This is a genomic window from Myxococcus dinghuensis, assembly GCF_024198235.1.
Lineage (GTDB): Bacteria > Myxococcota > Myxococcia > Myxococcales > Myxococcaceae > Myxococcus > Myxococcus dinghuensis.
Genome location: NZ_JAKCFB010000004.1, coordinates 345,714 through 402,195 on the forward strand (window position 1 = coordinate 345,714; position 56,482 = coordinate 402,195).

49 protein-coding genes (2 of these 49 only partly in view) are annotated in these 56,482 nt (G+C 71.7%); 19 read left to right on the forward strand and 30 right to left on the reverse strand.

What is annotated here, in order from left to right:
* From LZ198_RS08370 to LZ198_RS08385, 4 genes are all read left to right on the forward strand, one after another.
* Window positions 1-68, forward strand: the end of a protein-coding gene (locus LZ198_RS08370) for an alanyl-tRNA editing protein (protein ID WP_253971357.1). 1,129 nt of this gene lie to the left of the window's left edge; the window shows 68 of its 1,197 coding nt (coding positions 1,130-1,197); its start codon lies off the left edge, out of view; its stop codon occupies window positions 66-68.
* A 114-nt stretch (window positions 69-182) separates the two neighbouring features.
* Window positions 183-758 carry an RNA polymerase sigma factor gene (locus LZ198_RS08375; RefSeq protein WP_253971358.1) on the forward strand — a complete coding sequence of 192 codons (576 nt, stop codon included), beginning with the start codon at window positions 183-185 and terminating at the stop codon, window positions 756-758.
* Window positions 755-3,694 carry a CHAT domain-containing protein gene (locus tag LZ198_RS08380; protein WP_253971359.1) on the forward strand — a complete coding sequence of 980 codons (2,940 nt, stop codon included), beginning with the start codon at window positions 755-757 and terminating at the stop codon, window positions 3,692-3,694. The genes LZ198_RS08375 and LZ198_RS08380 overlap by 4 nt, the downstream gene beginning before the upstream one ends.
* A 29-nt stretch (window positions 3,695-3,723) precedes the next feature.
* A complete protein-coding gene (locus LZ198_RS08385; RefSeq protein ID WP_253971360.1) occupies window positions 3,724-4,284 on the forward strand; it encodes a hypothetical protein in 561 nt (186 codons plus the stop codon).
* Between the two features lie 65 nt (window positions 4,285-4,349).
* Here the strand turns inward: LZ198_RS08385 and LZ198_RS08390 are convergent, their stop codons facing one another.
* Complete coding sequence (locus tag LZ198_RS08390) at window positions 4,350-7,919, reverse strand: AAA family ATPase (protein WP_253971361.1); 3,570 nt, start codon at window positions 7,917-7,919, stop codon at window positions 4,350-4,352.
* A 258-nt stretch (window positions 7,920-8,177) separates the two neighbouring features.
* Between LZ198_RS08390 and LZ198_RS08395 the strand changes: the two genes are divergently transcribed.
* From LZ198_RS08395 to LZ198_RS08410, 4 genes are all read left to right on the forward strand, one after another.
* Window positions 8,178-10,208, forward strand: a complete 2,031-nt coding sequence (locus tag LZ198_RS08395; RefSeq protein WP_253971362.1) for a YgiQ family radical SAM protein — start codon at window positions 8,178-8,180, stop codon at window positions 10,206-10,208.
* A gap of 50 nt (window positions 10,209-10,258) precedes the next feature.
* Window positions 10,259-10,930 carry a hypothetical protein gene (locus LZ198_RS08400; RefSeq protein ID WP_253971363.1) on the forward strand — a complete coding sequence of 224 codons (672 nt, stop codon included), beginning with the start codon at window positions 10,259-10,261 and terminating at the stop codon, window positions 10,928-10,930.
* 547 nt (window positions 10,931-11,477) lie between these two features.
* On the forward strand, window positions 11,478-12,482 hold the full coding sequence (locus LZ198_RS08405; protein WP_253971364.1) for a DUF3142 domain-containing protein: 1,005 nt from the start codon (window positions 11,478-11,480) through the stop codon (window positions 12,480-12,482).
* A complete protein-coding gene (locus LZ198_RS08410; protein WP_253971365.1) occupies window positions 12,469-14,583 on the forward strand; it encodes a hypothetical protein in 2,115 nt (704 codons plus the stop codon). The genes LZ198_RS08405 and LZ198_RS08410 overlap by 14 nt, the downstream gene beginning before the upstream one ends.
* Before the next feature lie 8 nt (window positions 14,584-14,591).
* Here the strand turns inward: LZ198_RS08410 and LZ198_RS08415 are convergent, their stop codons facing one another.
* Window positions 14,592-15,260: a cyclase family protein gene (locus tag LZ198_RS08415; protein ID WP_253971366.1), complete on the reverse strand. Its 669-nt coding sequence runs from the start codon at window positions 15,258-15,260 to the stop codon at window positions 14,592-14,594.
* Between the two features lie 205 nt (window positions 15,261-15,465).
* Here LZ198_RS08415 and LZ198_RS08420 point away from each other — a divergent pair, with 205 nt between their 5' ends.
* Complete coding sequence (locus LZ198_RS08420; protein WP_253971367.1) at window positions 15,466-15,951, forward strand: hypothetical protein; 486 nt, start codon at window positions 15,466-15,468, stop codon at window positions 15,949-15,951.
* Between the two features lie 39 nt (window positions 15,952-15,990).
* Here the strand turns inward: LZ198_RS08420 and LZ198_RS08425 are convergent, their stop codons facing one another.
* Complete coding sequence (locus LZ198_RS08425; protein WP_253971368.1) at window positions 15,991-16,908, reverse strand: RluA family pseudouridine synthase; 918 nt, start codon at window positions 16,906-16,908, stop codon at window positions 15,991-15,993.
* A 178-nt stretch (window positions 16,909-17,086) separates the two neighbouring features.
* Here LZ198_RS08425 and LZ198_RS08430 point away from each other — a divergent pair, with 178 nt between their 5' ends.
* Complete coding sequence (locus LZ198_RS08430) at window positions 17,087-19,012, forward strand: Hint domain-containing protein (protein WP_253971369.1); 1,926 nt, start codon at window positions 17,087-17,089, stop codon at window positions 19,010-19,012.
* Window positions 19,013-19,213: 201 nt separating this feature from the next.
* Here the strand turns inward: LZ198_RS08430 and LZ198_RS08435 are convergent, their stop codons facing one another.
* The 3 genes from LZ198_RS08435 to LZ198_RS08445 all read right to left on the reverse strand — a co-directional run bounded on the left by LZ198_RS08435 (window position 19,214) and on the right by LZ198_RS08445 (window position 21,620).
* The gene (locus LZ198_RS08435; protein WP_253971370.1) at window positions 19,214-19,603 is read right to left on the reverse strand and encodes a hypothetical protein; all 390 of its coding nucleotides are present in this window, start codon (window positions 19,601-19,603) and stop codon (window positions 19,214-19,216) included.
* A gap of 198 nt (window positions 19,604-19,801) precedes the next feature.
* On the reverse strand, window positions 19,802-20,701 hold the full coding sequence (locus LZ198_RS08440; protein WP_253971371.1) for a phosphatase PAP2 family protein: 900 nt from the start codon (window positions 20,699-20,701) through the stop codon (window positions 19,802-19,804).
* Window positions 20,694-21,620 (reverse strand): fatty acid desaturase family protein, encoded by a 927-nt coding sequence (locus tag LZ198_RS08445; protein ID WP_253971372.1) that lies wholly within the window; start codon window positions 21,618-21,620, stop codon window positions 20,694-20,696. The genes LZ198_RS08440 and LZ198_RS08445 overlap by 8 nt, the downstream gene beginning before the upstream one ends.
* Window positions 21,621-21,703: 83 nt before the next feature.
* Here LZ198_RS08445 and LZ198_RS08450 point away from each other — a divergent pair, with 83 nt between their 5' ends.
* From LZ198_RS08450 to LZ198_RS08460, 3 genes are read left to right on the forward strand one after another with little or no spacing between them, the layout of a single operon-like run.
* Window positions 21,704-22,678, forward strand: coding sequence for a DUF3419 family protein (locus LZ198_RS08450; protein WP_256559353.1), 975 nt, complete (start codon window positions 21,704-21,706; stop codon window positions 22,676-22,678).
* Entirely contained in the window at window positions 22,675-23,595 is a 921-nt protein-coding gene (locus LZ198_RS08455) for a GNAT family N-acetyltransferase (protein WP_253971374.1), read from the forward strand. The genes LZ198_RS08450 and LZ198_RS08455 overlap by 4 nt, the downstream gene beginning before the upstream one ends.
* Entirely contained in the window at window positions 23,565-24,278 is a 714-nt protein-coding gene (locus tag LZ198_RS08460) for a TenA family transcriptional regulator (protein WP_253971375.1), read from the forward strand. The genes LZ198_RS08455 and LZ198_RS08460 overlap by 31 nt, the downstream gene beginning before the upstream one ends.
* A gap of 9 nt (window positions 24,279-24,287) precedes the next feature.
* On the opposite strand, the gene LZ198_RS08465 is transcribed toward LZ198_RS08460, so the two are convergent.
* On the reverse strand, window positions 24,288-25,130 hold the full coding sequence (locus tag LZ198_RS08465) for an MBL fold metallo-hydrolase (protein WP_253971376.1): 843 nt from the start codon (window positions 25,128-25,130) through the stop codon (window positions 24,288-24,290).
* Window positions 25,131-25,206: 76 nt separating this feature from the next.
* On the opposite strand from LZ198_RS08465, the gene LZ198_RS08470 reads away from it, so the two are divergent.
* Window positions 25,207-26,058: a helix-turn-helix domain-containing protein gene (locus tag LZ198_RS08470; RefSeq protein ID WP_253971377.1), complete on the forward strand. Its 852-nt coding sequence runs from the start codon at window positions 25,207-25,209 to the stop codon at window positions 26,056-26,058.
* A gap of 6 nt (window positions 26,059-26,064) precedes the next feature.
* On the opposite strand, the gene LZ198_RS08475 is transcribed toward LZ198_RS08470, so the two are convergent.
* Window positions 26,065-27,324, reverse strand: a complete 1,260-nt coding sequence (locus LZ198_RS08475) for a DNA glycosylase AlkZ-like family protein (RefSeq protein WP_253971378.1) — start codon at window positions 27,322-27,324, stop codon at window positions 26,065-26,067.
* 131 nt (window positions 27,325-27,455) lie between these two features.
* Here LZ198_RS08475 and LZ198_RS08480 point away from each other — a divergent pair, with 131 nt between their 5' ends.
* The gene (locus LZ198_RS08480; protein ID WP_253971379.1) at window positions 27,456-28,064 is read left to right on the forward strand and encodes a 2,3-bisphosphoglycerate-dependent phosphoglycerate mutase; all 609 of its coding nucleotides are present in this window, start codon (window positions 27,456-27,458) and stop codon (window positions 28,062-28,064) included.
* A 111-nt stretch (window positions 28,065-28,175) separates the two neighbouring features.
* Complete coding sequence (locus LZ198_RS08485; RefSeq protein WP_253971380.1) at window positions 28,176-28,841, forward strand: DUF4476 domain-containing protein; 666 nt, start codon at window positions 28,176-28,178, stop codon at window positions 28,839-28,841.
* A gap of 64 nt (window positions 28,842-28,905) precedes the next feature.
* Here LZ198_RS08485 and LZ198_RS08490 read toward each other — a convergent pair whose 3' ends face one another.
* The 8 genes from LZ198_RS08490 to LZ198_RS08525 all read right to left on the reverse strand — a co-directional run bounded on the left by LZ198_RS08490 (window position 28,906) and on the right by LZ198_RS08525 (window position 38,401).
* Window positions 28,906-29,463, reverse strand: a complete 558-nt coding sequence (locus tag LZ198_RS08490) for a hypothetical protein (RefSeq protein WP_253971381.1) — start codon at window positions 29,461-29,463, stop codon at window positions 28,906-28,908.
* 93 nt (window positions 29,464-29,556) lie between these two features.
* Entirely contained in the window at window positions 29,557-30,927 is a 1,371-nt protein-coding gene (gene hemN / locus LZ198_RS08495; protein WP_253971382.1) for an oxygen-independent coproporphyrinogen III oxidase, read from the reverse strand.
* 121 nt (window positions 30,928-31,048) lie between these two features.
* Window positions 31,049-32,467 (reverse strand): cytochrome c oxidase accessory protein CcoG, encoded by a 1,419-nt coding sequence (ccoG, locus tag LZ198_RS08500; protein ID WP_253971383.1) that lies wholly within the window; start codon window positions 32,465-32,467, stop codon window positions 31,049-31,051.
* Window positions 32,468-32,488: 21 nt separating this feature from the next.
* Window positions 32,489-33,037 (reverse strand): cbb3-type cytochrome c oxidase N-terminal domain-containing protein, encoded by a 549-nt coding sequence (locus tag LZ198_RS08505; RefSeq protein ID WP_253971384.1) that lies wholly within the window; start codon window positions 33,035-33,037, stop codon window positions 32,489-32,491.
* Window positions 33,030-33,209, reverse strand: coding sequence for a cbb3-type cytochrome oxidase subunit 3 (locus tag LZ198_RS08510; protein WP_253971385.1), 180 nt, complete (start codon window positions 33,207-33,209; stop codon window positions 33,030-33,032). Before LZ198_RS08510 ends, LZ198_RS08505 begins: the two co-directional genes overlap by 8 nt.
* The gene (gene ccoN, locus LZ198_RS08515) at window positions 33,209-35,566 is read right to left on the reverse strand and encodes a cytochrome-c oxidase, cbb3-type subunit I (RefSeq protein WP_253971386.1); all 2,358 of its coding nucleotides are present in this window, start codon (window positions 35,564-35,566) and stop codon (window positions 33,209-33,211) included. Before ccoN ends, LZ198_RS08510 begins: the two co-directional genes overlap by 1 nt.
* Window positions 35,567-35,570: 4 nt before the next feature.
* Window positions 35,571-35,765: a cytochrome oxidase gene (locus LZ198_RS08520; RefSeq protein ID WP_253971387.1), complete on the reverse strand. Its 195-nt coding sequence runs from the start codon at window positions 35,763-35,765 to the stop codon at window positions 35,571-35,573.
* On the reverse strand, window positions 35,762-38,401 hold the full coding sequence (locus LZ198_RS08525) for a heavy metal translocating P-type ATPase (RefSeq protein WP_253971388.1): 2,640 nt from the start codon (window positions 38,399-38,401) through the stop codon (window positions 35,762-35,764). Before LZ198_RS08525 ends, LZ198_RS08520 begins: the two co-directional genes overlap by 4 nt.
* Before the next feature lie 50 nt (window positions 38,402-38,451).
* Here LZ198_RS08525 and LZ198_RS08530 point away from each other — a divergent pair, with 50 nt between their 5' ends.
* Window positions 38,452-39,162 carry a sulfite exporter TauE/SafE family protein gene (locus tag LZ198_RS08530; RefSeq protein ID WP_253971389.1) on the forward strand — a complete coding sequence of 237 codons (711 nt, stop codon included), beginning with the start codon at window positions 38,452-38,454 and terminating at the stop codon, window positions 39,160-39,162.
* A gap of 27 nt (window positions 39,163-39,189) precedes the next feature.
* On the opposite strand, the gene LZ198_RS08535 is transcribed toward LZ198_RS08530, so the two are convergent.
* From LZ198_RS08535 to LZ198_RS08545, 3 genes are read right to left on the reverse strand one after another with little or no spacing between them, the layout of a single operon-like run.
* The gene (locus tag LZ198_RS08535) at window positions 39,190-39,789 is read right to left on the reverse strand and encodes a hypothetical protein (RefSeq protein ID WP_253971390.1); all 600 of its coding nucleotides are present in this window, start codon (window positions 39,787-39,789) and stop codon (window positions 39,190-39,192) included.
* Window positions 39,789-40,604: a hypothetical protein gene (locus LZ198_RS08540; protein ID WP_253971391.1), complete on the reverse strand. Its 816-nt coding sequence runs from the start codon at window positions 40,602-40,604 to the stop codon at window positions 39,789-39,791. The genes LZ198_RS08535 and LZ198_RS08540 overlap by 1 nt, the downstream gene beginning before the upstream one ends.
* Window positions 40,604-41,035, reverse strand: coding sequence for a YciI family protein (locus LZ198_RS08545; RefSeq protein WP_253971392.1), 432 nt, complete (start codon window positions 41,033-41,035; stop codon window positions 40,604-40,606). Before LZ198_RS08545 ends, LZ198_RS08540 begins: the two co-directional genes overlap by 1 nt.
* Window positions 41,036-41,327: 292 nt before the next feature.
* On the opposite strand from LZ198_RS08545, the gene LZ198_RS08550 reads away from it, so the two are divergent.
* Window positions 41,328-41,915, forward strand: coding sequence for an SRPBCC family protein (locus LZ198_RS08550; protein WP_253971393.1), 588 nt, complete (start codon window positions 41,328-41,330; stop codon window positions 41,913-41,915).
* Window positions 41,916-41,973: 58 nt separating this feature from the next.
* On the opposite strand, the gene LZ198_RS08555 is transcribed toward LZ198_RS08550, so the two are convergent.
* Both LZ198_RS08555 and LZ198_RS08560 read right to left on the reverse strand, forming a co-directional pair.
* Window positions 41,974-43,206: an acetyl-CoA C-acyltransferase gene (locus LZ198_RS08555; protein WP_253971394.1), complete on the reverse strand. Its 1,233-nt coding sequence runs from the start codon at window positions 43,204-43,206 to the stop codon at window positions 41,974-41,976.
* Window positions 43,207-43,320: 114 nt separating this feature from the next.
* A complete protein-coding gene (locus tag LZ198_RS08560) occupies window positions 43,321-44,328 on the reverse strand; it encodes a M91 family zinc metallopeptidase (RefSeq protein ID WP_253971395.1) in 1,008 nt (335 codons plus the stop codon).
* A 253-nt stretch (window positions 44,329-44,581) separates the two neighbouring features.
* Between LZ198_RS08560 and LZ198_RS08565 the strand changes: the two genes are divergently transcribed.
* On the forward strand, window positions 44,582-45,178 hold the full coding sequence (locus LZ198_RS08565) for a TetR/AcrR family transcriptional regulator (protein WP_253971396.1): 597 nt from the start codon (window positions 44,582-44,584) through the stop codon (window positions 45,176-45,178).
* Window positions 45,179-45,183: 5 nt separating this feature from the next.
* Here LZ198_RS08565 and LZ198_RS08570 read toward each other — a convergent pair whose 3' ends face one another.
* From LZ198_RS08570 to LZ198_RS08610, 9 genes are all read right to left on the reverse strand, one after another.
* Window positions 45,184-46,479: a YecA family protein gene (locus LZ198_RS08570; RefSeq protein WP_253971397.1), complete on the reverse strand. Its 1,296-nt coding sequence runs from the start codon at window positions 46,477-46,479 to the stop codon at window positions 45,184-45,186.
* Between the two features lie 161 nt (window positions 46,480-46,640).
* Window positions 46,641-48,212, reverse strand: a complete 1,572-nt coding sequence (locus tag LZ198_RS08575; protein WP_253971398.1) for a B12-binding domain-containing radical SAM protein — start codon at window positions 48,210-48,212, stop codon at window positions 46,641-46,643.
* Between the two features lie 164 nt (window positions 48,213-48,376).
* Window positions 48,377-49,486, reverse strand: a complete 1,110-nt coding sequence (locus LZ198_RS08580) for an oxidoreductase (protein WP_253971399.1) — start codon at window positions 49,484-49,486, stop codon at window positions 48,377-48,379.
* 146 nt (window positions 49,487-49,632) lie between these two features.
* Window positions 49,633-50,829: a hypothetical protein gene (locus LZ198_RS08585; RefSeq protein ID WP_253971400.1), complete on the reverse strand. Its 1,197-nt coding sequence runs from the start codon at window positions 50,827-50,829 to the stop codon at window positions 49,633-49,635.
* Window positions 50,826-51,395: a c-type cytochrome gene (locus LZ198_RS08590; RefSeq protein WP_253971401.1), complete on the reverse strand. Its 570-nt coding sequence runs from the start codon at window positions 51,393-51,395 to the stop codon at window positions 50,826-50,828. The genes LZ198_RS08585 and LZ198_RS08590 overlap by 4 nt, the downstream gene beginning before the upstream one ends.
* The gene (locus LZ198_RS08595; protein ID WP_253971402.1) at window positions 51,392-51,913 is read right to left on the reverse strand and encodes a DUF3341 domain-containing protein; all 522 of its coding nucleotides are present in this window, start codon (window positions 51,911-51,913) and stop codon (window positions 51,392-51,394) included. The genes LZ198_RS08590 and LZ198_RS08595 overlap by 4 nt, the downstream gene beginning before the upstream one ends.
* Window positions 51,910-53,388 (reverse strand): NrfD/PsrC family molybdoenzyme membrane anchor subunit, encoded by a 1,479-nt coding sequence (gene nrfD, locus LZ198_RS08600; RefSeq protein ID WP_253971403.1) that lies wholly within the window; start codon window positions 53,386-53,388, stop codon window positions 51,910-51,912. Before nrfD ends, LZ198_RS08595 begins: the two co-directional genes overlap by 4 nt.
* Entirely contained in the window at window positions 53,385-56,369 is a 2,985-nt protein-coding gene (locus LZ198_RS08605) for a TAT-variant-translocated molybdopterin oxidoreductase (protein WP_253971404.1), read from the reverse strand. Before LZ198_RS08605 ends, nrfD begins: the two co-directional genes overlap by 4 nt.
* Window positions 56,370-56,382: 13 nt before the next feature.
* Window positions 56,383-56,482, reverse strand: partial view of a cytochrome c3 family protein gene (locus LZ198_RS08610; RefSeq protein WP_253971405.1) — the final stretch only. It continues 533 nt past the right edge of the window; only the last 100 of its 633 coding nucleotides appear in the window; its start codon lies off the right edge, out of view; it ends in the stop codon at window positions 56,383-56,385.

The window sequence follows — 56,482 nt, forward strand, 5'->3', positions numbered from 1 at the left end:
AGCACGCCGAGGGCCGCCTCCCTCCCGGGACGGATTGGACCGCCCTCGTCGCCTCCCTTCGGGCCTGAGTCTCCGGAAAGGTACGACACGGGTGGTGGCGTGAAAATCCCGGCGAAGGGAAATCCCGGCCTCCGTTCTGGACGCACGGAGGGGGCGCTCCACCGGTGGAACGACATGAGAAGATGGGTGCGAGGATTCGCGCCACGATGGACGACGGGTTGCACCGCCAGTTCGAGGCATTCGCGCGCGCGCGGCGACCGGGCCTGCTGAGGCTTGCCCGGCGGCTGTGCGCGGGTGGCGGCGTGGATCCGGAGGACCTGGTGCAGGAGACCCTCGAGCGGGCGTTCCGCCATTTCGACCGGCTGGTGGCGGAGAACGCGGGCGCGGTGAGCGTGTGGTTGAGCACGACGTTGAGCAACCGGTTCCTGGACCACTGCCGGCGACGGCGCACGGAGGTGCTGGGGGCGCCCGCCCTGCGCGTGGTGCAGCCCCAGGAGGTGTCCGGGGAACCGGCGCCGCTGGAGCAGTGGACGCGGGTGAGCCGGGAGGACTTCCTCCACGCCATCGAGCAGCTCAAGCCCCCGCACCTGCGGGAGGCGTACCGGCTGCACGTGGCGGGACTGCGATATCGGGCCATCGCGCAGCAGTTGGACGCGCCCGAGGGGACCGTCGGGCGATGGCTGAGCGAGGCGCGGCAGGCCCTCCGGGGGTTGCTGACCCCCGACGCCGCCTCGAGTGAAGGCAGGGCCAGACCATGAGCGAGCTGTGCGACAGACTGGAGTCCTTCATCGACGGCGAGCTGGCGCCGGTGGACGCGGAGAACTTCCGCCACCACCTGACCCGGTGCCACGCGTGCGAGACACGCATGAAGGAGCTGCTCGCCCTGGAGCTGCTCGCCGACGACGCGCTCAACGCCGCCGCCGTCGAACCGGCCTTCGTCGCGCCGCCGCCCTCGCCCTTCAAGCGCCGCAGGACCTGGATGATGGTGGTGCCGCTGGCGCTGGCCGCGGGCCTGGCGGCATGGGTCCTGGTGACGCGGCCCGCTTCGTCGACGGAGGCCTCCGAGCTCTGGCTGGGCCAGTCCCGGGGGCGCGTGCTGGAGGCCCGCCTGACACACCCGGGCGCCGACACGCACCGCCCCTACCAGGTCATGCGCAGCGGCGGCGACAAGCCCCGGGCGCTGTCCCTGCGCGAGCTGGCGAAGCTCGAGGAGGCCGGGGACGACCGGGGCATCGCCTCCGCCTATCTGCTGCGCGGGGACACGACGCAGGCGGGGGCGTTCCTGGACAAGCTGCCGGATTCGCCGGACCAGGACTCGGACCGCGCGGCGCTCGCGTTGCAGAAGGGCGCCCCCGAAGAGGCGCTGGCGCTGGCGGACAAGGCCCTCAAGGCGCGGCCCGGCCATCCGCAGGCCCTGTGGAACCGGGCCCTGGCGCTCGAGACGCTGGGCCTGTCGCTCCAGGCCGCGGAGGCCTTCGACCAGGTGGCCGCGCAGAAGGAGCCGGGCTGGAGCGAGGAGGCCGCCGAGCGCGCCGGGGAGATGCGGCGCCAGGAGGAGGAGCGGCGCAAGGGCTGGAAGGGCACGAAGGAGGACTGTGACGGGATGGTGTCCGGTGGCGCGGTGCTCGCGTCCCGGCAGGTGGAGACCTGGCCGGGCCTGTCGCGCCTGTGCCTCTACGACGCCCTGCGCACGGCGCCCTCCGCCCAACGCGTACAGGCGCTGCGCCCGCTCGCCCTCCAGTTGGACCGCATCGACGGAGGCACGCACCTGGTGGACGCCGTGGACCGCGCCTCCCGGGCGGACTTCGCCGCGCGGCGGCCGCTCTCGGAGGCGTACCTCCGACTCACGCGGGGGGCGTTGAAACCTCCGGACCTCGCCCTCCTCATCTCGAAGCTCCGCGACGCCCGGCAAGAGGACCTCCTGCTGGGCGCGCTGCTTTTCACCCCCGACGCGCGCCTGGAAGAGGCCACCTACCGCCAGCTCGCCCAGGCGACCCGGGACCCCTGGTTCGCCATGTTGGCCGAGGAGCGGGAGTCCCGCGCGGACCTCCAGCGCGGCCAGCCCTACCGGGCCCGGGAGCGACTGACGGCGGCGCTCAAGGCGCACTGTGGTCCGGAGCGCGCCTTCAACTACCGCTGCGTCGAGCTGCAGCGGAACCTGTCCCTCGTGGAGCTGCAGTTGCACCACCCCGTCGAGGCGCGCGCGCACGGCCTGGCGGCGCTGGAGCGGGCCCGCGCGGGCAACGAGTGGACCAAGGAGCTGCGGCTCATCCAGGAGCTGGGGCAGGTGGCCCGCGCCCACTCGGACCTGTCGCTGACGCGCGCATATCTGGAGGAGACGCTGCTGCGAATCCCGGAGCGCTGCCAGGACCACGAGCTGGCGTACACGAACCTGGCGCTGGCGCACTACCTGGCCTTCGACTTCGCCGGAGCGCGGGAGCAGTTGGACCGCGCCGCGCGCTGTGGCCAGCCGCCCTCGCTGGCGCGCGCCTTCGTCATGGCGGACCTGGCGCACACCGAGGCCCGGCGCGACGACGACGCGGCCCTGCTGACGCGGGGTCTGGAGGAACTGCGCGCGTCCGCCTCGCTGGCGGCCGGAGAGGGCCCCATGCTGCGGCACATCGAGGGCCGCTTCGTCATCGAGCAGGACCGCGCCCGGGGGCAGGCGCTGCTCCGCCAGTCCATCGCCGAGGCCACGCCGCTGCTGGGCACGGACGTCGACTCGCGCAAGGCGCGCGTCTACAGCTTCACGTCGCTCATCCTGGACGCCGCGCGCCACGGCGAGCACGAGCGGGCGCTCGCGTTGTTCGCGGAGGAGCGCGGCCTGCCCGTCCCCGGGCGCTGCGTGCTGGGCGTCACGGTGGACGACGAGCGCACGGCCCTGGTCGCGCGCGACGCGGGCGGACGGTTGCTGGGGTACTACGCGTCGGATCGCCGTCGAACGCTCACGAGCGTGGAGGGGCTGGTCCCCGCGCGCTTCGAGGACGCGCTGCGCGGCTGCGCCCAGGTCGACGTGCTGGCCCGGCCTCCGGTGCTCGGACAAGCGGGGTTGCTGGCCCCGGACATCGCGTGGACCTACCGGGTGAGTCCCCACGCCGAGCCCGGCTCGCCGCGTCCGGAGCGGAGGCTGGTGGTCGCCGACGTGAACACGCCCGTGGCCCTGCGGCTGCCCTCGCTGCGCGCCTGGCGCGGCGCGGACACCGAGGCGTCCCAGGTGTCGACGCTCAAGGGCGCGGCGGCCACGCCCACCCACGTGCTGGAGGCGATGCGCGACGCGACGGAGGTGCAGATCCACGCGCACGGCGTCATCGACCCGAGCGTGGCGGATGGCTCGCTGCTGGTGCTCTCCCCGGAGGAGGAGGACGGCAACTACGCGCTGACCGCCACCGCCGTGCAGGCGCAGCGGCTGGCCGGCCACCCCGTGGTGTTGCTGGCCGCGTGCCACGCGGCCCACAGCGCGCGCTACTTCCACGAGACGTTCGGCCTGCCCGTGGCCTTCGTCGACGCGGGCGCGCGCGCCGTCCTCGCCGCCACCCAGGAGATTCCCGACGCGGAGGCCTCTGAGTTCTTCGAGCCCGTCCTCGCACGCATCCGCGCGGGACTGCCCGCGGCCCTCGCCCTGCGCGACGCGCGTCAGGACTGGCTGCGGCGTCCGGGCGGCACCTGGGTGAGCCAGGTGCTGCTCTTCGAGTAGCTGTCCCCTTCCACCCGAGTCACCTTTCCATGAAGAAATGTCTCCTGCTGCTTCCCGTGTTGCTGGGCCTCGTGGCCTGTGGACACACCAACAGGGTCCCCACGACGAAGGAAATCCAGCGCAAGGCCCCTCCAGGGGCGCTCGTCCACATCATCGCGCGTGATCGGGTGAACCCCCAGCGGGCCACCCTCTACACGGTGGACGTGAGCCGCGACGAAATCGTGGCCCAGACGAACGACCCGGCGGAAATCGCGCAGGCCGAGGCGGAGAGCGGCTCCACCACCGCCCAGGCGTCCGGACACCACGCCAGCGCCACCTCCGGACAATTCCCCGGCGGACAGACGGTGGGCACGCTGACCATCCAGACCACCTGCGAGCCCAAGAACGAGCGGGAGGGCTGCCAGAACGTGGCGAACCTCACCAACGGCGACCCGCACGGGACGTCGGGCGGTGGCGGTGACCCCACGGGCCACGAGGAGTTCGTGAGGCGCATCCGTCGGCTGGCCTCGCTGGTGTACTGGTCCACGCTGGAGGTCCAGATTCCCACGGCGACCAACGCGGCGATGCGTGGGGACGCCGCCCGCCAGTAGGCGAGCCTGCGTGAGTGCCCGGGCCCGGGTGTCGCGATGGCCGCGACGCTCGGGCCCGAGGTGTCTCAGGGCGAGGGCTTGTCCGCGTCGTCGGGGGTGGCGAGCCCGGAGAGTGTCTCCACGTACCGGGCGGCCACCCGCAGGAAGCGGGCGCCCCGGACCCCCGTGAGGTACTGGCGCTTCATGGCGCGGGTGGCGCCCACGTAGAACATCGCGCGGCGGATGCGCTCGTTCTCCCGCGCGTTGCGCTCGCGGGCCCCGGCCATCCACTGCTCCACCGTGTCCAGCGCGTCCAGGCCGGCGAAGAAGACGATGGGGCACTCGTGCCCCTTGCAGGAGAACACCGTGGTGGCGCGCACGTGGTCCACGCCGCTGACGCGGAAGTCCGTCACGTCCCGGCCACCCTTGCCGCCGTAGGCCTGCGCGGGCACGCCGGCGCGGTCCAGCGCCTGCGTGTACTGCGAGGGCATGACGGGGGCCACCACGAGGATGTCGCCGGGGTGCACGCCCTCCTCGCGGATGAGGCGGGCCACCTCCTTCGCCACCTGTCGGGCCTCGCTGGCGCCGGAGGCGAAGCCGCGCACCTGGGGCAACACGCCGCCGCGCTCCGTGGACTGGACGCGGTAGAGCCCCTCCAGCGTCTCCTCGGGCAGCCACAGGAGTCCCTCGCGCGCCAGCTCCCCGGCCTTCATGTACTCGCGCATGCCGGGCTCCGTGGCGCCATGGACGCGCAGCGGGTCCAGCACCACGTTGAAGGCCACGTCGAGGATGTCGCGCGTGGCGCGGAACGTCTCCTTCAGGATGCGGGTGCGCCCCCGGAAGGACAGCCCCTCCGGCAGTTGCTCCTTCAGCGAGTCGATGGGCACCTGGCCATAGACGTTCTGCGAGTCGTCCATGAAGAGCTGGAGGCAGCGCACCTCCTTCCCGTCCGACGCGAGGTGCGGCCGCACCAGCCCGTGGAGCATGGCCAGCGCGCGGGCGTCCATGTCCTGCGCCTCGTCGACGAAGACGGCGTCGAAGCTGCCGGGCTCCACCCGCCGCAACGCGCCCACGTGCTTCACGGTGACGCGCGCGCGCAGGGGCCGGACCTGGAGCGTCCCCGCGCGTTGCGCGAGCGCCTCCACCAGAAGCTTCTCCACCAGCGGGGCCAGCGCCCGGTTGAAGAAGGACACGAGCACCTGGGTGTCCTCGTGCTCCAGCAGATAGCGCGCCACCCAGTGCGCCAGCACGAACGTCTTCCCGCTGCCCGCCACGCCGCGCACCAGGTGGTGGCCGTCGTCGAAGCGCCGCTCGAAGAGGGACACCTGCTCCTGGGTGAAGAGCGGGCGCGCCGGGCGGGCGCTCTCGATTTCACCGCCGAGCGTGGCCGGCGCGGCGGGCGGGGGCGGCGGCGGCGCGGGCGGCTGCTTGGGAACCGGCAACGGCTCCAGGCGCGGCGGAGAGCCGGGCTGCACGCGCAGGCGGGGCAGCAGCGACAGGAAGCGCTGGGGGATGGTGGCGCCCCGGGCCTCGTCGCGCGACGCCAGCACCAGCAGGTAGTCGCGCGCGCGGCTGGCGGCCACGTTGAGCATGGGCACCAGCGTGTGGGGCGGGAAGGGTCTCCCGCCGGCCACCGTGTCGACGAGCACGACGTCGTACTGCGTGCCCTGCTGCCGGTGGATGGTGGAGGCGCTGAAGACGTCGCCGCGCAGCCCCGCGGACGAGCCCAGCCGACGCAGGAGCGCGGCCTGCGCGCGGTAGGGCGTGACACACAGCACGCTGAGCCCGGAGCGCACCGCCTCGCGCGCCAGGGACACGGCCAGCTCCGCGGACAGCTCGCGCTGGTAGCCCGAGCCCGTCTCCCCCCGCCCATGGGTGAGCCGGCGCGCGTCGCGGCTCAGGCCGTCGAGCACCACCCAGCCGGCGCGCGAGGACGCGAAGGCCGCCACGGGCGCGGGCTTCTGCGCGCGGGCCTTGACGACCTCGCCGTCCTCCAGCGCGCCGCCGTAGCAGAAGTGGCTCACCACGCGCGCGATGTCCGGGTGCATGCGGTGCTGGGTGCGCAAGAGCAGGACGTCCGGGCGCGCGGAGGCCTTCACCGCGTCCTCCAGATGCGACAGGCCGCTGGCGCGCAGCCACTTCTGCGTGTTCCGTCCCGCGCCCTCCGCGGCGCGGCTCACCGGGCCGATCTGCTTGGGGTCGCCGGCGAGCGTCACGCGCTCGGCCAGTGGCGCCAGGAGCGCGGTCGCCGCGCGCGTCACCATGCCGGCCTCGTCCACCACGAGCCGCGCGAAGGTCTGCTTGCCCTCCAGCTCCGACACGAGGCGCAGGGCCCGGTGCACGGTGAGCACCATCAGCGGACAGTCGCCCTTCTCCGCCTCCTTGAGCGTGGGGTCCTTCATCTTCCCGCGCAGGCCACGAAGCTCCGCCTGGAGCTTCGCCAGCTCGTGCGCGGGGCCCCCCCGGACACGCTGGAGGTACAGCTCCCGCTCGCGCTCCTCGATGGACGCGCGCAGCTTGCCGCCCTGGGTGTCCTCCAGCATGACGGTGGGCAGCTTCGCCAACGCGTCGCTCGCGCCCGTGCCGCCCCGGAAGATGCTCCGGCCCAGCGGACGCAGGGGGATGGGCGCGCGCTCCAGCAGGGCGCTGACGCGCATCACCAGCTCGTCCGCGGCCCGGTTGGTGGGCGCCACCGCGAGGATGCGCTCGCCGGGGTACGCGCGCAGGGCGCGGGCGATGAGGTCGGCGACCGCCGTCGTCTTGCCCGTGCCGGGAGGCCCCCAGATACAGCCCCACGGCTGGGCCCACAGCCGGTCCGCGGGGAGCAGCTCCGCGTCCTGGGCGCGCGCGACGACGGACGGAGGCTCTCCACAGGCGCGGTCCATGGCCACCGCGAGCGCGGGCTGACGCTCCTCGTAGGCCGAGGCCGCCGCGCACAGCGCCTCCGCGAAGTCGTAGGGCCGGTAGCACCAACGCTCGGCGGACAGGGCGCGGCGGTCCACGTCGTCGCCGTGCTCAGGGGCGGCGAAGACGCGCCCGGACTCGAAGTCGAGGTGGACGACGTCGCCGCCGAAGACACACTCCTCGCCGAGGAACCCCAGCAGCGAGCCACCGGACCAGTCCGGGTCCGCCGCGGGGACGGGCACGAGGGAGAGCACCCCGGGGCCCTGGAGGCTGACCTGGCGCACGTCCTGGAGCAGCTTCGCGCGGTACTGGCTGCGCTCGGCCAGCAGCGCGTCGCGCAGGTCCTCCGGCAGGTACGCGGGCGGGGTCCAGGCCTCGCGCCGCTTGCCGGTCGCCACGGCCGCCTGCATGACCTCGCGCTGCGACGCCGTGACGTCCGAGGTCGCGGCCACATCCCTCGCCGGGGCCTCGTCGCTCGACGGCGCCGCCCCCCGCGCCACCGCCGCGCGCGCGGGCCCCGAGGCCTTCCCCCCCGCTCGGGCCAGCGCCAGCAGCGGATTGGGCGAGCGCGGGATGTCGTCCGAGGTGTCCCGGGGCGGCAGGTCCTGCTCGGCCTCGGGCGCCGGGCGGACACTCGCGGGGGGTGCGGAGGGAGGGGCGTCGTCGTACTCGACGTGAAGCTCGCGGACGGAGGCGCCCTCCGGGGGCGGAGCGCGCCCATCGGAGACCTCGTTGTGCGTCCGGTGCGTCATGGCGGCGAGCCCGGGTCCCTTCGGTCCCTCGCCGGGCGCGGGGGCGCGAAGGTAGGGGACGCATGGATCCACGTCAATGCGCGCCCGGAGTGAGCCGACCGACAGGACCCGACACACCGGGGACGCCCGCCCTGTCGCCTTCCCACCGGGAAGGTAGGTGTCCAACCCCGGCCCGGTGTACACCGGGGCTCCGCCCTGTTTGCTTCGGGCGGCACGGGGTGTTTAGGAGTGACGCCCCCAGCAGCCCGCCCCACCGTCATGGCCCCTCAGACCCGCTACGCCCATCCCTTCCTTCCCATCACCCGCGCCGACATGCAGGCCCGGGGCTGGGAGCAGTGCGACATCATCATCGTGACGGGCGACGCGTACGTGGACCACCCGGCCTTCGGGCCGGTCCTCATCGCGCGCTTCCTGGAGGGACGGGGGTTCAAGGTGGGGCTCATCCCCCAGCCTGACTGGCACTCGGCCGAGCCCTTCAAGGCGCTGGGGCCGCCGCGCCTGTTCTTCGGGGTCGCCGCGGGCAACCTCGACTCGATGCTCAACCGGCTGACGGCGCAGAAGAAGAACCGCTCCGAGGACCAGTACAGCCCCGGGGGCCGCACCAACTGCCGGCCGGACCGCGCCACCATCGTCTACGCCCAGCGCTGCCGCGAGGCGTACCCCGAGGTGCCCATCATCCTGGGCGGCATCGAGGCGAGCCTGCGGCGCATCGCCCACTACGACTACTGGAGCGACAAGATCCGCCGCTCCATCCTCTTCGACTCCAAGGCCGACCTGCTCGTCTTCGGCATGGGCGAGCGCCCCATCATGGAGGTCTCCGACCGCATGCGCCGGGGCGAGCGCATCGAGGACATCCGCGACGTGCGCGGCACCGCGTACCTCATCAACGACGAGCAGATGCGCGCGCACGAGGCCGACCCGGCCCGCCGCGCCGTGGACCGCAAGACGGTGGTGCTCCCCTCCTACGAGGCCGTCGTCGCCGACAAGCAGGCCTTCGCGGTGATGAGCCGCGACTTCCAGATGGAGACCAACCCGGGCAACGCGCGCGCGCTCGCGCAGCGCCACGGCAACCGCGCCATCTTCATGAATCCCCCCGCCCTCCCGCTCGAGGACGGCGTGGGAGACCCGGCCAACGAGGGCCGGTCCGTGGCGATGGACGAGCTGTACGACCTGCCCTTCAACCGCGTCCCCCACCCCCTCTACAAGGACGAGGGCATCCCCGCGTACGAGACGGTGAAGCACTCCATCGTCCTCATGCGCGGCTGCTTCGGCGGTTGCACCTTCTGCTCCATCACCGAGCACGAGGGCCGCGTCATCCAGAGCCGCTCCGCGGAGAGTGTCCTGCGCGAGGTGCGCGCGCTGCGCCGCATGGGCGACTTCCGGGGCACCATCACCGACCTGGGTGGCCCCACCGCCAACATGTACAAGCTCAAGTGCAAGAGCGAGGACATCGAGAAGCGGTGCCGCAAGCTGTCCTGCGTCCACCCCGGCGTCTGCGAGAACCTCCAGACGGACCACGGGCCGCTCATCGGCCTGATGAAGGAGGTGCGCAAGGAAGAGGGCGTCAAGCACGTCTTCATCGCCAGCGGCGTGCGGTACGACCTGGCGGAGCGCTCGCCGGAGTACGTGAAGGAGCTGGCCGCGCACCACGTCGGCGGACAGTTGTCGGTGGCGCCGGAGCACGTGTCTCCGCGCGTGCTGGAGAAGATGAAGAAGCCCGGCATCGAGAGCTTCGAGCGCTTCCAGCAGATGTTCGCGTGCGCCAGCGAGGAGGCGGGCAAGGAGCAGTACGACATCCCCTACTTCATCAGCGGCCACCCCGGCTCCACGCTGGAGGACATGGTGGACCTGGCCCTCTGGCTGAAACAGAACGGCAAGCGCCCCCGTCAGGTGCAGGACTTCATCCCCACGCCCATGGCCATGGCCACCGCCATGTACTACTCGGGCATGGACCCGCTGAAGATGGAGCCCGTCTACACGGCGCAGGGCCTGCGCGAGAAGCGGCTCCAGAAGGCGCTGCTGCTCTACTGGAACCCCGAGCACTGGCCCCTGGCGCGCGAGGCGCTGAAGCTCGCGGGTCGCGCGGACCTCATCGGCCGTGGCCCGCATGCGCTGGTGCCCGCGGAGACCCCCGCGGAGGCCGCGCGTCGCCAGCGCACCGACCGCGAGGACGATGACGCCCCGCGCGAGACGCGCCCCGCCACCTCCAAGCCCCCACAGGGTGGGTTCCGGGGCCCGGGTCGTCCTGGCGCGCGGCGGCCGAACCCCTCCGGCACCCGCTCCCGCTGAAGCCCAGCCTGGGCGTGAATAAATCGCGGGGACTTTCGTCGGGGGGCACCATGCTCCCCATCATCGCCCTGTGGCTGTTGACGAGCGCGCCCACCACCGCCCGCCCGCCCGTGCCGTCGCGAACGCCTCCATCCCAAGTCGTGGAGGTCGAGGCTCCCAAGCCAGTCGTGCTCCCCAGGCCCGAGTGCGTCGACTCCAACGGGCGAACCGTGTGCGGCTTCCAATGCAAGACGTTCGGCCCGCACACGGCCTGCGCGCAGACCCCCTACGGCGTCTGTCAGGTCCTCGTGGGCCGCGTCTATTGCTGGGACCCGCCGCGCGTGGCCATCTTCCACCCACCTGGGGCCGTGTTCATCCGCCCCGAGTGCAAGGAGGTCCGGGGCAAGGTGACCTGCGGCTTCAACTGCCGCATCTACAATGGCGAGGTGCGCTGCAACAACACGCAGTACGGCGTGTGTGTGAGCCACTTCAACGAGCTCGTCTGCTGGGACCCACCGGAGAGTGTCATCCACGAGCTGGGAGGGAACACCCCCCGTCCGGAGTGCCTCGATGCCTCCCAGGCCATCGGCTGTGGCTATCACTGCAAGGCCCTGCGGACACAGGTGAGCTGCGCCAGCACCCCCAACGGCCGCTGCGAGCAGAACAACGACCGGCTCACCTGCTTCGACCCGCCCGTCCTGCTGCACTGCGACCACAGCGGGCCGCCCCTCCCCCCTCCCTGACCGCCGGAGAGCACCGCTCCCGAGCGTCCACGCGAAGGGCGCGCTACCCGCCGGGGGTGGCACGCTCGGCCTTCGTCGACCGATGTGCCGGGTTGGAACGTGCCACCGCCCCGTGAGTCGAGCCCGCTGGCGACGACCCCACGAGACCGGCGAGCGCAAGGTCCCCGGATGAAGCGGCCCTCCCGTCGGGTGTGGCCAGACACGCACGACGAGGAACCCGAGCACGCGGGGGACCCCGCTCGCCCGTCCGCTCGCTTCCCGGCGCGCGGCGCTCGCATCGTGAGAACTCCAACGGGTCTCCCGTGCGTGGCGACAGCGCGCGACGGAGACAATCTCGTGGGCCCGGGTGTGGCACCATGTCGACACACCGGACCTGGGAGCCGTGCTCGAAGCACTTCGTCCCGCTCGCGCCCGGTGGTCCGTCATGCGCAGGCCCTCTCCGCTCCATCCGCCGTCCATCACAAGCGTCGTAGGCGCCGTGGTGTGCCTCTGGGTCGGCCTCGCTTGCACACGCGCGCCGCCGCCAGCGCTGAGCCACGAGGCCTACGTGTGGCAGCGCGACTGGAGCCCGGAGCTGACGCGGACGTTGCCCCAAGCCCCCGTGGAGCTGACCGCGCTGCGCGTGCTCGCGAGGGAGCGCTCCGGCGCGGCGCGCACGCCCGTGGACGTCGCGGTGGACGTCGGGGCGCTGGCGCGCTCGGGCCGCGAGGTGGTCGCCGTCATGCGCGTGGAGGGCACCGCGCCCCTGGACGGCGTCTCCCTCCAGGAGGTCACCACCCTCGCCCGGCGCTGGCGCGACAGCGGCGTGCGCGTCCGCGGCGTGGAGCTGGACCACGACTGCGCGACGCCCTCCCTGCCGGCCTATGCGGACTGGCTCGCGCGCGAGAAGGCCTCGCTCGGGGACCTGACGCTCTCCATCACCGCCCTGCCCACCTGGGCCTCCTCCCCCGCTTTGGAGCGACTGACCGCCCTCCCCGACGACCTCGTCGTCCAGGTCCACGCGGTGCGCGCCCCCACGCTCTTCACGCCCGAGGAGGCGCGCGGCTTCGTCGAGGCCTGGGCGAAGGCCTCGCGGCGCCCCTTCCGGGTGGCCCTGCCGACCTACCGGGTGACGCTGCGCGAGGGGACGCGGCTGACGGCCGAGCCCCGCGAGGTGGCCCGGTTCCTTGCCCTGCTGCGCGAGCACCCCGTCCCCGGCATCACGGGCATCGTCTGGTTCCGCCTGGGCCACCCCGGTGACCCGGATTCGTGGAGCGTCCAGACGCTGGCCACGGTGCTGCGCGGTGAGTCCCTGGCGCCGCGACTCACCTCCCGGCTGGTGGACGCGGGGGGCGGTGCGTTGGACGTCGTCATCGAGAACACGGGCGGCGTGGACGCTCCGGCGCCCGCGCGCCTCACCCTGAATGGAAACCTCGAGGTCCTCGACGGCGTGGGCGGCTACGCCCCGCGGGGGAGCTCACTCGTGGCGCCCAGGCCTCCCCACCTGCGCGCCGGCGAGCGACGTGTCATCGGCTTCGTGCGGGGAACCGAGGTGTCTCTTGTGGCTCCGTAGCCTGTCCGCGTCCCTGGTCATCCTCCTGCTGTCGTTGGCTCCCACGCGCTCCGCGGACGCGTGCGGCCCCGACTTCCCGGCGAGCCGCGTGAGCGAACGCGTGGGAACCCTGGCCGAGATGCCGGACGGGTCCTTCTTCCTGGAGGCCACGCGACTGGTCCCCAAGCCCGCCGACACCTTCGTCGTCGCGGAAGGCCTGGAGCCGGAGGGCGCGCGCACGGGCGGGGGCGAGCGCGAGACGGCGCTGTACGCCGCGGGCGCGAAGGCGTTCGAGCGCGGGGACGCGATGCAGGCGCGAGCGCGCTTCCTCGAGCTGCTCTCGCTCCCCGCCGAGCAGCGGCGGCGCTTCTCCACCTTCGCGGCGTACATGCTGGGGCGCAACGCCGGCGCGGGCCTCGAGCAGGACGCACCCGACGGCTTCTCCCGGACGCGCGAGCTGGCGCGTCAAGGCTTCGATGACCCGCTGGGCCTCGCCGTGGCGAGCCTCGGGGAGGAGGCCCGCCTGCTGCTCGCGAAGGGCGACGACCTGGGCGCCATCCGGCTGTACGCGGAGCAGGCGGCGCATGGCAGCACCTCCGGCCAGGTGTCGCTGCTCATCGTCGCGCGGGCGCTGGCCCGGGACGAGGCCCGTCTCCGGGCGGTGCTCGTGGACCCCTTGGGTCAGCGCCTGATGACCACCTTCCTGTGGACGCGCGGGCAGGAATGGTACTGGCACGAATCCCCCGCGGAAGGGGGCGCGGCGCGCGCGCTGGAGCTGCTCGCGACGTGGGACACGCTCGCGGGCGCGGACAGGCTCGCGGCGGCGGCGTGGCGCGCGGGACGCTTCGACCTGGCGGAGCGCTTCGCCCAACAGGAGCAGACCCCGCTCTCGGCCTGGGTGAAGGCGAAGCTGGCGCTGCGCAAGGGAGACCGCGCCTCGGCGGAGGTGCTGTTGGCCCAGGCCGCGAAGGGGCTCCCGGAGGCGGAGGACTGGCGCATCGACGCGTCGCGCGAGCCCCTGCGGCCCCTCGGGCGGGTGGAGGCGGAGCGCGGCCTGCTCGCGCTGGTCCGAGCGGACTACGCGGGCGCGGCGGAGCACATGCTGGCGAGCTGCAGCTGGCCGGACCTGGCCTACGTGGCCGAGCGCGTGCTGACCGCGAGCGAGCTGACGACGTTCATCGCGGCCCATCCTCCCGCGGAGAAGGACCGGTGCGAGCCCGAGCTTCGCTGGATGCGGTACGGCAACGAGGTGGTGCGCGACGACGGCACCCCGGACGAGGAAGCCCAGGTGGCCTGGGAGGAGGAGCGGAACATCAAGGTCGTGGGCATGAATCCCCGCCTCCGCCTGCTGCTGGCGCGTCGGCTGTTGCGCGACGGTCAGGAAGCCCAATCCCTGGAGTACTTCCGGGGGACGGCGTGGGAGGAGGAGGCGCGGCTCTACGTCGGCTCGCTGGAGCAGTCCCGACGCGCCGAGGACCCGGTGGACAAGGCCCGGGCGCTCTACACCGCGTCACGCGTCGCCCGCCGGCACGGCATGGAGCTGCTGGGGACGGAGGTCGCGCCGGACTGGGCCTGGCTGTCCGGCTTCTATGACTTCAGCGACTACGAGGCCTGGGGCAGCGACGAGGAGCGGCTGCGCGAGGAGCTGTCCCCCGGGGCGTTCGCCGCGCGGGAGGCGGTGGGGAGCCCGCCGCTGCTCGCGGTCGCGGAGCAGCGGCGCGTCGCCGGACATGCGCCGCCCCATGCCATGCGCTACCACTACCGCGCCACGGCGGCGGACCTGGCGCAGCGGGGCGCGGCCCTGCTGCCTCCCCGCAGCCATGCCTACGCGATGATGCTCTGCCACGCGGCGCGCTACATCTGGAACACCGACCCGGACCACGGGCAGCGCCTGTACCAGCTCTACGTCCGGACGGGCGCGGCCATCGCCGACGAGCCCTGGAGCTTCGGACATGAGTGCCCCGAGCCGAACTTCGACCGCGTCCAGGAGCAGCTCCGGGCCCAGCGCTCCTGGCGGGGCCTGCCCATGCACGTGCGCATCGCGTGGGTGGGCAGCGGCCTCCTGCTGCCGGGGCTCGCGGCCATCCTGCTGTACCGCAAGCGCAAGTCCGCGCGGGGCTGACCCCGCCCTCACCGACGGCGGAGGATGGCGCGCGCCGGGGCGCCGTCCCCCTTCTCCAGTCGCAACGGCAGGCAGACGAGGTCGTACGTCCCCGGCTCGATGGCGGACAGGTCCAGCCCCTCGATGATGACGATTCCCGCGCGCAGCAGCGTCTGGTGCGTGGGAGCGCCCGCCTCCGGACTGCCGATGGAGAGATAGTCGATGCCCACCGTCCGCACGCGCCGCTCCGCGAGGTAGCGCGCGCCCTCGACCGACAGGCAGACGAAGTCGGGCCGGAACGGCGCGCTCGCCCAATGGCGCGACGAGTTCGCCGTCTTGAAGAGGAGGCGCTCTCCGGCCTGGACGTCCGCGCGCCGCAGCGCCTCCACCGAGATGGCGCGCGCGTCCTGGATGGCGAGGACGCGCGCCACGCCGACGGTGGCCTCGAGCGGCAGCGCGTCCACCCCCACGCCCTCCGGGATGAAGTGGATGGGGGCGTCCACGTGGGTCCCCGAGTGCGCGCCCAGCGAGAGGTGCGAGACGTTGGCCGCGTCACCGCGCGCCATGTCCTGGGCCCGCGTCACCCGTATCTCCGGATTGTCCGGCCAATGCAGCATGCCGTCGCGCAGCGGCACGGAGACGTCCACCCACCCGTGCCCTCCTTCGCGCATCTCAGCCCCCGTCGCAGCGGTCTCCATGTCGCTTCATCGTGCGCATGGCTCGCGACGAGGCCCGCCTTCTCGTCCGGGCGACGGAGGACAAGGCGTGCGCTCGCTTCCAGTCCCGCTGAACCCGGAAGTGGCGCGCTGGCCAGGACACCCAGGTGGCTTTCCTCTACCTGGTCGCTCGGTTAGGGTGCGCCGCCTTTCATTCCCCCACGGTTCACGCGGAGCTTTGAAGACCATGGCCAGGACCTCGCAGGAGCAGACCCAGGAGCGCCACGCGTTCCTGCTCACCCTCTTCCGCCAGCAGCCGGACATCAGCAGCAAGGAGGCGCTGGACGCCTTCAAGACGAAGTTCGGCTCCACCATCAACCTGAAGACCTTCAACCAACTGCGCGCCGAGGCCGAGGAGGCCGCCGCGGCCACCGCTCCCGCCGAGGAGCCCGAGGTCGAGGTGGAGAGCGCCCCCGAGCCCGTCGTCGATGACGCGGCCGCCCAGCTCAAGGCCGCCGCCTCTCCCGAGGCGCTCAACGGTGGCGGCGCCGCCCCCGCGAAGAAGCCGAAGGTCAAGGGCAACGGCCCGAAGAACATCTTCGTCGACGCGCCGAAGGAGCACCTGACGTTCCTCGAGGGCATCGTCCAGCAGCTCCAGGAGGCGGGCGCCGGGAACGTGCGCATCGACCACTCCACGGACCGCTGGATGGTCCTCGTGGTGGACGCGAAGTAGTCCCCGCGCGCCCGGGCCCCACGACGTGGCCTGGGCGCGTCAGCCGCGCAGCAACGCCAGCGCGCGCTGGAAGTCCTCGGGCAGGGGCGCCTCGACGCGCACCTGCCCCTCGGCCACGAGCGCCGGCAGCTCCAGCCGCGCCGCGTGGAGCGCCTGTCGCCCCAGCGCCCTCGCCGCGGGATGCTCGCGCGCGGGCCCGGTGCCGTAGAGCGAGTCCCCCAGCACGGGGAAGCCCGCCTCCGAGAGCTGCACGCGAATCTGGTGCGTGCGCCCCGTGTCCAGGTCCACCTCCAACAACGCCACGTCGCCCCACCGCTCGAGCACCTCGAAGGAGAGCGCGGCCCGGCGCGCCGAGGGCACGCGCGTGGTGAAGCGACGCGGGTCCGCCGGGTCGCGCGCATAGGGCCCCTCCAACCGCCCACTCGCGGGCGGCCCGCCCAACACGAGCGTCCGGTAGCGCTTGTCCACGCGCTTCTCCTGGAACGCGCGCAGCAGCGCCGCGGCGGCCACGTCCGTGCGGGCGAAGGCGAGGCAGCCGCTCGTCTCGCGGTCCAACCGGTGCACCACGCCCGGGAGCATCTGCCCCTCCACGTCGAAGGGCGGTCGCTGCGCGGCGAGCAGGTCCACCACGGAGGCGGCGCGGCCCTCCGGCTCCACCACGAGCCCCGCGGGCTTGTCCACGATGACCAGCGCCGCGTCGTCATGGAGGATGGTGAGCGCCGGTCCCGTGACGGCGGGCCGCTGCGCCTCGCGCGGCGCGGGCCGGTCGATGTCGATGTCCTCGCCGCCCCACAGCTTGCGCGTGGGCTGGCACTTCTTGCCACGGATGCGGACGGCCCCCGCGTCGATGAGCGCCCGCGCGCGCTCCAGGGAGAGCCCCGGCACGTGCTTGGAGAGGAAACGATCCAACCGCTCGCCAGCGGCCTCGCGGGGGACGGACACCGTCTGCTGCGCCATGGCCCTACCCGTCCCCCATGCGAAGCGCCGAGTCAATCGGCTGGAGACATGCGTCATGACGCATCAGGGGGTGTCGTCTTTGACCAGCACCCAATGCCAGACGCCGCTTGTTGACTTTCTCACACATTGCGTATGACAGTATTCTCGGGACCCGAAAGTCCCGTCCTGAGGGGGAAACATGAAAAGTCTCAACGGTCGCTCCGCGACCCGAGTGCTGTTCGTCGCGGCGTGGGCGTGTCTGATGCCGGGCTGCGACTGGATTCTCCGTCCGCCACCGAAGCCGACGACGACCGAGGATCAACACTCGGCGGTGCTCGAGCACTTCAACAAGCGCCTGCCGCACGAGGACTTCGTCCGGCTGGACCTGGCGAACAACGACCACTACGAGTACGCGAAGTTCCGCATCATGGAGGCCGCCGCCGCGGAGGCCGCCACGACGCAAGGGGTGCAGGCCCAGGCCCAGCAACAGCCCGTCCCGCGCCGGGACTTCGCCAAGGCCCTGGCGACGCTGGAGCGGGCGCGCGCGAAGGCGCTCCAGCAGGTCCCGGGCAAGAAGCCCACGGAGTGGCACTGCGACCACTTCCTCCAGGTGGAGCCCGTCACCAAGAGGCCGGGGAACGACGGCCCCCGGCCGCTCCCCAACGAAACACCGGCCGCCTACCGCGTGGGGCCCTACGCCACCTGCGCGGGCGGCGCCACGCACGTCTTCGCGGACGTCACCGCCTATGCGACCGACCTGTCCGGCCAGAAGAAGCAGGTGCTGGCGAAGACGGCCAGCGAGGAGCATGACGACGGCACCACGTTCGACGACGTCGCGGTGGCGGTGAAGACGCCGGTGGAGAAGAACCAGAAGCTGGTGGTCGAGTCGATGATGATCGCCAGCAACGAGAAGACCGGCGAGGAGCACGTCACCTTCGCCACGCTGGACTCGGCGTTCGCCGCGGCGCCGGTGAGCTACACGCTGGCGCACCCGCGCTACGCCGGCACGGCGCCCTCGACGCTCAACCTCACCACCTGTCAGCTCCGCGGCGGCGGGGACTGCGACTACGCCATGGTGAGCAACAACGGCGGGACGCTGGTCCCCTTCGGTGCCGCCGCCCCCGCGGGCAGCGCGCTGCGCAAGACGAGCACGCCGAGCTGGACGGGAGATCCGGACAACTTCTTCCCCATCGCGACGGGCACGCCCTACGACGCCAACATGATCTACGTGCCCACCGACCTCACGTTCGACGCGGGCGCCAACGACACGGGTGACTGCCTCATCCAGACCGTCAACCCGACGCTCACGCGCCTGCGCCTCATCAAGACCATCACCGGCGGCACCTGCACGACGCGCGCGGACCTCTCCGCCGCGTTCGTCCTCCCCCCGGTGGGACAGCCCCGCCCCCGCACCATGTCCATGCGTCAGCTCGTCGTCGTCACCTCGACCACCCCGGACGCGTCCGGCAGCGGCGCGGACTGCACGATGGCCCGCATCGTCAACGAGCCGGTCATCCTCTCCGCCACCGTGCAGACCACGGCCATCTGCGGCACGAGCCCCGCGGCCATCCCGCGCCTGGTGACCTTCACCAGCAACTCCATGCCGGTCAGCCCGTTCAAGCTGAACGTCCTCAACAGCTGCATGGCCGAGGGCACGCGCATCACCCTGCCGGACGGCACACGGGCGCCCATCGAGACGCTCAAGGTCGGTGACAAGGTCCGCGCCAGCGCGAATGGCCGCGTGCTCACCATCCAGGACGTCATCTTCGGCCACGAGAACAAGCCGCTGGTCCGCCTCGAGGATGACCAGGGCCACGACGTGCGCCTCACGGAGCAGCACCCCGTGCTGCTCTCCTCCGGGCTCGTCGTCACCGCCGACAAGGTGCAGGTGACGGACAAGGTGCGCACCGAGAAGGGCACGTCCACCATCGTCGCCATCGAGCGGCTGCCCTACACGGGCAAGGTCTACAACCTCAAGCTGGGCACGCCCCAGGAGCTGGAGTCGCTGAGCCCCAGCGAGCGGACCATGTTCGCCGAAGGGCTGCTCGTCGGTGATGACTCCATGCAGCGCGAGCTGACGACGCCGCGCCGCGCTTCGCTGGAGACCTCCGCCGCGAAGCCGTGATGCACCGTGCGCCGGCTGGCCCCGTGGCCAGCCGGTGCCTCGCCTCGAGGGAGAAGCATGCCCAGCCGCCGGGGCCTCGGCACTGGCGAAGCATGCGCGTCCTCGACCGTGGACCCGTGGGAGCTCCCGCGTCGGCGGCAACGCGCGGGACTCGCACCCCAGCCGGGGCACGGGCCAGTGTCTGCGCCAAGAGGCCACGAACTACCACGCCACCCGGACGCGGCTGTACGACTCGCGCTGATGACGCGCGGGACGTCGCGCGCTCTTGCCGAAGGCGCGACGCTTGGACTTGCGGCGGATGAACTGGTTCGCATCCGCGCGGCGGTAGCAGGTGATGAGCCGCTCATCGTCGCTCACCAGGAGGATCCACCCGCGCGCCTGGCGCGCCAGTGACGAGCCCTGGTGCCCACGCGGCAGGTCTCGCTCCAGCACCGTGACGTGTGTCATTCCGCTGGCCCGGACGCGGTTGCCGAAATCGAGGATGAAGTCGAGCACCTCCTGGCGAAGCTGCCCGAGCGCCTTTCGCTCGGAGAACGTGAAGGTGGCGAAGCACTTCGCGGAATCGACCGGACGCGGACGGCACTGAGACATGGCGATGACCTCCTGGCGCCCTGTTGCCTTTCAACCGCCGTTCCAGGAGCACTCCCTCCGGAATCCGAGGGCTTGCGCGGCCCCCCGCGCCCGTCCGCACGACAAATCGTCAAGGTCGCGCGAGCGGCGTGACACCGCGACGCAAGGCCGCGCCGTCCCCACCGGGCGCCCGGCCCGGCTCGCTTGTCCGAGGCCTCGTCACGGAGGGGCGCCGGGCGCCAGCTCCGGGCGCGCCTCGCGCACGCGCCGCCGGGTGTCCCACCACGCCCACACCTTGGGGTGGAGCACCTTGAAGGCCAGGAACCACGCCGCGCCAGCGAGCAGGTCCACCGCATAGTGGTAGCGAAGGACCAGCGTGGAGAGGACCAGGAGCACCGCCACGGGAAGAAGGAGCCGGAAGCGAAGCGGGTGAGACACGCGGTCGTGCGCCAGCAACACCAACGTGATGTAGACGTGGAGGCTGGGGAAGACGTCGTAGGTCGACGAACCGTGGGACACGACCGCCGCGTTGAGCCCCGTCCACCATCCGCCCTCGACAGGTGAGGAGAAGAGCGCCGGGAACGCCACCTCGGGCCCCTGGGCGGGCACCAGGTAGTACCCCACGAGGCCCAGGACATAGGCCGCGAAGACGTGACCGAAGAAGCGCTCGGCCCGCGCCCGTGGCCCCATGACGGCCCACGCCATGGCCAGGTGCAGGTAGGCGTGGAAGGACAGGTAGCTCGCGCTGAAGAGGTCGTACACCCAGGGCGCGCTCCAGCGCTGGAGCCAGACGGACGGCGTGCTCCCCCCGAACAGCCACGCATCCATCCGCAGCAACGCCGCGTCGCGCACGGGGAGGCCGAGCGCGGGCACGGCGTCCTTCACCGACGCATAGAAGAAGAACGTCGCCACGTAGGCCAGCAGCAGCCGGGCCCGGAAGACGTGCGGCACCGCGTCCAGTCGCGCGCACGACGCCACCGCCAGCGCGAAGAGCCCCGTGGCCGCGAGCACCTGGAGCGTCACGGAGGCCCCCCACCCCGTCACGAGCCCGAGCGCCACCGACAGCACCAGCCCGAAGGCCGTCAACGCCACTTCATGGAGGTGGAGCCGCTCAACCATCCGTGGAGGTCCGCCGCGCCTCCAGCGAGAGCCTTCCGGAGAGGACGCCCACCACGAACGACACATAGGACGGGATGAAGGGCGCGCCCTGGGCCAGCAACCCCGCGCGCAACTCCCGATGGAGGTGGGGGAGGTTGTACCAGGGCACGCGCGGATAGAGGTGGTGCTCGAGGTGGTAGTTCTCGTTGCACATGAAGAAGCGCGTCACCGGGTTGGAGAGGATGCTGCGCGAGCCCCGCACCGGGTGGTCGCTCTCCGGCAAGAAGGTGTGCTGACTCATGCCCCGGATGTTCACCAGGGTGTTGATGATGGCCATGGGGATGAGCCAGCCGTGCAGGAGCACGGGCCAGGACAGACACACCGTGGCGAGCACGCCCCCCGTCACCACCGCCACCACCTCGAAGGCCACCCAACGCCGCTCGGAGGCGGTGCCATGCTTCCAGCCCAGGATGGGAATCAGGGTGATGTAGGCGGGATAGCCCAGCAGCAACCTCCCCCAATGCATCAGCACCTCCAGCCAACGCCGCCCCGTGTAGTTGGCGTAGTGGTCCGGGTCCTGCCCCCGCCCCAGGTCCCGATGGTGTCGCAGGTGGAGCACCTTGTAGGCCGCGAAGTCCTGGAGCACGGGCCACGCGCAGAGCATTCCTCCCAGGCGGTTGAGCCACGGGCGCCGTGACAGTCCTCCGTGGACCGCCTCGTGCGTGAACAGGCTGATGCCGTGCAGTGACGCCGCCGCGAGGACATAGAGGAGGCCCCGCGCGAGCCACGTCCCGGGGGTCGACGAGGCCTGCGCCACGTGGAGCCCCAACCCCGTCGCGCCGAGCCACAGGACGACGAAGACGACGAGCCTGGGAACATGGCGGGCGTCCACGTGTTCGAGCTCACGCAGTCGCTGGGGTGTCAGCAGCTCGGATGACATCGTCGGAGGGTCTCTTTCTGTGGTGGCACCCCTGGCTTAAGTTGACGGCATCACCGACGCAACCCTCGCCCCGACCGGTGCCTTTGAGTTCCACGCCCTTTCGCCTGAAGTTCGCCGTCGTCCGTGAAGACCCCGAGCTGGAGCAGGTCCTCCTCGAGCACACCCGCGCACGCGCCCTCCTCGCGGTCGCCTCGGGCGGCTGCTCGCTCCTCACGCTGGCGAACCGCCATCCCACCCTGGACGTGGTGGGCTTCGACTTCAATCCGAGGCAGCTCGACCATGTGCGGGCGAAGTTGGACGGGCTCGGCGCGAAGCCCCTCGCGCGCTACAACGTCCGGGACACGGCGACCACCGGCCTGAACCAGGGCGGAGAGTTCGAGGGGCTCTTCCGCACCCTGCGCCACTTCATCGAGGAGTTCGTCGCCCCCGCTCCGGAGCTCGCCCGCTTCTTCGAGCCGGAGACCTCCGAGCATCAACGCGAGGCCCTGCGCGCGCGCTGGTTCGCATCACCCTACTGGCCGGTGGCGTTCGCGCTCGCGTTCGCGGACGACTTCCTGCACGCCATGTTCGGCCCCGCGGCCACGCAGCACGCCACGCCGGGTTCGTACCCCGGCTACTTCCGGGCCACCTTCGAGCGGGGGTTGCGGCGCGAGGACGCCGCTCGCAATCCCTATCTCCAGCATGTGCTGCTGGGCGCCTATCGTGAGGAGGACGCGCCCGGGTATCTGCGTGCGACGAAGCCGCCCTCCGTGACGCTCGTCCAGGGCTCCCTGCCGGACGTCCCGGAGCTGGGACGCTTCGACGTCATCTCCCTGTCCAACATCTTCGACTGGTCCGACGACGCGCTCGTCGGTGACTGGGCCGCGGTGTTGGCGAACCAGGCCAAGCCGGGCTGCGCCGTACTCCTGCGGCAGCTCAACAACCGCCGGGACCTGCGGCGCTTCTTCGGCGCGGCCTTCACCTTCGACGACGCGCTGGGGCGCCGGTTGCAGAGCCAGGACCGGAGCCTCTTCTACGAACGCATCGAGGTCGGCTTCCGCCGGCCCGCCTCGTCATGAACGAGGTCCGCTACGCCGTCCTCCGCCCCGACACGCTCGGGCCCTACGTCGAGCGGCTGCGTCGGCTCGAGCAGGGCATCGAGTACCCCATCGCGGATGGCGCCGACCACTTCTTCATCGACCACGGCCCCGTCTACCACCCGTTCTTCTCGACCCTGGGTGAGGCCTACTTCCTGCTCGCGCTCCAGGGCGACACGCTGCTGGGGTCCGTGACAGGTGTCGCACGCAAGGTCTCCCGCGGGACACGCGCCATCGACGCGCTCTACATCTGCGACCTGAAGGTGACACCGTCCGCGCGCGGCACCGGCCTGGCGCGCAGGCTCATCCTCCAGGGCCTGACGTACCTCTTCCGGATCCCCGCGCTGCGCGGCACCCGGTTCCTCTACGGCGCGGCCATGCGCGGCTCACGCGGGGACGTGATGCACTCGGTCCGGGGCTGGAACCCGTTGAAGCTGGGGCGCCCGTCCAGCCGTCAGGCGCTCTTCTTCGTTCCACCCGCCCGCCTCGCCGGCGTCGACCCGGCGCGCGCACCCGAGGTTCCTCGCGGAGACGTCCTCCGGCTGGGCCCAGCCCCGTCGCGGCCCCTGGAGGGCACGGGCTGGTGCTCCACCCGTGGCAGCAAGGACTTCCAGCTCCGCTCCACCGGTCGGCCCTGGCCCCTGGTCCACCTGGCCGCGCCGCCCGAGGCCTGGACCCACGGCTGGGCACGCTACGTGCGCGACTGCGGCCGGGAGCTCGCCGACCGGGGCGGAGACGTCCTCGCCTGCTTCGGCCTCGACGAGCGACTGGGGCCACAGCTCGACTGGCTCCGCGCCGAGGGGCTCGTGCCCGACGCCACGTGCACCCTCTATTCGCTCGACCTCACCCTTTCCTCGGGGGCGCCATCATGGGTGCATCTTCCCTCGTCCGAAATCTGAGCCTCCGGAACCACGTCTCCGCGCTGAAGACGCAATGGAACGTCCTGGAGTCCTCGGACTACCTGCGCGCGCTGCGCGACGGCGCGTTCGAGCGGGACGACTTCGTGGAGACGCAGCTCCAGTTCTTCGCCGCGGTGGCGCACTTCCCGCGACCGATGGCGGTGCTCGCCAGCCGGCTGCCGCGTCCCGAGCAGCGCCTCCCCCTGGTGGAGAACCTCTTCGACGAGCATGGCCGCGGCTCGCTCGCCCACGGCCACGAGAGCACGTTCCGCCTCCTGCTGGAGCGGCTCGGCGCCGACACGGGACGTCTGGACCGGGGCGACTTCGGCCCCGCCGTGCGCACGTTCAACGCCGCCCTGTCCGGCATCGGCACGTGCGAACCGCCCCACGTCGGGCTGGCGGTGTTCGGCATCATCGAGGACCTGTTCAGCGGCATCTCCCTGGCGCTGGGCCGCGGCATCGTCGCTCGCGGTTGGCTCGCCTCCGACCAGATGGTCCACTACCCCACGCACGCGACGCTGGACGAGGAGCACGCCGACGGCTTCTACCGGCAGCTCGACGCGCCCCACGCCTCCGACACGCGCATGGCGCGGGACATCGAGCAGGGCCTCGCGCTCGGCGGACACCTGCTCCTCGGCCTCTACGAAGGCCTGTACCGGGCACGGCGCGAGCGGGGTGGCTGACCCACGCCTTCAGGCCGCGGTGGCCAGGGAACGGGCCTGGAACCGGTCCATCTCCGTGGCGCAGTGGGCGGAGAAGACGGTCACCTCGTCGGCGTGGTCCCGGCTGAGCTGGCGCAGCCGCTCCTGGTTCTTCACTCGCGCGGCGTTGTTCGTCGAGCGCATCCGCTGGAAGAGCGCCAGGCCCATGGGGCTGCGGGGTGACACCGGGTCCATCTCCCGGTGGGAGAAGTACGAGTCCCCGGCATGCAGCAACCACCGGCCCTCCGTCTTCACCGCGACGCCGCAGTGCCCATCCGAGTGGCCCACCAGCGGCACCAGCAACACCTCCGAGGACAGGCCGGGAATCACCCGCACCGACTCGAACCCGAACCAGCGCTCGCCCTCCACCGTGTAGGGCCGCCACTGCACGCCGTGGGACCACTGTTGGGGCCGGTAGCCGTAGGTCTTGCTGCGACCGACGGGCTTCATCGCCGCCGTGTGCTCGTCGCGGAACACGTGCACCTGGGCCTGCGGGAAGTCCGCGAGCCCGCCGATGTGGTCCAGGTCGAGGTGCGTCGGCACGACGTGGCGCACGTCCTCCCGTTTGAAGCCCAGCCGCTCCACCTGGGACACGGCCGCCTCGCGCGGGTCCAGCGCCGGCGCGCTGCGCGAGAGGAAGCTGGAGCCCAGTCGGGCCTTGTTCTGGATGTCGTGCATCCCCAGGCCGGTGTCCACCAGCACGAGGCCCTCGTTCGTCTCCAGCACCAGGCAATGGCAGACCATCCGGGCGCGGGAGAAGAGGCCTCCCTCGCCCAGGACGAAGCGGGAGCTGGCGGGGCACATGGTTCCGCAGTTGATGTGGTGGACTCGCATCGGAAGACCTCGGGGATGAGCGGTGATGGCCCACAAGGTAGGAAGGTGGGTCCGGAGCCGATTGGAGAAATCGGCCATGGCGCCTCGCCTCCGGGTCCGTCGCGTTGAATGCGACGGCGGCCTGGGTGATTCTCGGGAGGTGACGTCCTCCTCGTTCCAGCGCGCGCCCACGGGGCCACTCTCCAGCTTCATCCGGGGAATCCGGGCCATGGCGCGCGGCCCTCGGAGTGACGGCTCGTACGTCCGCCTGCCGGATGGGGAGGCGGAGCTCATCTTCCGCTTCACGCCCACGCGCGGCGACGCCTACGTCGTGGGGACGCGGCAGAGCGTGTTCCACAAGCAGGGGGACGACGTGCCGCCAGAGGCCATCGCCGTGCGCTTCAAGGCGGGCGGGGCCTATCCCTTCTTCGGCGTCCCCATGTCGACGCTCAACAACCGCGTCGTGTCGCTCGACACGCTGTGGGGGCGAGAGGGCGCGCTGCTGCGCGAGGCCCTCTGCGAGACCTCGGACATGACCGAGCGGGTCCGGCAGGTCGAGTCGACGCTCGCCGCGCGCCTGCGCTCCGGTGAGGTGTTCGAGCCCGCCTCCGCGCACGTGGTGCGGCGGGCCGTGCGCACCCTCACCCAGGCCACGGAGCTGCCTCGCGTCGACGCGCTCGCGCGCGAGCTGGGCGTCAGCGAGCGTCAACTGCGCCGCGCCTTCGACGACGTGGTGGGCATGGGCCCCAAGGCCTTCGCGCGCATCGTCCGCTTCCAGCGCGCGGTGCGGGCCTCGCGGCGCACGTCGTCCCCGGACTGGGGCGCCATCGCCGCCGCCACCGGCTACTACGACCAGGCCCACCTCATCACCGAGTTCCGCGACCTGACGGGCGTCACGCCCCGGGCCCTGCTGCGCGCGGAGGCGTCCACCGCGTCGCTGACCGGCTGAGTTGGACTACAACGAGCGGATGAGCGCCGCGCGCTCGGCCACCGACGCCTCGGTGTCCAGCGTGAAGGAGCGCGCGTGGCCCACCTCCTCCTCCAGGAAGGAGGCCACCTCCGCCGCCCGCGCCGCGAACTGCTTGCGCCGCTTGGGCGACAGGGGCTCGAAGGTGTGGAAGAGCACCTCGCCCTCCTCCGCGTCGAACTCCCAGAAGCCCGCCAGCCGGTCCCCGTCGAGCACCCCGCGCAGGGACATGTGCGCGACCTCGCCCAGCGTGCCGTCCTTCGCGCTGCCCCAGCGGGGCACCTGGAGCGAATGGTGCCTGGGGTCCGTCACCCGACCCGGCCCTCCGCGCGCGGCGAAGTAGAGGTCTCCCGCCGGCAGGAAGGACACGGAGGTGGCGGGCGGGACCTCCACCCCCAGCGCCGCCACCGCGTCCTCGGGGACGAAGGCCGCGGCCCCCAGCCCTTCCACCTCCACGGGCACCAGCGCCGCGCGCTCCACCGCCGCCTTCGCCTCGCGCTGGGAGAACCCCGCCCAGGCGGCGAAGTCCGCCACCGTGGCCGGGCCGAACTGGCGGAAGAAGAGGGCCGCGAGCCGCGCGTTGCGCTCCTCCACGTCGGCCGGGACCTTCGCGCCGGCGAACGGACTCCTCGCGGGCAACCGCCACAGGTATCGCTCCGTGTCGAGCCGCCCGCCCTCCAACGAGCGCTCCACCTTCCCCTCGAACTCGAGGTGGCGCAGCGCCGGCGGCAGCGTGGAGGAGATGCCCGCCTTCTTCCCCGCCTCGCCCAGGCTGCGCACCACGCCCGCGGGCAGCGCCTTGCGCAGCGCGTCCGTGGACAGCGGGCCCTTGCGCAGCGCGACGAGCACCGCCTCGCCCACGTCCACCAACTCCCGCGGCTCGATGCCGGATTGCGCGTGCTCGCGCTCGGCGCGCTTGCGGTACTGCGCCTCCGCCACCCGCAGCGTCAGCGCGACCTCCGAGCCGGGCACCAGGTAGATGCAGCCGCGCACCGCGGGAATCACCTGGAGCCGAGAGGCCTCCACCGCGCGGTCCAGGTCCGCCCGCTTCATGTCGGGCGCACGGGCCGCGAGCGCCAGATACACGTCCGCGCCCCCGAGCGTGCGCACCCAGCCGGTGGCGCCGACGAGCGCCTCCAGGGACAGCGACAGCGGCTCCGCCAACCCCTGCGTCCGCAGCCAGTGAGCGCGGGCACGGTCCAGGGAGATGCGAAGCGCGACGGCGGGGGCGGCGTTCTTGCGGGGCATGGACTCCTCCGTGCGGGAGGTCTAGGCCGGAAGGCCCTCCCCGCGCCACGAGCCCCCGGAGTGCAGGGGTCCTCCCGGAGTCGGCCCTCCCCCCTTGGCCGGGACCTCTCCCCTGGGCTAGCAGGGAGTCCATGCCCCTCCTCGCCCTCGTCCGTCACGGCCAGTCCTTGTGGAACCACGAGAACCGCTTCACCGGGTTCGTGGACGTGCCCCTCACCGAGCAAGGCCGCAACGAGGCCCGCCTCGCCGCGCGCGCGCTCCAGGGACTCCAGTTCGACGTGGCCTATACCTCCGCGCTCACCCGCGCCCAGGAGACGCTGGCCATCATCCTGGACACGCTCGGCCAGCACCCGCCCGTCATCCGCGACGCCGCGCTCAACGAGCGCCACTACGGCGACCTCCAGGGCCTCAACAAGGCGGACGCCGCGAGGGAGTTCGGCGAGGCGCAGGTGAAGCTGTGGCGCCGCTCCTACGACGTGCCGCCCCCCAACGGCGAGTCATTGGAGATGACCGCCCGCCGGGTGCTCCCCTTCTACGAGCGCGCCATCTCCGGCGACCTGCGCCTGGGCAAGAACGTCCTCGTCGTCGCCCACGGCAACTCCAACCGTTCCTTGGTGATGAAACTGGACCAGCTCACGGGCGAGCAGGTCGTGGGGCTGGAGCTGGCCACGGGAGTCCCCCTCGTCTACGAGCTCTCCACCGAGGGCGCCGTGCTGTCAAAGCGGACCCCCGGTCCTTGAGACAAAAAGAATGCAACGACCGGACGAGGCCCCCCTCTTGTGAGCAACGGGAATGAATGTCATGAGCCCGGCCCCGTCTGAAGTGTCGAGTACCTCAACAAGGACGCCACAATGAAGGCCCTCGTCGTCGCCGTCGCATTGCTGTCCGCCGCCTCCTCCTTCGCCCAGGACTCGGCCAACGAGAAGTTCCGTGGCCCCCCGCCGGGCCGGCCCGTCCCGCAGCAGCCGGCCCCGCCGACCTCGGGTCCGTTCGTCCCGCCCAACCAGACGGGCACGCTGGTGGTGGTCAACCGCGACGAGCTCGCCAGCCGCATCGAGCGTCTGGAGCGCCTGCTCGCGGACATCGAGGACCGCGCGGACCGCGACACGCGCGCCAAGGCCCGCCGCGCCCAGGAGCAGCTCGACGGCGTGCGTCGCGCGGTCGGCGAGGCGCCGCTGCTGGCGAACGTGATGCCGAGGCCGCAGCCCCCGCCGCCGCCGCCGGCCATCCGGCCGATGTCTGACAGCGCCTTCCAGCGGGTCATCGACGCCATGAACCGGGAGACCTTCAAGGAAGACAAGATGCGCATGCTGACGATGGGCCTGAACGACAACTACCTCCTCGTCTCCCAGGTGTCGCGCATCATCAACATGTTCCAGTTCGCCGACGACAAGCTGGCCGCCGTGCAGGTCGTGCGCAACCGCATCCTCGACACGGACAACAACTACCTGCTCTTCAACTCGTTCACGTTCTCCCAGGACAAGAAGAAGCTGCAGGAGATCCTCACCCAGCGCTGACTCCAGCGCGGCGGAGCAGAGGACCCGGGCGTCGCGGAGAGTTTCCGCGGCGCCCTTCGTCGTTTCAGGGCTCGCGACGCTCCGCGCCGACCAGGGCCTTCAGCACCTCCCGGGCCTCCGGCGTGTTCGCGGTGGCATGGGCGACGGCGATCACACGGCCGTCCGCGTCCAGCGCGATGGCGTACGGCGTGCGACTGGTGGGCAGCGCGAGCGCCTTGCCCATGTCACCGTTCTTGTCGAGCCACGTGTCGTCCCAGAACTGCCGAGGCACCCGCGCGCGGGCACGCTCGCGCGCCGCGCCCTCCCCCACGAAGAAGGGCAGCTTGAAGGTGAGGATGGAGGCGCGGTGGACGGCGGGCGGAACCTGTTGGTCCGCGGTGTCGAACCAGCGCTTCATCTCGTCGCCCGCGTCCTTGTCGGTGATGACCACCAGCAGCGTGGGCCGGCCGCTCAACTCGTGACTCTGGTGGGCCTTGCCCTCCAGGTCCTTGGCGGAGAACCCCGGCAGCTTCTCCCCCTGCTCTGGAAGAGCCCCCGCCGGAGCGGAGAAGAGCAGCGCGCCGCCCAGAAGCCAGGCGCCCGCATGCCCGGCCTGCCTCCGTTCCCTGTCTCGAATCCGCATGCCTGCCTCCCCGGGACCACGGTCCACGGGTAGAGGTGCACATGGCGCGCGCGGGCGGCCAGGGACACGCGGGCCGCATGCCCGCCGGGCGGCTCACACCGTCCGGGAGAAGCGGGGCTTCTCGGCTCGGGACAGGTACGTGTCGAAGACCATGGCCACGTTGCGCACGAACAGCCGCCCCATCGCCGTCAGCTCCAGTTGCGTACCGGCGCGCTCCAGCAGCCCGTCCTCCTCGAAGCGACGCAGCAGCGCCAGCTCCGGCGCGAAGCGCCGAGCCCCGTCCTCGCCCAGGTCCACCCAGGCGTTGCACATCAGCTGGGTGATGACGGCGCGCCGGCGCTGGTCGTCCTCGGTGAGGTGGATGCCCCGCTCCGTCGCGAGCCGTCCTTGCGCGACGCGCTCGTAGTAGGTCGGCAGCGGGCGCACGTTCTGGGCGTAGGCACCGCCCACGTCGCTGATGCCCGTGCTGCCCAGCGCCACCACGTCCGCGGCGGCCTTCACCGTGTAGCCCTGGAAGTTGCGGCCCAGCCGGCGCTCGGACAGCGCGCGCGCCAGCTCGTCCTCGGGCACCGCGAAGTGGTCCATGCCGATGGCCTGGTAGCCCGCGTCGAGGAAGGCCGCGCCAGCCGCGCGGAACAGCTCCAGCTTCACGGGCGCGGACGGCAGCGCCTCCGCGGGCATCCGCTTCTGGTGCTTGAGCACGTCCGGCATGAAGGCGAAGGAATAGACGGCCAGCCGGTCCGGCCGCATCGCGAGCACGGTCTCCAGCGTGCGGTTCCAGCCCACCGGGTCCTGATACGGCAGGCCGTAGATGAGGTCGAAGTTCACGCCCGTGAAGCCGAGCGCGCGCGCGTGGTCCAGCAGCCCGCGCGTCACCTCCGGGGACTGGAAGCGGTTCGTCACCTCCTGCACCCGCGGGTCGAAGTCCTGGAGCCCCATGGACAGCCGGTTGAAGCCCAGCCGCCGCAGGAGCGCGAGCTGCCCCAGCGTCGTCACGGAGGGGTGGACCTCGATGGCCACCTCCGCGTCGGGCACCAGGTGGAAGCGGCGCATCAGCTCCGTCCACAGCCGCTCCAACTGCGCCTCGGAGAGGAACGTCGGCGTGCCGCCACCCCAGTGCACCTGGGAGAGCCCCCGGCGCGTGCCCAGCTGCGCCACCACCAGGTCCATCTCCATCACCAGGTGGTCGATGTAGCGGTCCGCCGCGCTCGGGTCCTTGCTGATGACCACGTTGCAGCCGCAGTACCAGCACAGGCTGTGGCAGAACGGCAGGTGGACGTAGAGCGACAGCGGCGCGTCCGCGGGCCGGCTCCCGGCGTTGCGCAGCGCGACCGTCAGCGACTCCGGGCCGAAGTCCTTCTTCCACTCCGGCGCGGTGGGGTAGCTGGTGTAGCGCGGTCCGGAGACGTCATAGCGGCGCAGCAAATCCGGGGAGGGCTGGGGGATACCGGGCAACGGTTCCATGGCTCCACGCCATTCCAAGCCCCGTGCCACCTTCCGTGCCCCGCGCCCCGCGGCGGACCCCGCAGAAGCTGCGGGGGACCGTGGCCGCGCGCACTTCTTTCGCGCCCCCCGAGTCGCCTGCTCAGCCTCCGGACGAGGCGGGGCCCAGGAAGCGGGCCTCGATGCGCTTCGTCTCGCCGGAGGCGGTGTCCTGGACCACGACGACGAAGGTGAAGGGAATCACGTTCCCCTCGCGGGGCATGGTGACGAACAAGGGCACGCGGAAGTTCTCCAGCGAGGCGAGCCGCACCTCCCGCTGGGGAATCACCACCTGCGCGGCCGTGGGCCCCTCCACGGAGAGCGTGAAGGTGGACTCCTTCGGGTTCTTGTTCACCAGGTGCAGCTCGAACTGGTTGCGCACCTGCCCACCGTCCACGACGTAGGGCATGCCCTGGAAGCGCAGCAGGTTCGCCTCGAAGGGCACGCGCTGGATGACGTTCCACACCAGCCCGCCCACGGAGAAGAGGAACAGCGCGCCGTACAGCGCCAACCGGGGACGCCACATGCGCCGGGGCTTGCCCGCAAGCCCGTTGAGCGAGTCGTAGCGGATGAGCCCCCGCGGACGGCCGACGCGGTCCATCACCTCGTCGCACGCGTCGATGCACTGCGCGCACGACAGGCACTCCATCTGCAGCCCGTTGCGGATGTCGATGCCGGTGGGGCACGCGAAGACACACTTGCGGCAGTCCACGCAGTCACCTCGCGGCGGCGCGGCCTCCTGGGGCTTCACCTTCACCATCCGCCCCCGCGGCTCTCCGCGCCGGGCGTCGTAGCCGATGATGATGGAGTCCCCGTCGTGCATCGCGGACTGGAGGCGGCCGTAGGGACAGACCACCACGCACAACTGCTCGCGGAACCAGGTGAAGTTGAAGTACAGCGCGCCGGTGACGGCCATGGCCCAGGTGAACGCCACGGGCGCGGTGGCCGGCCCCGCCGCCACCATGGAGACGAGGCCGCCGGCGGACACGAAGAGGCTGAGCGCCGCGTGCGCGATGAGCAGCGACACGCCCACGTAGGCGCCGTGCTTCCCGGCCGCGCGCGCCACCCGCCCGGGCGTCCAGGGCGCGCCCTCCAGCTTCAACCGCCGCTCGCGGGGCCCGTCGAAGAGCCGCTCCAGCGGGCGGTAGATTCCCTCCAGGAACACCGTCTGCGGGCAGGCCCAGCCGCACCACGCCCGGCCCACCCACGCGGTGACGAACAGCAGCCCGAAGCCCGCCGCGGTGAGCAGGAAGAGCACGCGCCAGAAGTCCTGCGCGTTGTACGTGGCGCCGAACAGGTAGAAGCGCCGGGCCGCCACGTCGAGGTGCACGGCGGGGTGGCCGCCCACCTCGATGAGCGGCAGGGCCACGTAGATGGCGATGAGCACCGCGAAGGCCCAGCGCCGACGGTTGATGTAGCGGCCCTTCACGTCCGCCGGGTGGAGCGCCCGCCTCGAGCCATCCGCGTGGATGGACGCGAGCTGGTCGATGCGCGGGCCCTCCTGCTGGGGTGCTGTCGCCATGTGCGCGGTCCTCGTCCGACCTCAGGGCGTCTCGGGCTCGCCCTGCGGCGCCTTGCCGCCGGGCACGTTGGTGCCCTTGAGCGTCAGCACGTACGCGGTGACGGCCTTGACGCGCTCGGCGCCCAGTGTCCGCTCCCACGCGGGCATGCCCTTGGCCACGCTGCCCTCGGCCACGACCTTGTGGATGGCCATGGGCGCGCCACCGTGCAGCCAGAAGCCGTCCGTCAGGTTGGGGCCGATGAGGCCCTGTCCCTGGGGGCCATGGCAGGCGGCGCAGTTGGCCTGGAACACGGCCTTGCCCCCGGCGACGGACTCCGGGTCCTTCACCAGCGCCAGCAGCATCTCGTTCGACGCGGGCTTGTTGCCGGAGGCGCGCCGGGCGAACTCCGCGGACTCCGTCGCGTACTCGCCCATCTGCCCCGGCCCGGCCTCCGCGATGTGGAACCAGAACCAGTAGCCCGTGCCGAAGACGATGGTCGTCCAGAGGATGAACAGCCACCAGTTGGGCAGGTTGTTGTCGTGCTCCTCGATGCCGTCGTAGACGTGGTGGACCAGCGATTTCTCACTCATGACCGCCCTCCCCGCGCTCGGCCAGCGGCATCTTCGAGAGCGCGTCGAAGTCCTGGCTGCGCCGGCCGATGAAGACCCAGGCGCAGACCCCCAGGAAGATGGCGATGAACAGGACGAGCGCGAACAGGGGCAGCTCGGTGAGCGACATCCCTTGGTAGAATTGCTTGTACATCAGTGGCTCCCTTCCTGCGTGACGGAGGCCGTGGGCGCGCCGGCGGGCGGCGGGGGCACGTCCTGCGGCCCACGCCCCAGGCGCTGCAGGTAGGCGACGAGCGCCACCATCTCCGAATCCCACGTCACCTGGATGCCCTGCGAGGCCAGGTCCGCGGCGATGGCCTCCCCCTGCGCCTTCTGCCGCGACTCGGCCGCGTCGACGTCCGCGTTGGTGTACGGCACGCCCAGCTTCTGCATCAGCGACAGCTTCCGGGGCGCGTCCTTCACCTTGATGCGGTTCTCCGCCAGCCACGGGTACGGCGGCATGTTGGAGCCAGGACTCGTGGCGCGCGGGTCCATCAAGTGGGTGTAGTGCCAGAGGTTCGGGTAGCGCCCCCCCACGCGGTGCAGGTCCGGACCGGTGCGCTTGCTGCCCCACTGGAACGGGTGGTCGTAGATGAACTCCTCCGCGCGCGACACGTCGCCGTAGCGCTGCGTCTCCGCCACGAAGGGGCGGATCATCTGCGAGTGGCAGGTGTAGCAACCCTCGCGCACGTAGAGGTCGCGGCCCTGCAGCTCCAGCGGCGAGTACGGCTTCTGCGCCTCGCCGTGCGCGGGCACGGCCTGGTCGATGAGGATGGTGGGCAACAGCTCCGCCACGCCGCCGATGAGGATGGCCACCAGCGTGAGCACCGTGAAGGCCAGGGGCCGGCCCTCGATGAGCGCGAACCAGGACGGCCTGCCGGCCTCGCGGTCCCTGCGGGTGACGATCCACGCCAGCTCACCCAGGCCGACGATGGCGACGAGGATGACCACGGCGCGCACGGGCTTGGCCCAGCCCAGGAACATCGTCACGGTGAGGATGGCGATGGCGAACAGCAGCGGGCGGCCGGTGAGGACGCGCACCCAGGCCGGCGTCTGCGCGGGAGCGGCCACGGGCGCCTCGGCGGCGGGCGACTCCACGACGACGGTGGTCTCCCCGTCCACCGCCTTGCCCGAGCGCGCCGTCTTCCAGAGGTTCCACGCCATCATGCAGAAGCCCACCAGGTACATGGAGCCGCCGACGAAGCGGACGATGTACATGGGCCGGATGGCCAGCAGCGTCTCCACGAAGTTCGGGTAGAGCAGCGTGCCGTCCGGGTTGGTCGCGCGCCACATCAACCCCTGGTTGATGCCGCTGATCCACATGGCGACGATGTAGAGGAGGATGCCCACCGTCCCCAGCCAGAAGTGCGCGTCCGCCGCCTTCGTGGAGTGCAGCCGGGTGCCGTACAGCCTGGGCACCAGCCAGTAGAACATGCCGGCGGCCATGAAGCCGTTCCACCCCAGCGCGCCGCCGTGCACGTGGCCGACGATCCAGTCCGTGTAGTGCCCCAGCGCGCTCACCGACTTGATGGAGAGCAGCGGGCCCTCGAACGTGGCCATGCCGTAGAAGGTGACGCCCGCGATGAGGAACTTGAGGACGGGGTCCTCGCGCAGCTTGTGCCAGGCGCCCTTGAGCGTCAGCAGGCCGTTGAGCATGCCGCCCCACGACGGCGCCCAGAGCATCACGCTGAAGACCATGCCCAGCGACTGCGCCCAGTCCGGCAGCGCGGTGTAGAGCAGGTGGTGCGGGCCGGCCCAGATGTAGATGAAGACCAGGGCCCAGAAGTGGATGATGGACAGCCGGTACGAGTACACCGGCCGCTCCGCCGCCTTCGGCAGGAAGTAATACATGATGCCGAGGATGGGGGTGGTCAGGAAGAAGGCGACGGCGTTGTGGCCGTACCACCACTGCACCAGCGCGTCCTGCACCCCGGAGAAGACGGAGTAGCTCTTCAGCCCGTCCAGCGGCAGCGCCAGGCTGTTGACGATGTGCAGCACCGCCACGGTGATGATGGTGGCGATGTAGAACCAGATGGCGACGTAGAGGTTCTTCTCGTTGCGCTTGGCCAGCGTCCAGAAGAAGTTGATGGCGAAGACGACCCAGATGAGGGCGATGGCCAGGTCGATGGGCCACTCCAGCTCCGCGTATTCCTTGGAGGTGGTGATGCCCAACGGCAGCGTTATCGCCGCCGCGACGATGATGGCCTGCCAGCCCCAGAAGTGGATCTTCGACAGGAGGTCGGACGCCATGCGCGCCTTCAGGAGGCGCTGCGTGGAGTAGTAGACGCCCGCGAACATCATGTTGCCCACGAACGCGAAGATGACCGCGTTGGTGTGCAGGGGGCGCAGGCGGGAGTAGGTCAGGTAGGGGATGCCGAGGTTGGCCTGCCACCATGCGAGCTGGCTGGCCACCAGTGCGCCCACCGCCATGCCCACGATGCCGAAGACCACCGCCGCGAAGATGAAGCGGCGGGTCGTGGTGTCGTCGTAGACGATGCGTTGCTGTTGCACGGAATCACTCCTGGGATGCGGACGACGGCGGAGGCTCGACGGGGGGCGGCGCGGGACGGGCGCTGTCCTCCTCGAGCGGGAAGAGCGCGAGCCGATCAGCGTGCTCGTGGTCCCGGTGCCGCACGCTGTAGACGAACAGCAGCACCGAGCTGGCCACGAGCATCAGGCTCACGAAGACCTGGAGCACCAGCACGTTCATGCGAGCACCTCCCGCTGGGACACCGACGCGTCGGGGCGCGTCCGCCGGCGCGGCGCGGACAGGCTCCAGAGGGTGAAGAGGACGGTGGCGAGGCTGGTGGCGGGCATGGCCACCGCGGCGCGCAGCGGCGTCATCCACCCCGCCAGGCACACGGTGATGGCCACGACGTTGTAGGCGATGGACAACCCCAGCAGCCGGCGCACCACGCCGCGCAGCCGGAGCGACAGGACGAGCGCCTTGCGCAGCGAGGCCAGCCCCTCGCCCACGAGGAAGAAGTCGCTCTTGCCCGGCATGACGGGCCGGTCGATGGCGGGCGTCCCCGCGCACAGCGCCTCCTCGAAGGCGAGGCTGTCGTTGACGCCATCCCCGAGGTACAGCGAGTCGCCCCGGTCGAGCCGCGCGACCACGTCCGCCTTGTCCTCGGGACGCAGCCCCCCGAGCGCCTGCGCCGCGGGCACGCCGAGCGCACCGGCCAGCGCGCGCACCCGCGCGGGCGCGTCACCGGAGATGAGCCACACGTCCTGGCCCTCCGCGCGGAGCGCGAGCAGCTCACGGCGGGCATCGGGCCGCAGGGCCTCACGCAGCGGGAACGTCGCCACCACCACGCCATCCCGGGTGAGCACGGGGCCGCTGGCAGCCCGCGCACCCGACAAGGTCTCGGGATGCGCCGCGATGTCGGCGACGTCCGGGGCTCGCCCGTCGTCCGACCGGCGCGTGGCAGCACCAGGCTCCGCCCCAGGCGGCGTCGCGATGTCGGAGGCCCCCGGGGCCCGTCCATCGTCCGCTCGACGCGGGGCCTCGTCCGGCTCCGCCACGAGCCTGCGAGCGACCTCCGTCCTCACTGTCAGCGCCGACGACGTGGAAGCCGGAGCCACCCCATCCCAGTCCGCGCGCCCCAGCCGCCAGCACACGCCGTCGCGCACCAGCTCCAAGCCCCGCCCGGGGTGCTCCACCACGCGAGCCTCTGCCTGGAAGCGCGTGCCGAGCCGCCCCAGCGCCTCCGCCACGCAGCGGCTGGCCGGGTGGTTGCTGCGCGAGGCCATGTCGAACGCCGCCTCGCGAACCTCCCCGGGCAGCACATCCAGCGCGGCGCGGTCCACCAGCTCCAGCCGGCCGAGCGTCAACGTCCCCGTCTTGTCGAACAGCACCTGCCGCACGCGCGGGAGCCGATCCAACAGGTCCGTGGCGCGGATGAAGAACCCCTCGCGGCGCAGGCGGGCCTGCACCAGCTCGTAGGCCAGCGGCGTGGCGATGCCGATGGCGCACGGGCACGTCACCACGAGCAGCGCCACCGCCACCTCGAGCGCCTTGTCCGGCCCGGAGGGCCACCACAGCACGAGCCCCAGCGCGGACACGGCGAGCACCGTCACCACCCACCGCCGCGCCACCACCTCCCAGAAGCGCGTGTGCACCGCCGCCCGACCCACGCCCTCCGGCGCGCGGCGCAGCAGCGCCACCAGCGGCGAGTCCGTGAACGGCTGACACGCCCTCACCCGGATGGCCCCGCGTCCCGCGTTGAAGGCCCCCGCGGGGAGCTGCCCGCCACGGGCCACGTCCCGCGCGTCGGGCTCACCGGAGATCCAATCCGTGGTGATGCGCGCGTCCACGTCGAGCAGCTCGGCGTCCACGGGGATGAGGTCGCCCGGCGCGAGGACGAGCACATCCCCTTCCATCACTTGCGACACGCGAACCGAGACGAGCCGCGACTCCTCCTCGCGCCGGACGAACAGTCCCTCCGCGCCGTCGTCCTCCAGGAGGAAGCGGCGGTTGCGCTCGAGCACGCGCTGCTGGAGCCAGCGGCCCACCAGCATCAACGTGACGAACGTGTTGAGGGTATCGAAGTAAGCCAGGTCCCCTCGCCCACCCCGGGCCTGCACCAGCGACGTGCCGTAGACCAGGAGGATGCCCAGCGCGATGGGTAGATCCAGGTGCGGCACCCCGCGCCGCAGCCCCTGCCAGGCCGAGCGGAAGAAGGGCCAGCCCCCCACCGCCACCACCCCCGACGACAGCCAGAGGCTCAGCCGGGTGAAGAGCTTGAAGACGTCGCCGTCCTCCGGCGTGAGCCCCACGTAGAAGCTCACGGAGAACAACATCACGTTCATCGTCAGCGCCACGCAGATGCCCAGGCGGATGGGCAGCTCCATGCTGGCTGGCGCGGCCTGCTTGCGGCTGGGGCCGAAGAGGTAGCCGAACCCCTCCACCGCGCGCAGGAAACCCGCCACGTCGAACGCACCGCGACGCCACTGCAACCGCGCCTTGCCCAGCGCCGGGTCCACCATGAGCCCCGCGCCACCGGGCTGGCGGCGGAACAACTCGTTCATCAACCAGACGCAGGCGGCGCAGTGGATGCCCTGCACGTCCAGCTCCAGCGCGCACAGCGGACCGGGCATCGTCTCCGCGCGCGCCACCAGCGGCTCCAGCCACGACAGGCTGCGCCCCCGCGGCGGCTCCGGAGCCGGCGCGGCCTTGCCCTGCGTGAGCTGGTAGTAGCGGGTGAGCCCCTGCTCCACCAACATCCCGTGCACCGCCTCGCAGCCCGCGCAGCAGAACTCGCGCGAGGCGCTCCCCACCGGAACGGGGCTGCCACAGTGCAGACACGGCGCCGGCATGGGCAGGGATTGCGCGGAAGCGGACATGACACCCGGGCACCTTGCGAACGGCATGCCTGTTGCGAAGGCACCCGGGCATGTCGCTCCCAACCTTCGAAGTCCCGGTGCTGCTGGCCTCGCTCGCTCCGACGTCCGCCGTATGGGCGGGCGCGCTCGGGGCCCTGACGGTGGGGCTCACCGGCAGTGCGCATTGCCTCCTCATGTGTGGGCCGCTCGCCTGCGCGGGCCTGCCGCTGACGCGGGGAGGAGAGCGGCGCAGGGCGGTGCTCGCCTATCAAGGGTCGAGGGTGCTCGCGTACGCGCTGGTGGGCGGCTCGCTGGGGGCGCTGGGCGGAGGTGTCACCCGCGCACTCGCAGTGTCCACGCGCCCCTATTTGCCCTGGCTCATGGCCGCGGCGCTCGTCGCGTCCGCGCTGGAGTTGGGCAAGCGACTGCGCCCTCTGCCCGGGCTCGCGCACGTGTCGCGGGCCGTATCGAGGTGGAGCGCAAAGTTTTCGTCGACGGGCCGGGCCAGCGCATTGGGTGCGGTGACGCCCCTGCTCCCCTGCGGCCTCTTGTACGGCGTGCTCACCGTGGCCCTGGCGACGGGCGCGTTCTGGGGCGGCGCGCTGGTGATGGGCGCGTTCGCGCTGGGCGGGCTGCCCGCGCTGCTCGGCGCGCAGCTCCAGGCGGGGCTCTGGCGGGCGAGGCCCAGGCTGTTCGTGTTCCTCTTCCAGCGCGCGATGCCACTCGCGGCGGCGGCGGTGCTCGTCTATCGCGCGGTGGGCGGGCAGCCGAGCTGCCACTGAGCCCCCGGGCGGACGCTGCCTTCGGGCTCACCAGTCGTCGAAGTGGTTCGAGCGCGGCGGCTCGAAGTCGATGCCCTGGGAGGCCAACCGGGCCAGCGTCACCGCGTCATCCAGCCGCTCCGGAGGGCACCCCCAGAGGGAGACGATGACACGGTCGAGGTCGCGGACGATCTCCGCGGCCGCCTGCGCGTGGGCCAGCATCCGGTCCGACACGCGCTCCGCCATGGGACGCACGAGGTCCGGCAGCCGGCTCGGGAACGACAGCCAGTAGGGATGGCCCTCGAGGTGGCCCCGGGGATTGGGCATCGCGAGGAGCTGGCGCCGGTACTTCCAGGCATGGGCCAGCGGATCCCCCACCTTGTCCTCGGCGCCGAGCGCGACCAGCAGCGCCTCCCCGTCCGTCGCGCGCTCGACCTGCTCGCGCTGGGAGAGCCCGTCCATGCCGAAGCACGCGAAGAGCGCGAGCGCCAGCGCGCGATGGCGCTGCGCCGCCTTCGCCTCGGCCCGCCGCAGGTGGCCGGCCAGCGCGGCGACGACGGTGACGAGGTCCCAGGGCCTGAGCACGTCGGAAGGCTCGCGCAGGTCCTCGTACTCCCAGGGTCCGTCCTTCGGCTGGTGGTAGAGCATCAGCCCAGCATGCCCTGCATCACGCCCTGGCGCATCACTTCCGCGAGGACGTCCAGGCCATGCACGGTGTTCACGCGCGACACCGACACCTTGCCCGTGGCCAGTTGCGTGGAGTCCGACACCACGAAGGGCAGCGGCCTGCGCCCCAGACGCATGAGGCGCTCGTCGTGGAAGGCATCAGGAGTATGCTCGCATAGCTGCCGCATGAGCACGCCCATGTTGGCGGTGCGCACCGGCTGCATCGCGGGCCCCAGGCACGAGAAGTCCACGCCGTGCTCGCCGAGCACCACGCCGCGCCCGTCGCGCGCGAACACGTAGATGACCTGGGACGTCTCCTCCGCCTCCTTGCGCACCGTCTTCTCCCCGTTGCGCAGCGGAATCAGCCCGTGCGAGACGAGCGTCTTCGCGTACGCCTTCGCGGTGTCCATGCGCGAGGGCTGCTCGGTGTTCTCCGTGACGGTCCGCATCGAGCTGGACCCACGCAGCACCGCCACGACGTCCCGCCAGGGCAACTCCCACGGCTCGCCCGTGCGAGGCGTGAACGTGGCCGCCGCGGGAGTGAACGCCACCCGCCGCGCGACCAGGTGAGGCGCGCCCAGCCGCCGCTCGTCCACCGCCACCACGGAGAGCCCCTGCCGCGAAAGCGACGCCACCAGCGCGTCCGCGGCGTCCGGCGCGAGCCTCGCCAGCAACGCGGGGGGCTCCGGCGCCAGACGCATGCGCGCCTCCGCGAGCGTCATGCCCGCGGCCTCCGCCAGCGAAGCCACCGCCGACTGCACCTCCGTGGGGGCCCGCACCAATGCGACGACCTTCATCAGTCCACCTCGTGACCTCGTGCGGGCTCCATTCTCGTCCAGAACGGCTCCTCGCGCTCGCGTGGCGCTTCAGCGAAATCCGCGGGCTCGAACGCCTGACGCAGCTCGACTTGCACGTCCTCGAACCCCGGAGGCAACGGACAGCGGCGCGCCCACTCCACCGCCTCTTCCCGGGACTTCACTTGAATCATCCAGAACCCGGCGATCAACTGCGCCACCTCCGGGAAGGGGCCATCCGTCATCGTCCGGACGCCTGGAGAGAAGTCGATGCGAACGCCGCCCGAGCTGGGGTGCAGTCCGGCGCAGTCCAGCAGGACTCCCGCCTTCACCAACGCGTCGTTGTAGCCATCCATGGCGGACATCAGGGACTTGCTCGACAGGAGCCCCGCCTCACTCGCTCGATTGGCCTTCAGCAGCAGCACGAATCGCATCGTCGCGCCTCCTCCAGGGGCGCGACGAACGAGCCCCCCGCGTTTCGACACCGCGAGTCCACCCGCTCCATCCGGTGGGTGGGGGCCTGGAGGACACGCCGGGTCACGCGCCGGGCCCCCGAATTTCGACGCGAATTATCCCTGCCTGAATCCCGAGCAATCCCCAGGGGTTGCCCGCGTCCGGCGGAAAAATCGGGCGCGATGTCGATCCCTTTTCGCGCCATTCGTCGCCGTCACGAAGCCGGGAAGTCGCCCCGATATCCGCTGCCCACGCGCAGCAGGAGTCCCTGTCGTGCTCAAGCCCATCGCCGCCGCAGTCGCCGTCCTCGTGGTCAGCCTGGCCGTGTTCGTCGCCACGCGGCCGGACACCTTCCGCATCGAGCGCAGCGCCGTGGTCCGCGCGTCGCCGGCCACCACGTTCGCGCTCATCAACGACTTCCAGCGCTGGCCGCGGTGGTCGCCCTACGAGACGGTGGACCCGAACATGGCGCGCACCTACGAGGGCCCCGGGTCGGGCGTGGGCGCCATGTACTCATGGAAGGGCAACAGCGACATCGGCTCGGGTCGGATGACCATCGAGGAGAGCCGCCCCGGGGAGCAGGTCTCCATCAAGCTGGAGTTCTTCGCGCCCTTCACCGCGACGAACCAGGCCCGCTTCCAGCTCGTCCCGGAGGGCCAGCACACCCGCGTCACCTGGAGCATGGAGGGCCCCAACACCCTGCTGGGCAAGGCGATGAGCGCCTTCGGACTGATGGACTCCTTCGTGGGCAAGCAGTTGGAGACGGGCCTCGCCAACCTCGATGCCGTCGTGGCGGCCGAGGCGACGACCCAGTCCGCCCGCGCCCAGGCGGGGGCGGCCCCCCCCGCGCCCGTTCCGTGAGCACGAGGGAGCCTGCGCCCCGATGATGTGGATGATGATGTGGTTCGGTTCGCTCGGGTCAGACGCGCTCGAGCACCGCGGCGACCGCCTGCCCACCGCTCGTGCACAGCGTCACCAACGCCAGCGACCTGTCGCTCCGCTCGAGCTCATCCAGGGCGGTGCCGACCAGGATGCTCCCCGTCGCGCCCAGCGGGTGTCCCAGCGCGATGGCGCCACCGTTGACGTTGACGCGCGCCAGGTCGAGCTCCAGCGCCCGCGCCGTCTGTAGCACCACCGCCGCGAAGGCCTCGTTGATCTCCCACAGGTCCACGTCGCGGGGCTTCAGCCCCGCCGCATCGAGCGCCTTGCGCGCGGCGAGCGCCGGCCCGGTCAGCATCAGCACCGGGTCGCTCCCCACGGCCGACACGGCCCTCACCCGCGCGCGGGCCCTGAGCCCGTGCGCCCGCAGGTAGTCCCGCGACGCCACGAGGACGGCGCCCGCCCCGTCCGCGATGCCGCTCGCGGTGCCCGCGGTGTGCAGGTGGCGCACCGCGCCCGCGCGCGGATAGGCCGCGAGCGCCAGCGCGTCCAACGTCTCACCCCGAGGGCCCGCCACCTGTTCGCCCAGCTTCACGAAGGACGGCGCGAGCGCCGCCAGCTTCTGGGCCGTGGTGTCCGAGCGCGGGGGGTCATCCGCCGACAGCAGCACCTCCCCCGTCCTCGGGTCCACGACGGGGAACAGGCCCTTGTCGAACCGCCCCTCCGCCTGCGCCCGCACGGCGAGCTGCTGCGAGCGCAGCCCGAAGGCGTCCAGCTCCTCGCGCGTGAAGCCCTCCAGCGTCGCGATGAGGTCCGCGGAGATGCCCTGGGGGACCTGGAAGAAGCGCCCCCGCAGCGCCTCGTTCCCACCATCCGTCCCGCCACCGTCCGCGTTGAGGCCGTAGCGGCTCATCTGCTCCACGCCACCCGCCACGACGAGCCGCTGCGCGCCGGACGCCACGCCCATGGCCGCGAGCGACAACGCCTGGAGCCCCGACCCGCAGAAGCGGTTGAGGCTGAAGGCCGGCACGCTGATGGGCCAGCCCGCCGCGAGCACCGCGTTGCGCGCGATGTTCGCCCCCTGGGCCTCCACCTGCGACACACAGCCCACCACCACGTCGTCCACGTCCGCCACGTCCACCGACGTGCGCAGCGGCAGCTGCTTCAGCGTCTGGGCCAGCAGCTCCTGCGGGTGCAACCCGCTCAGCGCGCCCTTGCCGGGCTTCGCGCGCGCCCGCGGCGTCCGTACCGCATCCAGAATGTAGGCATCCATCGACCAGGCCTCCGTTGGAGGGAGCCCGCCCCTGGGACGGGTCCCCTTGCCCCAACCATATTATGGACATAATATGGTCGCAACGCGATGTCCTGGCGCGCAAGCCCCGGCGGGTCACTTCTCCAGGTCGGAGACGATCTTCCCGATGGGCGACGGGGTGCCGATGAGCCGCTGCAGCGTGCTGCGGTTGTCGGAGCCCGCGTCGTAGTTCTGGAGGTTCTGCTCGTTCGAGTTCATGCCCGGCTTGAAGCCCGAGTAGTTGTCGCGCAGGGGCAGGTCGTGCTCGTTGCGGATCTTGTTGTCGGTGGGGGCCCAGTTCTGCGGCGTGTGCGGCGTGGGGCGCAGGCCGACGGTCTCGAACTCCTCCGTGAGCTGCAGGCGCCGGTTGACGGTGTCGCGCATGTCCTGGGAGACCTCCGGGTGGCGCTTGAAGACGTCCGCGTTGTTGTGCTTGCTCGCCTCCAGGGGGCTGACCTGGAGGCCGTTGGACGCGCGCCAGGCGTGGACGGACTCGTGCCCCAGGCTGGCGACGCGGGAGCCCTTCGCCGTCTCGTCGTACTGGATGCGGCTCGCCGCGCCGGCGCTGGGCTGGCCGTCGTAGCGGTACGCGGGGCGCGTGGACGCGAAGGTGCCGTCGTTGCGAGGCATGTGGGACATGGGGATGTCCTTGCCACGGCCCGAGTGGATGTCCGCGATGGTGAGGGGCTTCTGGGCCGTGCCCGTCTCCCCGGGGTTGACGTGCTGGGTGCGGCCGTTGAGCTCCGTGAGCATGCGGTTGCCCACCGGCTTGTCCATCAGCGAGTGGGTGGACTGGCGCGCGTCCCGGGTGAAGTCCGCGAACTCCGCGCCGTTCGCCTGGTTGGAGTCACGGCGGGTCCGGATGCCCGACAGGTCCGGGTGCGTGACGCCGTAGTCCGCCGGCTTGAGGTTGTCCTTCCCCTCCTGGAGCTGCGTGGGCGTGGGGCGCGGCGGCTTGGGCTGCGCCGAGGCCTCCGGCTTCTTCGCGGTGCTCGTGTCGACCTTGGACGGCGCGCTGTTGGAGCGCGGCCGGTTGACGGAGGACGACGACGAGGGGGACGAGGTCGGCGACGAGAGCGACGAGGAGCGGGAGCGGAGCTTCATGGGAGGCCTCGGACGTGGGGGTTGTCGACGTGCGGCTTGAGGATGCCCGAGCCTAGAGCATGCGGCGTGCCGAGCCCCGCATGTGTCCCCTCCTTCCACGGCCCTCGTGATTTCAAGAGGTTCCGCGAGCGGCGGGCCCCGGTTGGCGGGGGCGCCTGATGACGGGTGACAGGGGGCTGATGACCGCAGTCATCAGGCGCCGGGCGGGGGCGAACGTCCGGCCGTATAAGATGCGGGGTGAGGTGAGCATCGGATGCCGCATCCCCCGGAGCAGAAGCAGGCCACGCACGAGCGAATCCTGGAGGCGGCCGGCACGCTGTTCCGGCAGCGCGGCTTCCTGGGTGCCAGCGTCGACACGGTGATGAAGAGCGCGGGCCTGACGGTGGGCGGCTTCTACGCGCACTTCGCGTCGAAGCAGGCGCTGCTCATCGAGTCGCTCCAACGCATCATGGGCAACCAGCGCATCGACTGGCCCCAGGGGCTGGAGTCCCTGAAGGGCGCGGAGTGGCTGGGCCAGTTGGTGCGCCGCTACGTCTCCCGCGCGCACCGGGACGCGGACGTACCGCCCTGCGCCCTGCCCGCGGTGCTGTCGGACGTGGTGCGGGGCGAGCCCGAGCTGAAGGCGGCGCTGGCGAGGGAGCTGGACCTCACGGCGGAGCAGTTCGCCGGGCACCTGACCGGGGACTCACGGGCCAGCGCGCGGGAGCGGGCCCTGGCGACGTACGCGCTGTGCATCGGCACGCTCACGCTCGCCAAGGCGACCGCCGGAACGAAGCTCTCCGACGAGCTCATCCAGGCCGCGCGCCGGGTCTCCGTGCTCATGGCGGAGACCCGGGACCCGGAGGACTGAGCGGCTCAGGCGGGCTCGGGGCGCAGGGCCACCGGGTGCGTGCGCAGCCAGTCCTGGACCCGACGGATTCGCTCCACCCCGCCCGTCAGCCCCATCTGTCCGAGCAACTGGCGATAGGGCTCGAAGCTCTCCGGCGTCCAGGTGGTGAGCGCCTTCAGGTCCGCCAGCGCGACCAGCTCCTCCGCGGAGCGGCCCTCCGCCTCGCGGCGTCCCGTCAACAGCGCGGCCAGGCCCATGCGCGACGGCTCGGCCTCGAAGGCGATGGCGGCGTCGGCGTACCAGGCGCGGGTGGCCTCGTCGGCGGACGCGTCCTTCGCCTTCTCGTGCAGCCGGCCCAACATGCCCGAGAGGAAGTCCGGGTCCAGCGCGCCCTTCATTCCACGCAGCAGCGCGCTCACCGCCTCGCGACGCTCGGCGGGCGGCGTCTCCGGGGGCAGGGACTTGAGGGCCTGCATCGGCTCCCACAGGACGCAGGTGAGCCACAGCTCCTCGTCCGGGGAGAAGACGGCGGGGGTGGACGGCTCGCGCAGCTTCGCCTCCACGCGGGAGGCGCGCTCACGGGCCTCACGGGCGATGCGCTCGGCGAGCCCCGGGTCTTCCTTCACGTAGTTCACCAGGGCGTCCACGTCTCCGTCGCGCGCGTGCTGGAGGGCCTCGCGGGCCTCGGGTGACAGCGTGGACTCGTCCAGTCCCTCGGCGAGCAGTTGGTACTTCTCCGCCAGCGCCTTGTGACGGGCGCTCCACTCGCGGAACTGCACGTCGAACACGACGTCCAGGATGGGGATGTCCTCGGGGCGCGCCTTGCCCACCTTGCGCGAGGCGGAGGCGAGCAACGCGCCCACGCACAGGGCCCGCCGGTCGTCCCGGGAGCGCGCCGGCTCCGCCGCCCGCGCCAGCAGCGCCGCGCCGAGCTTCTCCAGGAACGGCCGGGTGCCCAGCTTGCGCACCGTGCCCACCAGCAGCTCCCGCCGCGCCCCGGCCGCGTCCAGCACGTCGTCCTCGGACAGGCGCGCCAGCTCCGCGCCCACGTGCGCGTCGAAGTCCTTCGCGTCGAAGCGCAGGTCGTCCGCGGGGCCCCACTCCGTCAGCAGCTCCCCCACCCGCGTCAGCGCCTGGGAGAGGCGCGACACGTCGGGGTCACCCAGCAGCTCCATCGCGGCCTTCAGGTCGTCGGTCAGGGGATGGGGCGTCGAGGGGGGCGGCGCGGCGCGAGCCCGGTCCTCGGCGGCATGGCAGACCTTGTACTTCTTGCCACTGCCACAGGGACACGGGTCGTTACGGCCGGGCTTCTTCTGACTCAAGGGAATGTGCCTCGCGGCTCGCGGGGGCGAGCGGTGGAATCCGCCGGGCACCGTAGCAGGCCCGCGCGGCCGTCGCGCGCCCGGGGTTCGGGACACGCCCCAGAACCGCGCGACCTGTCGACATGGCGTCCCGAGATTCCACCAGGGGTCCGCCGAGCCTGCTACGCGGCGCTCTCCACCTGGGGAGCGCCACGCCGCTCCTCGGCGATGGACTGGCGGATCTTCTCCCCCACGAAGCGGGAGAACGGTCCGAAGTGGAGGTACAGCGCCATCATCGACACCGTGTAGCGGATGGAGCCGGGGTTGGTCGTGAGCGCCCCGAAGAGCGTCTTCCAGAAGGGCCCCCGCGTCCGCGCGTCCAGGCTCATCTTCCGCACCAGCCGCGTGAAGCCGCGCAGCTCCTTCAACTGCTTGCCCAGGGAAGGCTTGTAGCGGCGGCGTCGCGAGTCCAGCAGCCGTCCCGCGCGCAGCACGCGGTCGAAGTAGCGCTCCGGCGCGTAGACGGACTCCACCACGGACAGGTAGTCCCCCAGGATGTCCTCGCGGGGGCGCCGCGACGCGAAGTTGATGCCAGCGGTGCACTGGTCGCTTTCGCCATCCGGCTGGATGTCGTGCCCCTCGTGGAGCCGCCCCTCGGTGCGCAGGCGGCGCGTGAGCTGCGTGTTCGGCAGCGCGTAGAGCAGGCCCACCATGCTCGCCGGGATGGCCGAGTCCTCGATGCACTCGATGGTGCCCCGGGCCACGCTGCCCTCCTCGCTGTCGAAGCCGATGATGAAGCCCGCGTTCACGAACATGCCGTGCTGGTAGATTTTCTGGATGCTCTCGACGATGGGCCGGCGCGTGTTCTGGCGCTTCTGCATCGCGGTGAGCGTCTTCTCGTCCGGGCTCTCGATGCCGACGAAGATGGCGAAGAAGCCCACGTCCCGCATCATCTCCAGCAGCGCCGGGTCGTCCGCCAGGTTGATGGAGGCCTCCGTCGTGAACTCGAACGGCCAGTCGCGCGCCTCCAGCCATGTCTTCATCCGGGGCAGCAGCTCCTTCACCAGCTTCTTGTTCCCGATGAAGTTGTCGTCCACCAGGTCGACGTGTCCCCGGTAGCCCAGGTCGTAGAGCGTCTCGAGCTCCGAGAGGATCTGCTCGGGCGTCTTCGCGCGGGGCCTGCGCCCGTACAGCTCGATGATGTCGCAGAACTCGCAGTTGAACGGGCACCCCCGGCAGAACTGGATGCCCACGTGGTTGTACCGGTCGAAGTCCAGCAGGTCGAAGCGCGGCACCGGGGAACGAGACATGTCCGCCTTGCCGCCGTCCTGGTAGACGGGCTTGGCCTGCCCCGCCGCGAAGTCCGCCAGGAAGGCGGGGATGGTGGACTCCCCCTCGCCCAGCACCAGGTGGTCCGCCTCCGCGTAGAGGTGGGGACTGCTGCTCGGGTCCGGCCCGCCCACCACGACGGGCTTGCCCAGCGCGTGCGCGCGCCGGATGAGCTCCAGGCAGTCGCGCTGCTGCGGCAGCATGGCGCCAATCAACACGACGTCCGCCCAGCCGAGCATGGCGTCGTCGAGCGGCTCGACGTTGCGGTCCACCAGCCGCAGCTCCCAGTCCGCGGGCAACAGCGCCGCCACCGTGCACAGCCCCAGCGGCGCCGCCGGGTAGCGCGCGTCCAGCAACGCGCAGGTCTCGCGGTAGTTCCAGAAGGACGCGGAACGAAACTCCGGATGAATCAACAACGCGCGCATCGGAGGGCCTCACCTTCGGGTTCGTGTTCGGGACCCTCCTTCAACACCCGTACCACGCCCGCGTGTCACTCCCGCGCCCTCCCTCTGACGGGAAGCAGACAGCCGCCCGCCAGGCAAGCAGCCGCGCTCACGTCACAAATGGACGGTTCCGGCGGCGGCGGCGCTCAGGCGCGCACATCCGCCTCGAACGCGGCGCACTCGTCCGGCGTGAGCCACAGCGGCTGCTCGCTGCCCTTCTCCGCGGACTGGACGGCGGCCTCCAGCACCGCCTGCACCGCCACGGCCTGCGCGGGCGTCACCGGGTTGGGCCCCAGCCCCCACACCGCGTCACGCACGCCCGCGTAGTACCGGCGGTAGTCGCCCGGCGGCGCCACCGTCTCCAGGGACGTGCCCGAGCCCCCGGCGAACAGCCGCCCCGGCAGCGCGTCCCGCCCCCAGTTGGCGCCCCCCGGCAGCTCGCCCGCGATGAGCCGGTCCGCCTGCGAGTCCATGCCGTGCTTCAGCCAGGAGCCGCGCGTGCCGTGCACCGCGAACCGCGGCAGTCCCCCGGCCATCAGCATGGAGGCCTGGAGGACGACGTGGCGCCGGGGATACACCAACGTGACGTGGCACCAGTCGTCGACCTGGGCGCCGTCCCGGTGCGTCGCCAGCATCCCCACCACGCGCTCCGGGAGCCCGAAGAGCTGGAGCGCCTGGTCCACCAGGTGCGGCCCCAGGTCGTACCAGACGCCCGCGCCCGGCACCGCCTGCTCGCGCCAGCGCGCCCGTACCTCCGGACGGAAGCGGTCGAAGCGCAGCTCCGCGTGCGTCACGCGGCCCAGGGCCCCGTCCGTGAGCAGCGCGCGCAGCGCGAGGAAGTCGCTGTCCCACCGGCGGTTGTGGAACACGGACAACACCCGCCCCTCCTCGCGGGCCAGCGCCGCCAGCGCGCGCGCCTCCGCGACCGTCACCGTGAAGGGCTTGTCCACCACCACGTGCTTGCCCGCACGCAACGCCGCCTGGGCGAGCGCCACGTGGCTGTCGTTCGGCGTCGCCACGACGACCAGGTCCACGTCCGGGTGCGTGGCCGCCTCCAGCGCGGAGGACACCACGCGCGCGTCGGGGAGGTCCGCCCGGACGTCATGGGCCCGACTGGAGGCGACGACGCGCAGGGACAGCCCATCCACCGTGCGCAGCAGCGGCGCGTGGAAGGACTTCCCCGCGAAGCCATAACCCAACAGCGCGACCCTCAGCGGAGCCTGGATGGTCATGGGCCCCGGATTGGAGCACGACATCGCTTCCCCTCCCCCGGAAAAAAGCAACGCCATCCGCCGAGGAAAACGGATGGCGTCGCCGCCGCGCGTCGCAAGGGCTCTCGCTCCGCGAGGAGCATCCGGCCCCAGGGGGTCCGCGACTCGCGGACTTTGCTCCCCCCCAGCGTTCAGGTGTGGTGGTGGAGGCTCTCCACCAGGTACGGGTCTCCCACCGGCAACATGCGCGTGGTGCGCACCGCGCGCGTCACGGCCAGGAGGAACAGCGCCCCCACACCCACGAAGGCCGCCAGTTCGTACACGCCCAGCACCAGCCCCTCCGGCTGGTGCGCCGGGGCGACCATCAACTGGAGGTCCAGCCACCGCCCCACCAGCAGCACCGCCGCGACGCGCAACAGGTGCGTCGGGTTCTTCTTGGCCGGGCGCGGCAGGAGCAGCAGGAAGGGCAGCGCCCAGTTCAGCGCGATGTTCACGTAGAACGGCACCGTCCAGCCGCCGTGCATCCGCGCGATGAAGTAGACCGTCTCCTCCGGGATGTTCGCGTACCAGATGAGCAGGAACTGCGAGAACCAGAGGTAGGCCCACAGCGTGGCGAAGGCGAACATCAGCTTGCCCAGGTCGTGCAGGTGGCTGCTGTTGAGCTGGGGCAGCGCGCCCGCGCGGTGGAGCAGGATGGCCGCCACGGTGATGGCGCACACGCTGGAGCTGAGCAGGCCCGCGAAGTTGTAGAGCGCGTAGATGGTGCTGAACCAGTGTGGCTCCAGCGACATGAGCCAGTCGAAGGCCGCCAGGCAGAACGTCAGCGCGAAGAGCACCAGGAACACGGCGGACACCTTCACGTGGCGCTTCGTCAGCGCCTCCGTCCGCTCCGTGTCCTGCTGGACGGAGATGCGCCGCAACAGCCACGTGAAGCCCACCCACAGGGCCAGCATCACCCCCATGCGGAGGGCGAAGAAGGGCACGTTGAGGAAGCCCGCCTTCTGGTGCAGCAGGTGGTCGGTCTCCATGACACCCGGGCGCGCCCACGGCCACAGCCTCGTCGCGAAGGGCAAGAGCGCCAGCATCGTCACCGCGCCCCAGGGCACGTAGGACGCGAACGCCTCCGGGATGCGCTTGAAGACGGTGAACCAGCCCGCGTTGGCCACGGCGTTGAGCGCCAGGAACACCGCGCCGCCCAGGCCCAGGCACAGGAAGTAGAAGCCGCTGGTGAGCAGGCTCGACAGCGTCCGCTCCGGGGCCTGCACCAGCCCCAGCACCAACAGGCCCAGGCCCGCGCCCGCCGCCACCTGCGCGGCGCGGTGGACCACCGGCGAGACGGCGAAGCCGCCCTCGCCTCCGGTGGCGACGTCGTGTGTGGGGCTGCTCATGGCGTGTCCTTTCGCGCCGTGCGCGCGGGGTCCTGCAGTGTCCGGAGGTAGTGGACGACCTTCCAGCGGTCCTCCGGCGCCACCTGCGAACCATGGGCCGGCATCAGGCCCTGCCCATGGGTGATGATGTGGAAGATGCGCCCGTCCGGCAGGCCCCTGGCGTGCTCGGCCACGAGCGAGGGCGGCACCGGGAAGCGCGCCGTCACCGTGCCGTCGCCCAGCCCCTCCGACCCGTGGCAGGGCGAGCAGTAGCGCTGGAAGGCCGTCCGCCCCCGCGCCACCACCTCCGGCGAGGCCGGATAGGGGTTCTTCAACTGCGCCCCGGCCCGCTCCGCCTCCTCGGGCCCGGCGGCCAGGTGCAGCGGCTGGAAGCCCCGGGGCACCGTCCCCTTCGCCGGGACGAGCAGCGTCTTGCCGTCCGGCGTGTTGGGGTTGGGCGAGAAGCTGTCGTACGGCACGGACGACACCATGTCCGGCGCGTACTCGTAGTTGGGCTTCGTCTCGTCCTGCTCGCAGCCCGCCAGGGCGAGCCCCACCACCACCACGCCCGCGAACGCGCGCCTCACGACGACACCTCCTTCAGGTCCAGCGCGACCGCGCCATGCCGGCGCAACAACTGCTCCGCCTCCTCCAGCGCCTCGGGCGTCTGGCGCGGCGACAGCGCGATGGCGAACCGGTCGTCCGTCACCCGGGGCAGCGCCTGCTTCCGGTTGCCGGGGAACAGCTTCGCCCGGACGAGGAAGGACCCCACCGTGATGAGCGCCGCGAACAGCACCGTCAGCTCGAAGGACACCGGGATGAAGGCGGGGAACGAGTTGAACGGCTTGCCGCCCACGTTGAGCGGCCAGCTCACCACGCTGGTGTAGAGCTGGAGCGACAGCGCCAGCGTGCAGCCCAGCGCGCCCGCGCCGAAGCACACCCAGGTGAGCCGGCTGGGCTTCAGGCCCATCGCCTCGTCCAGGCCGTGGACCGCGTACGGCGTGTACACGTCCTGGAGCACGTGGCCGGAGTCGCGCACCGCGCGCGTGGCGTCGAGGACCTGCGCCTCGCTCTCGAAGTAGCCAATGAGGACGGGGGTGCTCATACGGGGACGTCCTTCCGGGTGGCGATGGCCAGCGGCGGCGTGCCCAGCGACACGGGCGCCTCCTCGGCCACCGGCGCGGGACGCGCGGGGGGATGGTGCGCGGGGGCCTGCTCGTGCTCGGGCCGGGCGAAGCCGAGCACGCTCTTCACCTCGCCGATGGAGATGATGGGCAGCACCCGGACGAACAGCAGGAACAGGGTGAAGAACAGGCCGAAGGTGCCGATGAAGGTCCCCACCTCCACCGCGGTCGGCGTGTACATGGACCAACTGCTGGGCAGGAAGTCGCGGTGCAGGCTCGTCACGATGATGACGAAGCGCTCGAACCACATGCCCACGTTGATGACCAGCGACAGGACGAAGATGGCCGCGGGCGAGGTGCGGATCTTCTTGAACCAGAACAGGTGCGGCGACACCACGTTGCACGTCACCATGATCCAGTACGCCCAGGCATAGGGGCCGAACGCGCGGTTCATGAAGGTGAAGCGCTCGTACGGGTTGCCCGAGTACCAGGCGATGAAGAACTCCGTCGCGTACGCCAGCGAGACGATGCCCCCGGTGACGATGATGACCTTCGTCATGTTCTCCAGGTGGCGCAGCGTGATGAGGTGCTCGTAGCCCAGCACCACGCGGGTGATGATCATCAGCGTCAGCACCATGGCGAAGCCGCTGAACACCGCGCCCGCCACGAAGTACGGCGGGAAGATGGTGGTGTGCCAGCCGGGGATGACCGACGTGGCGAAGTCCATGGAGACGATGGTGTGCACGCTGAGCACCAGCGGCGTCGCCAGGCCCGCCAGCAGCATGTACACCGTCTCGTAGCGGCTCCACGTGCGGTTGGAGCCCGTCCACCCCAGCGACAGGACCTTGAAGACGGCCTTGCGCACGCCGGACTTCACGCGGTCGCGCACCGTGGCCAGGTCGGGGATGAGGCCCACGTACCAGAACACCGCGGACACGGTGAAGTACGTGGAGATGGCGAACACGTCCCACAAGAGCGGCGAGCGGAAGTTGACCCACAGGCTGCCGCGCGTGTTCGGGTACGGCAGCACCCAGAAGGCCAGCCAGGGCCGCCCCATGTGGATGACCGGGAAGAGCGCCGCGCACATGACGGCGAACAGCGTCATCGCCTCCGCCGCGCGGTTGATGCTCGTGCGCCACTTCTGCCGGAACAGGAAGAGGATGGCGGAGATGAGCGTGCCCGCGTGGCCGATGCCCACCCAGAACACGAAGTTGGTGATGTCGAAGGCCCAGCCGATGGTCTTGTTCAGACCCCACACGCCGATGCCCGTGCCCACCTGGTACGCGACGATGCCGGCGCCGGTGCCGAGAATCGACACGGCGATGGCGAACGCCGCCCACCACTTCCACGTGGGCGGGCGCTCCATGGGGGCGCAGATCTCCTCGGTGAGCTGGCCCAGGGTGCGCGCCTCGCTGACCAGCGGGACACGCAGCGGGGACAGATGCTGTTGGCTCATGTTCCGCTTCCCGACCCGGTGTTCCGGATCTTCGTGAGGTAGGTGATGGACGGCCCGATGTTCAGCTCCTCCAGGAGCCGGAACGCCCGCCCGTCCTTGGCCAGCTTCGCCATCCGGCTGTCGGGGTCGTTGAGGTCTCCGAAGTGGATGGCCTTCGCCGGGCAGCTCTGCTGGCACGCCGTCTGGATGTCACCGTCGCGCAGCAGCCGGCCCTCGCGGTTCGCCGCCGCCTTGCCTTCCTGGATGCGCTGCACGCACAGCGAGCACTTCTCCATCACCCCGCGGCTGCGCACCACGACGTCCGGGTTGAGCACCATGCGCTCCACCGGCTCGTCGTGCGGGTAGTCGAACCAGTTGAAGCGGCGGACCTTCGTGGGGCAGTTGTTCGCGCAGTAGCGCGTGCCCACGCAGCGGTTGTAGACCTGCTGGTTGAGGCCCTCGCTGGAGTGCACCGTGGCGAGCACGGGGCACACCGTCTCGCACGGCGCGTTCTCGCAGTGCTGGCACATCATCGGCTGGAACACGGCCTGGGGGTTGGCCTCGTCCCCCTGGTAGTACCGGTCGATGCGCATCCAGTGCATCTCGCGCTGGCGCAGCACCTCGTCGCGCCCCACGCTGGGGATGTTGTTCTCCGCCTGGCACGACACCACGCACGCCGAGCAGCCCGTGCACGCGCTCAGGTCCACCGCCAGCGCCCAGCGGTGCCCGTTGTACTCGTGGCCGGACCAGAGCGAGGGCGTGTGTCCGTCCTTGCCGCCGCTGTGGCCCCCGGCCTCCTCGTTGCCCGCGCGCGGGTTGGCCAGGAACGCGGCCAGCTCCGCCTCGCGCACGTGGGGGCGGCCCTCCAGGCGCGAGTGCGTCTGGGTGAGCGGGAGCTTCTGGCGCTCACCGGTGGCCACCAGGGTCGCGCCGGCCACCTGCCGCCGCGCGCGGCCGTCCGTCACCGAGGCCAGCGTGAAGCCGTTGCCGCCGACGCCGTCACCGATGCGGCCGGCCCGCGTCCGGCCATAGCCCACCGCGATGCCCAGCGCGTTCGGGTGCGTGCCCGCCTGCACCAACACCGGCAGCGACAGCGCCCGGCCCCCCACGCGGACGAGGGCGACGTCGCCGTCCTTCAGGCCCAGCTCCTTCGCGCGCGAGGGCGCGATGCAGGCCATGTTGCCCCACGTCCCCTTGGTGACGGGGTCCGGCACCTCCTGGAGCCACGCGTTGTTGGCGTGCGCGCCGTCGCGCAGGGCCACCGTGGGATAGAGCACCAGCTCCCAGTCCACGGACGGCCGCGCCACGGAGGCCAGCACCCTGCCCAGCCCCTCCACGCGCGCCTCCGCGGCGGGCGCGGGTGTCGCCGGCAGCGTCACCACGCCCCGGCGCACGGCGTCGTCCCAGAAGGCCACGAAGTCGCCGCCCGCGGCCGTGGCCAGCGGGAAGACCTCCTGCTCCCAGCGCGCGCGCAGGAAGTCGTGGTGCGTCTGGCCCACGCCCGCCCACGTCAGGAGCGAGTCGACGATGTCGCGCGTCTCGTACAGCGGCGCCACCGCGGGTTGGCGCAGGGACAGCACGCCGCGCCGGGGCTCCGCGTCGCCCCAGGACTCCAGCGGCGTGGAGGCCGGCGCGTGCAGTCGGGCGAGCATCGCCGTCTCGTCGAGCCGGTCGTTGGTCGTGACGGTGAGCGCCACGTTCTTCAGCAGCGCCTCCAGCTCCCCGCCCCGGGGGTCCGCGTGCGCCGGGTTGACGCCGAGGAACACCACCGCGCCCACCTGCCCCGCGCCCAGCTCGGAGAGCAGCTCGCCGTAGGAGAGGGCCTCCTCGTCCAGCCGGACGCCGTCCAGCGTGCGCACCGCATGGCCCTCGTTTCCGAGCAGCGCGTTGGCGGTGGCCGCCAGCACCTGCGTGGCCACGTCGTCGCCGCCGGCCACCACCAGGGACTGGCCCCGGTTCGACCACAGCGCGTCGACCAGCTCGTCGCGCGCGGCCTCCTCGAGGCGGGGCGCGGGCAGCGCGTCCAGGCCCGGCACGACGCGGCCGGCCTTCGCGGCCAGTCGCTTCACCAGGTCCGCCAGCGCCAGCGTCACGTCCGACGGCGCCACCACGAAGCGCCGGTCCGCCGACGCGCCGGTGAGCGACATCAGCGACTCGACCTGGAAGTGGCGCGCCATCTGTCGGCGTCCCGCGGCGTCGCGGGCCTCGGCGTACTGCCGGGTGAAGGCCACCGGGGACACCCACGTGCCCAGGAAGTCCGCGCCGAAGCTGGCGATGACCTTCGCCTGGTCGAAGCGGAAGTCGGGCACCGCCCTCACGCCGTGCGTGACGCGGTGGGCATCCCCCAGCGCGGCCCACTCGCCCAGGGGCTCGTAGCGCACCGTGCGGGCGGTGGGGTACGCGGCCACGAAGCGCTTCACGGCGGCCTCGGCGGTGGGCCCCATCACCCAGGGCAGCACCAGCCGGATGGCCTTGCCCGCGTCGGCGGCCTTGCGCAGCCCGGCCTTCACCTCCGCGTCCAGGTCCGCCCACGCCGTGCGCTGGCACGCGCGCGACGGGAAGCGGGCGCGGCTGGCGTCGTAGAGCGAGAGGACGGAGGCCTGCCCCACCGCGCACACGCCGCCGCGCGAGACGGGGTGCTCGTCGTTGCCCTCGACCTTGATGGGGCGACCGTCGCGCGTCTTGAGCAGCAGGCCACAGCGCGCGGGGCAGCCCTCGCAGGTGGACGCGTACCAGAGCGCGAGGCCCGGGGTGACCTCGTCCGGCCGGGCGACGTAGGGGACCAGCTTCTGCACCGGGGCGCGCTGGCAGGCCACCATGGCCGCCGCGGCGCTCAGGCCCATCATCTTGAAGAAGTCGCGGCGGCTGCTCTCGCTCGGGGGCGTGGCGGCCACGCCCACCGGCAGCTCCTCCGGGAACTCGTCGCGCTCGCGCTCGAGCAAGCTTACGTCGGTCGCCCGCTGGGCCAGGCTCTGCCAGTACTTGGGAAGGGTGTCGGACATGACGACGAGGTCCTCAGCGGTGGCAGCCCGAGCAGTCCGTGGGCGGGCGCAGGGGGCGGGGAAGCTTCGAGGGCTCGGGCAGCGGCGCCCCGGACGTCAGGGCCAGCAGCTCC

Coding starts and splice junctions, on each gene's coding strand:
- LZ198_RS08415 (WP_253971366.1), bottom strand. CDS start 15,260: ATGGAGACCGCTGCGACGGGGGCTGAGATGCGCGAAGGAGGGCACGGG.
- LZ198_RS08595 (WP_253971402.1), bottom strand. CDS start 51,913: ATGAGCACCCCCGTCCTCATTGGCTACTTCGAGAGCGAGGCGCAGGTC.
- LZ198_RS08555 (WP_253971394.1), bottom strand. CDS start 43,206: ATGGATGCCTACATTCTGGATGCGGTACGGACGCCGCGGGCGCGCGCG.
- LZ198_RS08420 (WP_253971367.1), top strand. CDS start 15,466: ATGGCCAGGACCTCGCAGGAGCAGACCCAGGAGCGCCACGCGTTCCTG.
- LZ198_RS08440 (WP_253971371.1), bottom strand. CDS start 20,701: ATGGTTGAGCGGCTCCACCTCCATGAAGTGGCGTTGACGGCCTTCGGG.
- LZ198_RS08520 (WP_253971387.1), bottom strand. CDS start 35,765: ATGAACGTGCTGGTGCTCCAGGTCTTCGTGAGCCTGATGCTCGTGGCC.
- LZ198_RS08545 (WP_253971392.1), bottom strand. CDS start 41,035: ATGCGATTCGTGCTGCTGCTGAAGGCCAATCGAGCGAGTGAGGCGGGG.
- LZ198_RS08510 (WP_253971385.1), bottom strand. CDS start 33,209: ATGTACAAGCAATTCTACCAAGGGATGTCGCTCACCGAGCTGCCCCTG.
- LZ198_RS08380 (WP_253971359.1), top strand. CDS start 755: ATGAGCGAGCTGTGCGACAGACTGGAGTCCTTCATCGACGGCGAGCTG.
- hemN (WP_253971382.1), bottom strand. CDS start 30,927: ATGGAACCGTTGCCCGGTATCCCCCAGCCCTCCCCGGATTTGCTGCGC.
- LZ198_RS08505 (WP_253971384.1), bottom strand. CDS start 33,037: ATGAGTGAGAAATCGCTGGTCCACCACGTCTACGACGGCATCGAGGAG.
- LZ198_RS08425 (WP_253971368.1), bottom strand. CDS start 16,908: ATGGCGCAGCAGACGGTGTCCGTCCCCCGCGAGGCCGCTGGCGAGCGG.
- LZ198_RS08470 (WP_253971377.1), top strand. CDS start 25,207: ATGGCGCCTCGCCTCCGGGTCCGTCGCGTTGAATGCGACGGCGGCCTG.
- LZ198_RS08430 (WP_253971369.1), top strand. CDS start 17,087: ATGAAAAGTCTCAACGGTCGCTCCGCGACCCGAGTGCTGTTCGTCGCG.
- LZ198_RS08385 (WP_253971360.1), top strand. CDS start 3,724: ATGAAGAAATGTCTCCTGCTGCTTCCCGTGTTGCTGGGCCTCGTGGCC.
- LZ198_RS08375 (WP_253971358.1), top strand. CDS start 183: ATGGGTGCGAGGATTCGCGCCACGATGGACGACGGGTTGCACCGCCAG.
- LZ198_RS08465 (WP_253971376.1), bottom strand. CDS start 25,130: ATGCGAGTCCACCACATCAACTGCGGAACCATGTGCCCCGCCAGCTCC.
- LZ198_RS08580 (WP_253971399.1), bottom strand. CDS start 49,486: ATGTCGTGCTCCAATCCGGGGCCCATGACCATCCAGGCTCCGCTGAGG.
- LZ198_RS08455 (WP_253971374.1), top strand. CDS start 22,675: ATGAACGAGGTCCGCTACGCCGTCCTCCGCCCCGACACGCTCGGGCCC.
- LZ198_RS08605 (WP_253971404.1), bottom strand. CDS start 56,369: ATGTCCGACACCCTTCCCAAGTACTGGCAGAGCCTGGCCCAGCGGGCG.
- nrfD (WP_253971403.1), bottom strand. CDS start 53,388: ATGAGCCAACAGCATCTGTCCCCGCTGCGTGTCCCGCTGGTCAGCGAG.
- LZ198_RS08565 (WP_253971396.1), top strand. CDS start 44,582: ATGCCGCATCCCCCGGAGCAGAAGCAGGCCACGCACGAGCGAATCCTG.
- LZ198_RS08390 (WP_253971361.1), bottom strand. CDS start 7,919: ATGACGCACCGGACGCACAACGAGGTCTCCGATGGGCGCGCTCCGCCC.
- LZ198_RS08395 (WP_253971362.1), top strand. CDS start 8,178: ATGGCCCCTCAGACCCGCTACGCCCATCCCTTCCTTCCCATCACCCGC.
- LZ198_RS08585 (WP_253971400.1), bottom strand. CDS start 50,829: ATGAGCAGCCCCACACACGACGTCGCCACCGGAGGCGAGGGCGGCTTC.
- LZ198_RS08480 (WP_253971379.1), top strand. CDS start 27,456: ATGCCCCTCCTCGCCCTCGTCCGTCACGGCCAGTCCTTGTGGAACCAC.
- LZ198_RS08560 (WP_253971395.1), bottom strand. CDS start 44,328: ATGAAGCTCCGCTCCCGCTCCTCGTCGCTCTCGTCGCCGACCTCGTCC.
- LZ198_RS08485 (WP_253971380.1), top strand. CDS start 28,176: ATGAAGGCCCTCGTCGTCGCCGTCGCATTGCTGTCCGCCGCCTCCTCC.
- LZ198_RS08400 (WP_253971363.1), top strand. CDS start 10,259: ATGCTCCCCATCATCGCCCTGTGGCTGTTGACGAGCGCGCCCACCACC.
- LZ198_RS08540 (WP_253971391.1), bottom strand. CDS start 40,604: ATGAAGGTCGTCGCATTGGTGCGGGCCCCCACGGAGGTGCAGTCGGCG.
- LZ198_RS08460 (WP_253971375.1), top strand. CDS start 23,565: ATGGGTGCATCTTCCCTCGTCCGAAATCTGAGCCTCCGGAACCACGTC.
- LZ198_RS08535 (WP_253971390.1), bottom strand. CDS start 39,789: ATGCTCTACCACCAGCCGAAGGACGGACCCTGGGAGTACGAGGACCTG.
- LZ198_RS08475 (WP_253971378.1), bottom strand. CDS start 27,324: ATGCCCCGCAAGAACGCCGCCCCCGCCGTCGCGCTTCGCATCTCCCTG.
- LZ198_RS08525 (WP_253971388.1), bottom strand. CDS start 38,401: ATGTCCGCTTCCGCGCAATCCCTGCCCATGCCGGCGCCGTGTCTGCAC.
- LZ198_RS08445 (WP_253971372.1), bottom strand. CDS start 21,620: ATGTCATCCGAGCTGCTGACACCCCAGCGACTGCGTGAGCTCGAACAC.
- LZ198_RS08575 (WP_253971398.1), bottom strand. CDS start 48,212: ATGCGCGCGTTGTTGATTCATCCGGAGTTTCGTTCCGCGTCCTTCTGG.
- ccoG (WP_253971383.1), bottom strand. CDS start 32,467: ATGGCGACAGCACCCCAGCAGGAGGGCCCGCGCATCGACCAGCTCGCG.
- LZ198_RS08490 (WP_253971381.1), bottom strand. CDS start 29,463: ATGCGGATTCGAGACAGGGAACGGAGGCAGGCCGGGCATGCGGGCGCC.
- LZ198_RS08435 (WP_253971370.1), bottom strand. CDS start 19,603: ATGTCTCAGTGCCGTCCGCGTCCGGTCGATTCCGCGAAGTGCTTCGCC.
- LZ198_RS08530 (WP_253971389.1), top strand. CDS start 38,452: ATGTCGCTCCCAACCTTCGAAGTCCCGGTGCTGCTGGCCTCGCTCGCT.